Origin of the sequence: Bradyrhizobium sp. CSA207 (genome assembly GCF_029051685.1) — a bacterium.
Lineage (GTDB): Bacteria > Pseudomonadota > Alphaproteobacteria > Rhizobiales > Xanthobacteraceae > Bradyrhizobium.
The window spans coordinates 1-57,671 of the sequence record NZ_JAACFT010000043.1 but is presented as its reverse complement, the minus strand read 5'-3'; the positions used below and the strand labels follow the sequence as shown (position 1 = coordinate 57,671).

Annotated in this window: 49 protein-coding genes and 2 pseudogenes; 27 read left to right on the top strand and 24 right to left on the bottom strand. The window is 58.8% G+C overall.

Annotated elements, in window-relative coordinates; genetic code table 11:
• Nucleotides 1-479: 479 nt before the first annotated feature.
• Nucleotides 480-989, bottom strand: a complete 510-nt coding sequence (locus tag GWG65_RS34750) for a TIR domain-containing protein (RefSeq protein WP_275199933.1) — start codon at nt 987-989, stop codon at nt 480-482.
• A gap of 314 nt (nt 990-1,303) precedes the next feature.
• On the opposite strand from GWG65_RS34750, the gene GWG65_RS34745 reads away from it, so the two are divergent.
• Complete coding sequence (locus GWG65_RS34745; RefSeq protein WP_275199932.1) at nt 1,304-4,216, top strand: SUMF1/EgtB/PvdO family nonheme iron enzyme; 2,913 nt, start codon at nt 1,304-1,306, stop codon at nt 4,214-4,216.
• Here the strand turns inward: GWG65_RS34745 and GWG65_RS34740 are convergent.
• Nucleotides 4,182-6,908: a hypothetical protein gene (locus GWG65_RS34740; RefSeq protein ID WP_275199931.1), complete on the bottom strand. Its 2,727-nt coding sequence runs from the start codon at nt 6,906-6,908 to the stop codon at nt 4,182-4,184. The two genes, GWG65_RS34745 and GWG65_RS34740, sit on opposite strands and share 35 nt — an antisense overlap.
• Before the next feature lie 100 nt (nt 6,909-7,008).
• Between GWG65_RS34740 and GWG65_RS34735 the strand changes: the two genes are divergently transcribed.
• Nucleotides 7,009-7,341 carry a hypothetical protein gene (locus GWG65_RS34735; protein WP_275199930.1) on the top strand — a complete coding sequence of 111 codons (333 nt, stop codon included), beginning with the start codon at nt 7,009-7,011 and terminating at the stop codon, nt 7,339-7,341.
• 150 nt (nt 7,342-7,491) lie between these two features.
• Here the strand turns inward: GWG65_RS34735 and GWG65_RS34730 are convergent, their stop codons facing one another.
• Together GWG65_RS34730 and GWG65_RS34725 are read right to left on the bottom strand one after the other, a co-directional pair.
• Nucleotides 7,492-8,661, bottom strand: coding sequence for a patatin-like phospholipase family protein (locus tag GWG65_RS34730; RefSeq protein ID WP_275199929.1), 1,170 nt, complete (start codon nt 8,659-8,661; stop codon nt 7,492-7,494).
• 34 nt (nt 8,662-8,695) lie between these two features.
• On the bottom strand, nt 8,696-10,159 hold the full coding sequence (locus GWG65_RS34725) for a TRAFs-binding domain-containing protein (RefSeq protein ID WP_275199928.1): 1,464 nt from the start codon (nt 10,157-10,159) through the stop codon (nt 8,696-8,698).
• 309 nt (nt 10,160-10,468) lie between these two features.
• On the opposite strand from GWG65_RS34725, the gene GWG65_RS34720 reads away from it, so the two are divergent.
• From GWG65_RS34720 to GWG65_RS34705, 4 genes are all read left to right on the top strand, one after another.
• Complete coding sequence (locus GWG65_RS34720) at nt 10,469-11,974, top strand: tetratricopeptide repeat protein (protein WP_275199927.1); 1,506 nt, start codon at nt 10,469-10,471, stop codon at nt 11,972-11,974.
• A 610-nt stretch (nt 11,975-12,584) separates the two neighbouring features.
• Complete coding sequence (locus GWG65_RS34715; RefSeq protein WP_275199926.1) at nt 12,585-14,177, top strand: M15 family metallopeptidase; 1,593 nt, start codon at nt 12,585-12,587, stop codon at nt 14,175-14,177.
• A gap of 202 nt (nt 14,178-14,379) precedes the next feature.
• Entirely contained in the window at nt 14,380-14,964 is a 585-nt protein-coding gene (locus tag GWG65_RS34710; protein ID WP_275199925.1) for a hypothetical protein, read from the top strand.
• Between the two features lie 166 nt (nt 14,965-15,130).
• Entirely contained in the window at nt 15,131-16,489 is a 1,359-nt protein-coding gene (locus tag GWG65_RS34705; RefSeq protein ID WP_275199924.1) for a tetratricopeptide repeat protein, read from the top strand.
• Nucleotides 16,490-17,342: 853 nt separating this feature from the next.
• Here GWG65_RS34705 and GWG65_RS34700 read toward each other — a convergent pair.
• Complete coding sequence (locus GWG65_RS34700; RefSeq protein ID WP_275199923.1) at nt 17,343-17,777, bottom strand: DMT family transporter; 435 nt, start codon at nt 17,775-17,777, stop codon at nt 17,343-17,345.
• A 315-nt stretch (nt 17,778-18,092) separates the two neighbouring features.
• Between GWG65_RS34700 and GWG65_RS34695 the strand changes: the two genes are divergently transcribed.
• A complete protein-coding gene (locus GWG65_RS34695; protein WP_275199922.1) occupies nt 18,093-21,188 on the top strand; it encodes an SUMF1/EgtB/PvdO family nonheme iron enzyme in 3,096 nt (1,031 codons plus the stop codon).
• Between the two features lie 56 nt (nt 21,189-21,244).
• Here the strand turns inward: GWG65_RS34695 and GWG65_RS34690 are convergent, their stop codons facing one another.
• Nucleotides 21,245-24,760, bottom strand: coding sequence for a TIR domain-containing protein (locus GWG65_RS34690; protein WP_275199921.1), 3,516 nt, complete (start codon nt 24,758-24,760; stop codon nt 21,245-21,247).
• Nucleotides 24,761-24,808: 48 nt separating this feature from the next.
• Nucleotides 24,809-24,973 (bottom strand): hypothetical protein, encoded by a 165-nt coding sequence (locus GWG65_RS34685; RefSeq protein ID WP_275199920.1) that lies wholly within the window; start codon nt 24,971-24,973, stop codon nt 24,809-24,811.
• Nucleotides 24,974-25,441: 468 nt separating this feature from the next.
• Between GWG65_RS34685 and GWG65_RS34680 the strand changes: the two genes are divergently transcribed.
• The 5 genes from GWG65_RS34680 (at nt 25,442) to GWG65_RS34660 (ending at nt 30,084) form a co-directional block, all read left to right on the top strand.
• The gene (locus tag GWG65_RS34680) at nt 25,442-26,851 is read left to right on the top strand and encodes a DUF2130 domain-containing protein (protein WP_275199919.1); all 1,410 of its coding nucleotides are present in this window, start codon (nt 25,442-25,444) and stop codon (nt 26,849-26,851) included.
• 305 nt (nt 26,852-27,156) lie between these two features.
• The gene (locus tag GWG65_RS34675) at nt 27,157-27,450 is read left to right on the top strand and encodes a DUF2604 domain-containing protein (RefSeq protein ID WP_275199918.1); all 294 of its coding nucleotides are present in this window, start codon (nt 27,157-27,159) and stop codon (nt 27,448-27,450) included.
• Nucleotides 27,443-28,060, top strand: a complete 618-nt coding sequence (locus tag GWG65_RS34670) for a putative metal-binding protein (protein WP_275199917.1) — start codon at nt 27,443-27,445, stop codon at nt 28,058-28,060. The genes GWG65_RS34675 and GWG65_RS34670 overlap by 8 nt, the downstream gene beginning before the upstream one ends.
• Complete coding sequence (locus GWG65_RS34665) at nt 28,057-28,545, top strand: Mov34/MPN/PAD-1 family protein (RefSeq protein ID WP_275199916.1); 489 nt, start codon at nt 28,057-28,059, stop codon at nt 28,543-28,545. Before GWG65_RS34670 ends, GWG65_RS34665 begins: the two co-directional genes overlap by 4 nt.
• A 3-nt stretch (nt 28,546-28,548) precedes the next feature.
• Nucleotides 28,549-30,084, top strand: a complete 1,536-nt coding sequence (locus GWG65_RS34660; RefSeq protein ID WP_275199915.1) for an E2 ligase fold family C protein — start codon at nt 28,549-28,551, stop codon at nt 30,082-30,084.
• Between the two features lie 469 nt (nt 30,085-30,553).
• Here the strand turns inward: GWG65_RS34660 and GWG65_RS34655 are convergent, their stop codons facing one another.
• Both GWG65_RS34655 and GWG65_RS34650 read right to left on the bottom strand, forming a co-directional pair.
• On the bottom strand, nt 30,554-32,623 hold the full coding sequence (locus GWG65_RS34655; protein WP_275199914.1) for an EAL domain-containing protein: 2,070 nt from the start codon (nt 32,621-32,623) through the stop codon (nt 30,554-30,556).
• Nucleotides 32,624-33,001: 378 nt separating this feature from the next.
• The gene (locus tag GWG65_RS34650) at nt 33,002-33,343 is read right to left on the bottom strand and encodes a hypothetical protein (RefSeq protein WP_275199913.1); all 342 of its coding nucleotides are present in this window, start codon (nt 33,341-33,343) and stop codon (nt 33,002-33,004) included.
• 769 nt (nt 33,344-34,112) lie between these two features.
• On the opposite strand from GWG65_RS34650, the gene GWG65_RS34645 reads away from it, so the two are divergent.
• A complete protein-coding gene (locus GWG65_RS34645) occupies nt 34,113-34,391 on the top strand; it encodes a hypothetical protein (protein ID WP_275199912.1) in 279 nt (92 codons plus the stop codon).
• A 48-nt stretch (nt 34,392-34,439) separates the two neighbouring features.
• Here the strand turns inward: GWG65_RS34645 and GWG65_RS34640 are convergent, their stop codons facing one another.
• The 3 genes from GWG65_RS34640 to GWG65_RS34630 all read right to left on the bottom strand — a co-directional run bounded on the left by GWG65_RS34640 (nt 34,440) and on the right by GWG65_RS34630 (nt 36,007).
• The gene (locus tag GWG65_RS34640) at nt 34,440-34,820 is read right to left on the bottom strand and encodes a response regulator (protein WP_275199911.1); all 381 of its coding nucleotides are present in this window, start codon (nt 34,818-34,820) and stop codon (nt 34,440-34,442) included.
• 118 nt (nt 34,821-34,938) lie between these two features.
• Nucleotides 34,939-35,571, bottom strand: coding sequence for a response regulator (locus GWG65_RS34635; RefSeq protein WP_275199910.1), 633 nt, complete (start codon nt 35,569-35,571; stop codon nt 34,939-34,941).
• Nucleotides 35,572-35,734: 163 nt separating this feature from the next.
• The gene (locus tag GWG65_RS34630; protein WP_275199909.1) at nt 35,735-36,007 is read right to left on the bottom strand and encodes a hypothetical protein; all 273 of its coding nucleotides are present in this window, start codon (nt 36,005-36,007) and stop codon (nt 35,735-35,737) included.
• Nucleotides 36,008-36,342: 335 nt separating this feature from the next.
• Here GWG65_RS34630 and GWG65_RS34625 point away from each other — a divergent pair, with 335 nt between their 5' ends.
• The 3 genes from GWG65_RS34625 (at nt 36,343) to GWG65_RS34615 (ending at nt 37,671) form a co-directional block, all read left to right on the top strand.
• On the top strand, nt 36,343-36,579 hold the full coding sequence (locus GWG65_RS34625; RefSeq protein WP_275199908.1) for a hypothetical protein: 237 nt from the start codon (nt 36,343-36,345) through the stop codon (nt 36,577-36,579).
• 300 nt (nt 36,580-36,879) lie between these two features.
• Complete coding sequence (locus GWG65_RS34620) at nt 36,880-37,353, top strand: hypothetical protein (protein ID WP_275199907.1); 474 nt, start codon at nt 36,880-36,882, stop codon at nt 37,351-37,353.
• Nucleotides 37,354-37,371: 18 nt separating this feature from the next.
• The gene (locus GWG65_RS34615; protein ID WP_275199906.1) at nt 37,372-37,671 is read left to right on the top strand and encodes an SEL1-like repeat protein; all 300 of its coding nucleotides are present in this window, start codon (nt 37,372-37,374) and stop codon (nt 37,669-37,671) included.
• Between the two features lie 498 nt (nt 37,672-38,169).
• Here GWG65_RS34615 and GWG65_RS34610 read toward each other — a convergent pair whose 3' ends face one another.
• Entirely contained in the window at nt 38,170-38,751 is a 582-nt protein-coding gene (locus tag GWG65_RS34610) for a hypothetical protein (protein WP_275199905.1), read from the bottom strand.
• A 111-nt stretch (nt 38,752-38,862) separates the two neighbouring features.
• Between GWG65_RS34610 and GWG65_RS34605 the strand changes: the two genes are divergently transcribed.
• The 3 genes from GWG65_RS34605 to GWG65_RS34595 all read left to right on the top strand — a co-directional run bounded on the left by GWG65_RS34605 (nt 38,863) and on the right by GWG65_RS34595 (nt 41,965).
• On the top strand, nt 38,863-39,264 hold the full coding sequence (locus GWG65_RS34605; protein ID WP_275199904.1) for a hypothetical protein: 402 nt from the start codon (nt 38,863-38,865) through the stop codon (nt 39,262-39,264).
• Between the two features lie 145 nt (nt 39,265-39,409).
• Nucleotides 39,410-39,946, top strand: coding sequence for a Spy/CpxP family protein refolding chaperone (locus tag GWG65_RS34600; protein ID WP_275199903.1), 537 nt, complete (start codon nt 39,410-39,412; stop codon nt 39,944-39,946).
• A gap of 1,626 nt (nt 39,947-41,572) precedes the next feature.
• Complete coding sequence (locus tag GWG65_RS34595; RefSeq protein WP_275199940.1) at nt 41,573-41,965, top strand: hypothetical protein; 393 nt, start codon at nt 41,573-41,575, stop codon at nt 41,963-41,965.
• A gap of 48 nt (nt 41,966-42,013) precedes the next feature.
• Here GWG65_RS34595 and GWG65_RS40545 read toward each other — a convergent pair whose 3' ends face one another.
• On the bottom strand, nt 42,014-42,163 hold the full coding sequence (locus tag GWG65_RS40545; protein ID WP_342760699.1) for a hypothetical protein: 150 nt from the start codon (nt 42,161-42,163) through the stop codon (nt 42,014-42,016).
• A gap of 140 nt (nt 42,164-42,303) precedes the next feature.
• Here GWG65_RS40545 and GWG65_RS34585 point away from each other — a divergent pair, with 140 nt between their 5' ends.
• Nucleotides 42,304-42,714 (top strand): hypothetical protein, encoded by a 411-nt coding sequence (locus tag GWG65_RS34585; protein ID WP_275199902.1) that lies wholly within the window; start codon nt 42,304-42,306, stop codon nt 42,712-42,714.
• 49 nt (nt 42,715-42,763) lie between these two features.
• Here the strand turns inward: GWG65_RS34585 and GWG65_RS34580 are convergent, their stop codons facing one another.
• Nucleotides 42,764-42,955, bottom strand: a complete 192-nt coding sequence (locus tag GWG65_RS34580) for a hypothetical protein (protein WP_275199901.1) — start codon at nt 42,953-42,955, stop codon at nt 42,764-42,766.
• Between the two features lie 577 nt (nt 42,956-43,532).
• Between GWG65_RS34580 and GWG65_RS34575 the strand changes: the two genes are divergently transcribed.
• Both GWG65_RS34575 and GWG65_RS34570 read left to right on the top strand, forming a co-directional pair.
• A complete protein-coding gene (locus GWG65_RS34575; RefSeq protein WP_275199900.1) occupies nt 43,533-44,144 on the top strand; it encodes an NYN domain-containing protein in 612 nt (203 codons plus the stop codon).
• Nucleotides 44,145-44,466: 322 nt separating this feature from the next.
• Nucleotides 44,467-45,156 (top strand): hypothetical protein, encoded by a 690-nt coding sequence (locus GWG65_RS34570; protein WP_275199899.1) that lies wholly within the window; start codon nt 44,467-44,469, stop codon nt 45,154-45,156.
• Nucleotides 45,157-45,539: 383 nt separating this feature from the next.
• Here the strand turns inward: GWG65_RS34570 and GWG65_RS34565 are convergent, their stop codons facing one another.
• Nucleotides 45,540-45,761: a hypothetical protein gene (locus GWG65_RS34565; RefSeq protein WP_275199898.1), complete on the bottom strand. Its 222-nt coding sequence runs from the start codon at nt 45,759-45,761 to the stop codon at nt 45,540-45,542.
• 214 nt (nt 45,762-45,975) lie between these two features.
• On the opposite strand from GWG65_RS34565, the gene GWG65_RS34560 reads away from it, so the two are divergent.
• The gene (locus GWG65_RS34560) at nt 45,976-46,248 is read left to right on the top strand and encodes a hypothetical protein (protein WP_275199939.1); all 273 of its coding nucleotides are present in this window, start codon (nt 45,976-45,978) and stop codon (nt 46,246-46,248) included.
• A 107-nt stretch (nt 46,249-46,355) separates the two neighbouring features.
• Here GWG65_RS34560 and GWG65_RS34555 read toward each other — a convergent pair whose 3' ends face one another.
• Both GWG65_RS34555 and GWG65_RS34550 read right to left on the bottom strand, forming a co-directional pair.
• Entirely contained in the window at nt 46,356-46,577 is a 222-nt protein-coding gene (locus GWG65_RS34555; protein ID WP_275199897.1) for a hypothetical protein, read from the bottom strand.
• 20 nt (nt 46,578-46,597) lie between these two features.
• Nucleotides 46,598-47,524: a Ku protein gene (locus GWG65_RS34550; protein ID WP_275199896.1), complete on the bottom strand. Its 927-nt coding sequence runs from the start codon at nt 47,522-47,524 to the stop codon at nt 46,598-46,600.
• Nucleotides 47,525-47,690: 166 nt separating this feature from the next.
• On the opposite strand from GWG65_RS34550, the pseudogene GWG65_RS34545 reads away from it, so the two are divergent.
• The 4 genes and pseudogenes from GWG65_RS34545 to GWG65_RS34530 all read left to right on the top strand — a co-directional run bounded on the left by GWG65_RS34545 (nt 47,691) and on the right by GWG65_RS34530 (nt 51,528).
• A pseudogene (locus tag GWG65_RS34545) lies at nt 47,691-47,918 on the top strand (hypothetical protein).
• 1 nt (nt 47,919) lies between these two features.
• On the top strand, nt 47,920-48,084 hold the full coding sequence (locus tag GWG65_RS34540) for a hypothetical protein (RefSeq protein WP_275199942.1): 165 nt from the start codon (nt 47,920-47,922) through the stop codon (nt 48,082-48,084).
• Between the two features lie 14 nt (nt 48,085-48,098).
• Nucleotides 48,099-49,288, top strand: a pseudogene (locus GWG65_RS34535) (IS701 family transposase); the annotation flags it as partial.
• A gap of 698 nt (nt 49,289-49,986) precedes the next feature.
• A complete protein-coding gene (locus GWG65_RS34530; protein WP_275199895.1) occupies nt 49,987-51,528 on the top strand; it encodes a glycosyl hydrolase family 17 protein in 1,542 nt (513 codons plus the stop codon).
• A 139-nt stretch (nt 51,529-51,667) separates the two neighbouring features.
• Here GWG65_RS34530 and GWG65_RS34525 read toward each other — a convergent pair whose 3' ends face one another.
• The 6 genes from GWG65_RS34525 to GWG65_RS34500 form a co-directional block, all read right to left on the bottom strand.
• Nucleotides 51,668-52,210, bottom strand: a complete 543-nt coding sequence (locus GWG65_RS34525; protein WP_275199894.1) for an adenylate/guanylate cyclase domain-containing protein — start codon at nt 52,208-52,210, stop codon at nt 51,668-51,670.
• 778 nt (nt 52,211-52,988) lie between these two features.
• Complete coding sequence (locus tag GWG65_RS34520) at nt 52,989-53,777, bottom strand: 3-hydroxybutyrate dehydrogenase (RefSeq protein WP_275199893.1); 789 nt, start codon at nt 53,775-53,777, stop codon at nt 52,989-52,991.
• A gap of 89 nt (nt 53,778-53,866) precedes the next feature.
• Nucleotides 53,867-54,658, bottom strand: a complete 792-nt coding sequence (locus GWG65_RS34515) for an acetoacetate decarboxylase (protein ID WP_275199892.1) — start codon at nt 54,656-54,658, stop codon at nt 53,867-53,869.
• Between the two features lie 31 nt (nt 54,659-54,689).
• Nucleotides 54,690-55,841 (bottom strand): DUF3734 domain-containing protein, encoded by a 1,152-nt coding sequence (locus tag GWG65_RS34510; protein WP_275199891.1) that lies wholly within the window; start codon nt 55,839-55,841, stop codon nt 54,690-54,692.
• Between the two features lie 225 nt (nt 55,842-56,066).
• Nucleotides 56,067-56,567 (bottom strand): hypothetical protein, encoded by a 501-nt coding sequence (locus tag GWG65_RS34505; RefSeq protein ID WP_275199890.1) that lies wholly within the window; start codon nt 56,565-56,567, stop codon nt 56,067-56,069.
• Nucleotides 56,568-56,580: 13 nt separating this feature from the next.
• The coding region (locus GWG65_RS34500; protein ID WP_275199889.1) for an efflux RND transporter permease subunit at nt 56,581-57,671 on the bottom strand (1,091 nt) is incomplete at its 5' end.

Here is a 57,671-nt window from a genome sequence, read left to right as displayed (position 1 = left end):
CTATTCACATTGCCTAGATCAACCATTTGATTTCCCTCGATGACTTTCTGAAAACGCGTTGCAAGCCAAAATTTGATTATGCCAGCTCTCTTCTGGAGTTGCGTTTTTCGGTTGTGTTATCGGCCAAGAGCTGTTGCCGGCGTCGGCGAGCGCGCCAAGGAAATCGTCGCGTGAGACGCTGCTGGCGCGCGGGACGCGCTTGAAAACATCTTCGGGGTACTCGTCTGGGCAAATGGCCTAAACGACGAAAACACAATACGTGTCCCGAATGAACTCGGCAGGTCATATGACGAGGCTGGTGACTTGTCGCATGCTGGACCGCGCGGTTCTTCGCACTACAAGGACTGCTTCGGTCAAATCAAGGGGACGGCTTGTCACGAACCTCACGAGCTTGCCGGAAGAATCCTAGACCGAGTTCACATGGTGGCCTGCAGACTGCGACCTTTTTGGATTACCGCAGCTCTAAAGACCCGCCTGTACTAAAGACCTAGCGCCTTGTATTGCTCGTCACTGTAGTGCCGCGCACCTTTTGCTCTAGCCGCAGTGTCCATTCCTCTGAATTCGGAAGGCCAGTGGTCCAACGCCCATTTGATTGCTTTCATTTTAAACGGAATATGAACCGCGCATTCGTCCCTAATGATTGGAGGACATCGATCTTGATCCTGGGCGCGCTTCTCGTTTAGGTTAACAGCTATGATAGGAAGGCCAAGCTCCAACGCCAGGTCGAGTTCCCATCGTACGAACTTGTGCAAGTTTTTAGTTTTTTCGCCAATAAGAACAATGACTGCCGTTGAGTTTTCCATTCGCCCGCGCAGCCGACCCTTTACATACTTCTCGCCTTGAGCACGGCTAGTCATCGAATCCAAGTCGTGTGCGTCTTGGAAATCGAAATCAATGTTTTCCAAAGCCTTCCAGCCTTTCATCCGTCCATAAGCCCATTTGTCCTCGTCTCCATCGAAAACTACATAGGAAGGATCGTTGTAGGCCATGTTCGTTGATCCGTGAGTGTCAACCGGTCGGACAATGCGCTTCTATTTATGATGTAGTATGCTGGTTATTGCAATCATTAAGCGTTGGAGCGCCAGTGGTAACGATGTGTGGCTAGAGACCACATGGATTAACCGTACGCGCTCACGCTGAACGTCTGCCGCAACACGCTGGCCATCAACGGCCGGAATCTAACGACAAGGACCGCGAAACGACAGAGCCTAGGGCCGCGCCACGCGTTCAGGAGCGGCACCCCTTCAATTTATGGTAGAATTGATTTATATACGTTAGCTGCGGTGACGCGATTGGGTGGATAGTGTCGCGACTTTTCATCAGTCATTCCAGTAGCAATGACGATTGGGCGATCGCTTTGCGAGACTGGCTGATAGCCGAAGGCTGGGGCGAGTCGGACGATATCTTTCTCGATCTCGATCCGGAGCGGGGAATATCCGCTGGCCAAAAATGGCAGCGCGCTTTTGCCGATGCGGCGACGCGTTGTGAGGCGGTTCTGCTTGTCGTCTCTGCCAACTGGCTTGCCTCGACCTGGTGTCAGGACGAGTACCAGATTTCCAATAAATACAACAAAAAGCTGTTCGCACTGATCATCGACGACACCCCGCTCGAGCGTCTGCCAGGCGGCCTCACAGCGCAGTGGCAGGTCATTCGGTTGAAGGGAGAGCCGGCCGAGCGCTTCATCGCCGTCCACCCGCAAACACAGCAGCAGTGGCCGGTCCACATCGCCAAGGCGGCGCTTGCGCAACTCAAGAGCGGCTTGCAAAAGGCCGGTCTGGGGCCCGAAACGTTCGAGCTGCAGCAAGATGAGAAGGGCTTATTCGGCTGGCGTTTGCCTTATCGGGGGCTCGAAGCGCTAGAGCCTGAAGACGCTGCGGTCTTCTTCGGCCGAAACGCGGATCTGGTCCGTGGCATGGACGCTTTACGCGGGCTCGCAGCGCGCAATTCGCCTCGGGTTGGGGTCATCCTTGGCGCCTCGGGATCAGGCAAATCGTCGTTCTTGCGCGCGGGACTGTGGCCCCGGCTATTGCGCGACGACGCGCAGTGGCTGCCGCTGAAGCCGATACGGGCCGCCCTCGGCGGGCCCATAGAAGGACGGGAAGGCCTGCTGGTGGCGCTGCAGGACGTTCACCAACGTTTCGCGTTGCGCACGAGCCGCAGCGAATTGCGGGAGCGGCTGCGAAACGAGGCTGCGTTCATTGACCTTTTGAGCGAACTGCGCCAGGCGGCCGCCAAGCGTGCGCTTTTGCTGAAGCCGCCGTTGCCTTTGCCGGTCGTCTGCCTGGACCAAAGCGAGGAGATTTTCGGGAGCGGCACAAATGCTGAGATCGAGCAGCTGCTGCGGATATCACGTGCTGCAAGCGACGCGGGCGAAGCGCTGATCCTTACCACTATCCGCTCGGATTCCTACAGCGCAATGCAGAACGCCAAGGCGCTGATAGGAGTCGAACTGGCGCCGCTTAGTCTGGGCCCCGTTCCGCAAGGCGAAATCAGCACGATCATTCGCGAGCCGGCCGAAATTCTACGCCGGAAAGTAGGCCCCGATTCGCCGGTGTTCGACGCGCTGTTGGTAGAGAAGTTACAATCCGATTTCGCCGGCGAGGCCGACGCATTGCCCTTGCTCGCCTTTGTGCTCCAGCGGATGATCCTCGAGTATGCCGGTGAACCCGTCATCGGACTTTCCCAGCTTGACCGATCCGGCGGACTCGCAAAAGCGATCGAAATGGAAGCGAACGAGGCTTTTCGCGATGCCGGATACACGGGCCGCCCCGACAGCGAACGTCGCGAGGCGTTGAGGAAACTGTTCGTGCCCCGACTGGTACGCATCAATCGCGACAGCAAATTAGCGCAGCGATATGCAGCATCGGACACCGAAATATCTCCCGATCTGCTGCCGCTCGCGAGTTCCTTGACCAAGCACCGGCTCCTGGTGGTGCGAGCAGACGGCCCCGGCGATCAGAAAGTTGGCCAACGTGCGCCTAACGGACACGATAGTCTGTCGGGCACGACGGTCGAGGTTGCTCATGAAGCCTTGCTTCGCCGATGGACAATGCTGACCGAGATTCTCGGGCAGGATCGAGATGCTCTGTTGCTGCTCGATAGTGTGCGGCTTGCGGCGGCAGACTGGGCCGAGGCGCTAAGTGCGCGCAAGGTCGACTTCCTCGTTCATCGCGAAACGCGATTGGCCGAGGCGCAAGCGCTCGCGCTTCGTGGCCCCAACTGGGCCCGTGAAATCGTTTCGGCGCAAGCTTACTTGACCGCCTGTGCGGAACACGAGAAAGCTGAAAAACGTTCAAAGCATCGTTCTCGAACGGTAGTCGGAGTTCTGGCCGCGATCATTGCAACGGGAGCCCTGGTGGCGCTGAATTTCGATCGGTTACGCAACGCCTCCTATCGTCTCTTTCAGGTCCACGCCAAGTCGCCAGCCGAGGAACGCGCGCTCCTCGAAACTCGCGTACCGTTCAATGAATGCCGTGATTGCCCATTCATGATCTTTGTTCTCAAAGGGGTGCTCGACCGCGGTGGTCCCCTAAATGGAAGTCCCGATGTCAATCGGGAAAGTCCGCTTTCGAAAGTGCCGATAAGGCGCAGTTTTGCGGTCTCGGTGACAGAGGTCACTTTTTCGCAATGGGACGCCTGCGCCGATCACGGTGGATGTAGGTCGACTGTCACCGCCGGCAAATGGGGACGAGGCGACCAACAGCCCGTGGTAAACGTATCCTGGACGGATGCTAAGGCTTACGTGCAGTGGCTTTCTGCAATAACGGGAAAACGATACCGGCTGCTCTCAGAAGCGGAATGGGAATTTGCCGCTCGAGGTGGGCAGCCAACGAACTACTCCTTCCCGGACGGCAAAATCGACGAGTATGCATGGTACGCGGGCAATACAAGGGATGCACCTCAACCGCACAAGGTGGGACTGCTAAGAGCCAACCAGTACGGGCTCAAAGATATGAACGGCAACGTGGCTGAGTGGGTGGAAGATTGCTTCCACGACACCTATAGAGGCGCGCCGCAAACGGAAGAGCCATGGACGACTGGTCCGACTTGCGACCGCCGCCGCGTGGTGCGAGGCGGGAATTGGCTATCTGATGTCAAAGCACTGCGCTCTGCGACCCGCGATTGGCACCCGCTCGGAGACGACGGTAACGATCAGATAGGAATTCGCGTAGCGCGCGAAGTCACCGTGGACGAGCCATCGGAGCGTCGTGACTAGTATCGACTCGATTTCGTTCACGCCAATTCATGGCTCGGTAGTCCCACGCGTAAAGTGCTTCCAGATCGGCACAAGCTTGCGGATGGCGTAAACGCTGGCGCGCAAATAGCGCGTGTCTTGTCAGGGCAAAACGACGAATGATTTGCTGATCTATCTCGCGGGCCTTAGCCGGTTGTCCAACGCAGGTCCAACCGATCGCCATCCAGCTGTACGCATTGTCGACGGCATTCGCCGCCGCGTATTTTTGTTGCAGCGTATTGAACGTGGCCGTCGCCTTGGCCATGTCACCTACGATCACGGCTTCGGCAAAGACCTGTTCCGCCATGGAGTCGTCAAGGAGCCGAGACGCAGGAAATTCAGTCTGGAATGCGGCGTTCGCGTCAGCGACTTTCGTCGGATCAAACTGAGCAAGGAGCGTGATTCGTTTGTAGTGCAGCCATTCTCGCAATTTCTGGAAGCTCGCGTCCCGGGGCAAAAGATCGAGCGCCCGCTGCGCAAGCTGCAAACTCTGGCGCAAATCCCTGTGTAACGGCTTTGGACCTGGCTTCCTTTGAGTTCGCTCATCGGGATCTCGTATCATAGAATATTTGACTATGATCCTTCTGATTTCAGCTTCTGATGATGGCTGGGATTGCTTGTCGATGTTAGACGAGACCGCTTCCAGTTGTTGGGCTTCGCGCGATGCTTGATAGAGATAAGTGATGTCTTCCAGCTCCCAGCTGTGAGCCAATTGCAATGTTTTGAAAGCATCCGAGATTCGATCGGAATCAGTGGTGACCGGCAAATCTTCGACCGTAACGCCGAACCCACGCAGCGCGCGCCGAGCATTGTCTATCACCAACTGATATTTGCCGGAATGATAGAGCTGAGCCAACACCGTGTACCAAAGCAGGGGTCGCGAGGAAAACACCTTGCTGTTCTGTAGGCGATTCAGCGCGTCTTCAGGGGACAGCATACGGAAGATGCGACTGGATTGATGTTCAGCAGCGCCTGCGTAGTCCAGATCATCGTCTTCATCGGAGCCCGTCGAAACAACTTTCGGAAGGAGAGCGATTGCGGTTTCGAACCTGTTCAGTGCAACATTCGTGTCGCCGCGGTGATACGCAAGCCACCCCAGGAAATAAGCGGCATCGTCGGAATGCTTTGAGCTGCTGTCGTTCGATACTTCCTCGAATGCCGGCAACAGGCGATCGGTGAGTGCGTTAAAATCGGGTATTTTTTGCGAGAGCGGTCGAGACCCGTAACGCTCAGGCAGTCGATTCAAGTAATGGATGTGCTGCGTCAGGGATGGCTCGCCGTCCAAATATTCGTCCTTTGAAGTCGCGGCATCATAGAACGAGTCGTTGAAGAAATTCCGTTTTGCGAGCTCAATATTCCTCTCCTCCGGTGTTCGGTCCTTAGATTTGAGTTCATCCCTGCGTTGATTTTCGGCAATTCTTTTCAAAAGTTCCTGATAATTCTTGTTCCTTGACTTCGCAGAAACGACATCCTGGAACAAAGCATTTTCTGGTTCAATCTGATCGAGATACGATTCGGGACGCGTCTGATCAAGTAATAGCTCTCGATCGCCAGGCCTAGAAATTGTTCGAAACACATTTGAAAGTATTTTCCTGAGCTTTGAGTGAGCTGCTGCGTATACCAGGACAGTACGCACCGGGGATTTTTGGTTGAATTGAATCGCGTCATCAAAACGTCCCAACGTGTACAACAGAAGCTCTGAAAACGGCTCGGCAGGGTTAGCGTTTAGCTGGGCAATGATTCTTTCGCGAATGGCGGGAAATTCCGTCTTTTCGCCGAAGACATCGATAGCCATGTAAACTCCGGCGTGCAGGTGCCTTAAGTCACTCGTCGGAAGAAGCGCCCAAATGTGCGAACGATACTTTTGATCCGCAGCCGCGCCAAAAACTTCATCGACCGCCCTGTTTGCGATTTCCGGTGTCGTGTTCAAGGCCAGGCGGCGTATCATGAACGCTACCTCGAACCATTTAGAATAGTCACCCGGCAAGGATCCTTTGTCCTTCTCCAGGAATTGATCGGCCTGCGATCTAAAATTTCTTTCGGCGAGGATTCCAGCTGCAACGATCAGTCGCTGGACGAGAACCTGCTTCGGCTTGTTTTGCGACAAAATCATGAGGAAGCCATCTCCGCCGATCACGCGGTAGATCGCGCGGTTCCTGTCTTTTGATACCTTGAAGTCACCGGCCGCATCGATCAGCAATCCATATCGTTGTTCGATGGGCCCCTTGAGTTCACTGTATTCCTCAGCATTGGCACTAATTTTTTCCAATTTGACGTCACCCCAAACAGCGACGACCGCGCCATCTAGGGAGAATCGCTTCGGTGCTGAACCACCAAGCGTAGTGGAAATTTCTGATATTGCTCGGGTTCCTATCCGGTCGAGGGCGTCGGACTCATAGGACTTGTTGTACGCGTACAATATTTTCCGGCTCGATGACTCGATTAATATTCCGGATATGTTTACGCGCGTTGCGGGCGGAGAAGTCAAATTGCATTCTGTCACGCCTGAAAATTCCACCCGTGAAGAACACTTGTAGTTGGTGCTAAAGTCGGATGTAAGCGGCTTCCCCAGGCTTAGCTGCCCGAGTGCGTATTCGGTTGCAGAACTGGGGTCGGCGAAAGCCATAGAAAGAGCAAGACACAGACACGAAATCACGTGAAGGCTGTTGCGCATGCCGGGCTCCCCGAGAACGCGTTGACAAACGACCCTAGTTTCTCTTGCGAGAACATATCAGCTTCGCAACCTGTAATCGACGACAATTTGGCGGGCCGATGTGATCACAGCGGGCCCCGGCGATCTCGCGATTTGCGGCGGCGCGTGCGGCGGGGATTTGCTGTTCGCTGAGGCCGCGCTGCCCCGGCAATTGAATCTTGCGATCTATCGCCCGTTCGACGAAGAAAAGTTTCTGGCGGAATCCGTCAACTTTGCGGGTGCAGAGTGGCGCAAGCGTTATTTCGCCGCGAAGTCGCGGGCTTCGATGCACATCGCGACCGAGGAGCTTGGTCCGCTCAAGGTCGACGAAAGTCCGTTCGAACGCAATAATGAGTGGATGCCGCAAGTAGCCGAGGGTCAGGGCGCCGGGAATGTCGATTTCATCTGCATGTAGAATGGCGCCGGTAGTGACGGCCCGGGCGGGACTCAGCACCTGATGGAGGAGGTGCAAAACAAGAGTGGCCGCATCCATTGGCTAGACACGCGGCAGCTACGGCCTGGGACGGAATAATTTGCCCCGTCAGCTTTGCTTTCGTCAGCCCTACTAAAAGAAACGTTGGAACGGCGCCATGTCGACGAACTTCGCGGCATATTCCTTCCCGACCGATCGCATCTCCTCGATGTATTCGATTTGGTCCAGCGCCTGGACGTGATCAGGATTGACCTGATTCAGCCCCAGCGCGTCGAGGCCCTCCCGGCTCACATCGGGATTGTAGCGGGCATAAAGGAACTGGCGGCCGCAATCCTCGGTGAGCGGAATGACATCTCCGGTCAGCGGATCGGGTCGCCGCGGAATCATATCGCCGATCTCCCGGTCGAGGACGTCGCCGAACACGCAGCGGCCGACGGTACGGCAATTGATGTCCTGGTCGATCGCAGCACCTCCCATCAATACGCCGGGGAGGTGCGCGGCGTTGACCGGCGCCAATTGTCCGCTTGCGTTGAGGTTGCGGCTGACCGCCGCAGCCGCACCTGTGCCGACCGAGATTAGCATCATCTTCGTTTCGCCGATGGGCCAGTTCAGCCGGTACTGCGGCAATGTCGCCATCCGGAACATTTGGAATGCCGGGTCATTATATGGCGTGACACCGCCGTCAACGAAGAAGAAGGTTTTTGCCGGGTCGCTATCATCCCACGCCAGTATTTCCGGCGGGAAATAGACCGGTGCAGCCGTACTCGCCCGCACCAGCTGCCATAGGGGAATTTGCAGGTTGCAATCTGGGCGCCCTCGGTCGTTGTACTTGGCAAAGGGATTATTGGAGATCGGCCACGGAGAATCCGTCGTTGCATTCCGCGTGACGATCAGCAGCAGCGAACGCAGGTCTTCGGCGCCGAGCTTGCGATCCCCGAACACTTCGTTCAGTTTTTTCCGCAGCGGGTCGGCCTGATAGAAACTGCGCAGCCGGCCGATCAACCATGTCTTTTCGAACATCATAGGCCCGGTCTCGACGTAGAAATCGACCAGTTCCTGGACTGATTTTCCGATCGCGAGGCCGGCCGCGATGATGGCCCCGGTGCTGGTGCCTCCGATATAGTCGAAGAAATCCCCAAGGCGGAATGAAGCACCCTTGCCGGTGGCCGCCGCCAGGTCCTCCTCGATCTTGCGCAGGATTTCGAGCGACATCACGCCACGGATGCCGCCGCCGTCGAGCGCCAGCAGCCGGCGCGGGCGTTCGGTGGCGAATTTTTCCTGCCAGTTGTTGAGATGGGGCATGTGTTACCTCGATTGCTGTCGCGTTTCGGTCTCGTCAGGCAACCAACAGGGCGCCCAGTTTCTTCAACTGCTCGTTTAGGCAGTCTTCCATCCAACCCGCCTTATCAAGCCTCTCGCGTTCTTTGAAGATCTGGGCTTTGAGAAGGTCCGCTTCGTTCTTCCGACCCAACCCGAATAGGGCTTCAACCTTTGTTGCTTGAATCCAAAATGGATCGTCGCTCCCCACTCCAGGATTAGCGTTCTCCTCGTCTGCGACCGATTCTATCTGCGACAGCTGGTCGCAAAGAACCAGAACATCCGCCCGAATGCGCCGGGCGAGAACCCGGTCCGCCAGAGCTTCATCGCCGGCCCTGTGAAACGCGCGAACATTGAGCATGAATGCGTAGTTGATGCCGTTGTAATAGTCGTTTTTGATGTAGTAGCCTCTGGCATAGGCCCGAACCGCTTCGTCGAGGTCTTCGGGATTCGCGATCTCTTCCCACAGCCTTTTGTGGATGGCGCCCCACAGTCCTACAGTTTCGGCATCACTCGACGTCTGCGGCGCGAGTACGGCCAGAATGTTCTTGGCATTGACAAGCGATGTCTTCTTGTCCGGCTGTTGGAACTTATACGTTGCGAGTGCGAGTTGCTGGACGATGTAGGGATCGTCTGGCTGCATCTTCCTCAAACGTTTCAGAAGGGCCAGTGGCACGGCCCAGTCTTCGGTCGACTTGATGCTGTCCTTCTCGGCGTGGAAGCTCGCGAGCAGTTCGGCGAAGCTGTTCTGGTCGATCCGCTCGGAGGGGGGCGGAGGTGCGGCGGTGGCCACTGCCGCCTTGGTAAGGCTTGCAGGCTGCAGTGAGGGGATGAAAACAAAGACCGGGCTATCGGGCTCGGGATCGTCCATTAGCGCAACGATTTTCTCCTTCAGCTCCCGCGTAACCTTCTTCGCTTCACCGGCGCCGATATCCTTCCCGAGGTGTTCGTATCTCATAATGCTGAGATGACTGAGATCGAATGGGAAGCTGAAATTCTTCTCCGCGAGCACGATGGTCCGGTGCGGCCGAAGCGCGTGACGAACGCCGAGCTCGTACGCTGCGTTCACGTTCGCCGTGGAGAGGTCCGCGACGACCAGATCCGCCGCGAGCAGATTATCGTACATCGGCTTGTCGATGACGGTTGAATGAATGATTTCGTCGGCGCGAACGCAGGTCAGGCCGGCATCTTCCACTGCTGGCTTGATGATATTCTCGTAAGTTCTATCTAGGTTCAAAACACGTTGAGGATTTGACTGGAAATCGGTCTTCTCGCCAAAGCCCATAATCACAAAACAGCTACCACCCATAGTATCCTCCGGCCAGCTGACGAGCCGCAGCGTGGAGACGTTGGGAATAAATCGTGGCTTCTGAAATATTGACAAGGCTAAACCAGAACGGGTGCGTTTGCAAGAAATAAGCCGGAAGTTTTGCAGTTCGTCATTGGCGATCGGGTTGCAATTCGCGTTAGCAGTCGGTCGCAAAGCCGGCTTTTGGGCCCTGGCGGACTTCGAGGTTCTTTAGGCCCAGATATCCTTCCAGCGGCCAGCATGCAGTCACCAAGCCGCCGGCCGACTATGGCCACCGGTCGGATTTCAAAACCGCCCAAAGCTAGGTACTAATGGTCCCAGGTAATTCCGCGGTCATCCATGGCCACGGAGCTAAACTTATCGCGTCGATTTGCCCTCTTCTGTCCAACAGCGTCGCTCGGCCTCGGACTAGTTTTCTTTCTGCCAGCGCGGCGCCGTAGCCACGAGGAAACTCCAGGAATTCTCGAGAGAAGGGTGATTCCTATGAGCACGACTCCCCAGCAGCCGAGAAAGCGCGACGTTTTCATCGTGTTCTCGAAAAGCCAACCCATCGAAGCGAAGTTCGCGTTGGCCGTGAAGCACGGTCTCGAGGAGCGCGGGCGTTTCGCGCATGAGTATGAAGACTGGAGCTGGGTGGAGCGGGCAATTACTCCGGACGAGCGCGCTCCCGAGGTCGATCACGCCGTGCTTCGCGCGATGCTGAACGCCTGCTCGGCCGTTCTGGTGATCCCGGCGCGAGATGGCCGACCGAGCGATGGCGTCGCGCTCGAGCTCCAGATGCTTGCGAGCCTGCAGCTTCCGGTGGTGCTGCTGCGTTGGGCCCTGACGTACGAGGAAGACGAGCCTGGCGGTCTGAACGTGATCTGTCGCTACCAGGTCCACGGCACAGACCCCAACGATAGCTGGATCGACGGTGCGGGAAAGTCGATCGCCGAGCTGCTCTGGCTTGCGTGCAACATCGCCGAGTTGCGGAACCGGCATGACCCGGTCGGAAGCATGGTGCTCGATGCCTTGCCCGCCTTCGGACACGAACCGCTAACCTCCTTCAAGCTCCGCGACGGGCTCGTCAAGGAAGATGACTACATGCGCGAGCCCAATCTCGATGCGCTTGCGGACAAGGTGACCGCCAGCGCGACACGCGATCAGCTGCGTGTGCTAATCGAGGACTGGTGGGCCGAAGCCGAGCCTGCGCTGCGGAGCCTTCAGGACGACGGACACGGCCCGGTCCGCCGCCCGTGCCGCGCCCTGCTCGAGGCCATGCAACTTATCGTCGAGCGCTCACGGCGATTATTCCCCGCGCTCGAGCCCTTGAGCACCGACGCGCTGTTGCGCCGCAGCATTATGCTCGTGCGCTTCAACGACATCGATGAGGCAGTGGCCCTGTTGACCAAGGCGATCGCGCGAGGCGGTGATCTCACGGATCGCCTCCACGCGGCGCGCGCGTTAGCGTACGACGCGGGAGGCGACCTCGATTCAGCAGTGGCCGCCATGGATGAAGCGGTCAGACTGGCGCCAGATAAGGCGTACGAGGTCGTACATCGATTCACACGGGCGGTGCTTCGGGCCAAGCTGGGCACATCGGAGGCCCGTCGTGCCGCAATCGACGACTACACGCACATCCTCGAATCCAGTCCGGATGTCAACCTGAGACTGAGCGCGCTCAACTACCGCGCGATCCATTTTGCGAGCGTTGGAGAAGTGGAAGCGGCGATCGCAGACTGGACGAAGGTTATCGAGTGGCAAGCGAATCATCCGCGCGCGGCGGCACAAGCCCGATTCAATCGCGGTGTGCGGCATGAAAAGCTCGGCAAGCTCGAGGACGCTTGCGACGATTTCACGGCCGTGCTCGCCTGGGCTGATGTATCGAGCTCGCAGCGCTTCCGCGCCCTGGAGGGACGAGCGCGCGTGCTCGAACGTCTTGGGACGCCGGCGGATGCCGCGGACAACATCGAAGCGATGCTGGCAATGAATATGGCGGACCCGGAATAGCGTCCAGAGCTGCAGGCGAAGGTTCGCGTCTTGCGAGACGAGGCCGGGCAGAATTGACGTGGCCGCGATTCGGGCGCCCGCGGCATCAAAGCGACCCAGCGCCCGTTTGCTCAAGTGCTCGGCGTTTTGGCTAAAGCCCTCCGCAACTGGGAGCAACGCCGTGGGAGACCAACCGGCCCCGCGCTCGTCCTGCTCGTCCTCTTGCAGGCTCCAGGATCAGCTGCTTGGATTCCCGCATGTCTTTTTTTGGGTTTTGCTTGCCTCGGTCAAAAAAGCAAGAAAGTGAGAGATACTTCACAAACAGCCCACTGAATTAGCTTGTAGGCTCCCTGAGAAGGTGGTTGGACCACCCCAGATGCTTTACGGCTGTTCTCGTTACCTTTCGGTAGGGAGGGGTTGAGGGACGCCAGAATTATTTCAAGATGATCGCAGCTGTACCGATTTGAAAGTGCGGGAAGACAGGGTGTCTCGCGCACACACACAGGAGGAGCGCAGTGCAATATGATGCAAGCACGCCTGTGATGTCGGCGGACCGCTATCAGCCAAGCATCGGCTTGCGTGCGGGTCCACCGGCGATCGCCAGTTATAATTTTGGCAGCCTCCGACGGTCATGGCGAAGTATCTCGATTTCAATTTGTCGCACTGGCTGCGGGACCTCTTCGCTCTTCTGCTCAGGATGACGTCCACGTCGACTCCAAACAAGGGGAAACGGCGCCGAGCCTCCCCGAAAGGCGATAGTATGCGGCAGCGATCTGCCGCGTCCGGACCACAACAAGCAGGTGCCGATATGCCAACCTTCTCCTCGTTGTCCAAACAGGAATGGCCACGCGAGTGGATCTCGGGAGAGCTGGATCAGTTCTACGGCGATCCGCGCGGAGCTGGTGGCCGAGCCAACCCGGCATGGGCCCAAGATAACCTGACCAAGATCGTACCGCCCTGGGCGATGCGATCGGACGGCAGCGCCATCTCCCAGATCACGATACACAAAAAATGCAAGGACTCTCTGACTCGCATTCTCAATGCAATCTGGGAATCCGCCGGGCACGACCAGGCGAAGATCAAGGCAGCTCACCTCGACGAGTTCGACGGTTCTTATAATTTCCGCGTGAACGTCAATTCCCCCTCGCGACTGTCATTGCACGCCTATGGTGCGGCAATCGACCTTGCCGCCGCGGAGAATCCAAACGGCGCGCCGTGGCATGATAACGGCCGAATGCTGCCACGCTGGGCAATTGATGCATTCCTTGCGGAGGGTTGGTCTTGGGGAGGGGATTTCTCGGGAACGCCCGATCCCATGCATTTTCAGGCGACATTCAACCGACACGCCGATGCGCCGCTTGGACAACAACAGCCAGCTTCGATATCGAGTGCCAGCGCGCACTTAACCGCGAACACAAAATTCACTGTGACCGGAACGGTGTTTGGTGGCCCGCAAGACGACCAGCCGGTCGCGTACCCCGACGTCGGTCCCGACTGGGCCAAACATCCGGGCGTTGCACTGCCTTTCAAATTTCGTGGGCCGCGTCCCAAAGTCACAGTTTCGGCAAACGGCAAATCTGTCGTGTGTCCCATCGTAGATGTTGGTCCGTGGAACATTAACGACCCTTACTGGATGACCACTGCGCGCCCGCAGGCCGAGTCCGGAACCGACATATCGGGACGCCGGACGAACCGCGCCGGCATTGATCTCACGCCTGCGGCAGCGGCGGCGATCGGTCTCGACGGCAAAGGCCAAGTAATCTGGTTCTTCAATTCAACAGGAGCAGAACCAATGTCTGATGCAGCCAATACCCATATTCCGCAGCTGAATGTTCTCAATCAATTGCAGGCGATCAAAGACCAGCTCGATGGTTTGATTCACAAAAATGGGGCTGCTCTACAGATCGACCAAATCATCAAGAAGAGTGGGAACGGTCAGCTAACCCTTCCGACGAACGTGGATCTCAGCCACCTTGCGGACATCAACAAGCAGCTGGAAGTATTCGTGCAACTCGCTACAAACATTTTACCGATCATCTCGATATTTGTGCCTCAGTTGAAGGTGTTGATCCCAGTACTGCCGGTGCTCACAGGCCTTCTCAAGATGGGAGAAGATATCGCGGGAGCAGGGAGTGATCCGACTAAGATTGCCGATGCCCTCGCAGCGCACTTGAAGGACGTGGCACAGCAGGTTCAGTCCTCTAAACTTGCCGGCCTGACTTAGGACAAAACCAAATACTAGACGCGAAGGAGAGAACAGCGGGCTAGGGAGCGGCGACGCCTAGAACGCGGCAAGCGCGGGGAATCCAGCACTAAGTTACGTGGTTAAATTTCAAATCTCTCGACCCTATCGAGTTGACAACATTTCGACAGCTATGTGACTTTCAACTAGTATCCTCGGCTCCAATAAACCCCGAGATGCCGCAATGTCTGAAGTGCAAATAGACCTATCTCCCAAAAATGTGGTGCTTTTTAGCGGCCACATGATTGATGCCCGCGATCGAAAGATACCGCGCTTTCCGCCTGACAAGGAGCGCATCGCGGCCGCTGCTATTTCCCAAACGCTGGAAAATATTGGCGCCACTAGGGGCGATCTTTCCATTTCCGGAGGGGCATGCGGTGGCGATTTGCTGTTTGCCGAGGCGTGCATCGCAAGAGATATGGCGATCGAAGTCTACATCCCATGCGATGAGCCAACTTTCCTCGCCAACTCAGTCGATTTCGCCGGCGACAATTGGCGCCACCGTTACTTCGCGGTGAAAACGAAGGCAAGGGTGCACGTCGCCCCCGATGAATTGGGCCCGCTGACCAAAGGCGAAAATGCCTACGAGCGAAACAATCGATGGATGCTGGCCGCGGCTGCTCGATTTGGTGGCGAGAGACTTGCCTTCATCTCCTTATGGGACGGGCAAGGTGGCGACGGCCCAGGCGGTGCGCAGCATCTCATGGAAGAAGCGCGCCGCGTGACATCGAGGATTTACTGGCTTGATACCAAAAAGCTGTGGAACTGAAGGGCATTCCATGCGTGCTTCAGGACATCGTCGGCATCCTTCCTGATTGCTGAAGACTGTGCATCGGCTCGGTGAGGATCGTCGCCGACCGAATGCTATTTGAACGCGGCACACGTGCCCGCCGACCTGATGGGGTGGCTCGCGTGGATACGCGCAGGGAGCGCACATGAACCAGAACGCGATCGACTATTCCAGGATCTGCTTCGTCATCATGCCGTTCGGTACCAAGGCGGTGCAGCCGCCGCCTGAGCGGAAGAATAGTTCGACGGACAGGCCGGTCGAAAAGGCTGTTAACTTCGACACGCTCTACACCGACATTTTCGTGCCGGCGATTAGCGCCGTCGACTTGCCTGAAGGCGGAAAGCTCGAACCGCATCGCACCGACCGCGACTTCTTTGCGGGCGACATCAAGCAGGATATGTTCGACTATCTCGAATATTCTCGCTTCGCACTCTGCGATATCAGCGGTCTCAACCCGAATGTCATGTATGAGCTCGGTGTCCGCCACCGCGCCCGCGAGGCTGGCACGGCGATCTTCCGCCAGACCGGGCTGCCGCTGCCCTTTGACATCAATTCCATCAAGGCATTTCCCTACGACTACGAGCCGGCCGAGGCGGCCGCCCAAGCGCGTGCGCTGATTACGAAGGTGCTCGATGAATCGCTGCAGCGCAATCGGATCGACAGCCCGGTGAGAATAGCGCTGCGCCAGCAACGCCAATCGGGCAAGATCGACGATCTGCTCAAGCAGGCCGAGGATGCCATCCGGAAGGTCAACTTTCCTGGCGCCATGGATATCTACCGCCAAGCGGTGGCTATCGCGCCGGACAATCCATTGCCGCGCATGAAGCTTGGCCTGCTGTGCCGCGATCGCGGCATCTGGCAAGAGGCGCTGGAACAGTTCACTCGCGCAAGCGAGATCGCCCCGGATTATCCGGAAGCCTGGCGCGAGCGCGGCATTGCCGAGAACAAGATAGCCGCCGACGCGAAGCGGCCGATGGACGGTGATCCCGCACCTGGCGAGGAGTCGCTGCGTCGCGCTGTGGCGATCAATGACAAGGATTTCGACGCTTACGCCTCACTCGGCGGCGTTCTCAAGCGCGCTGGCCGTATCGAGCAGTCGCGCGACGCCTACGACAAGTCACAACAGCTTTCCGGCGGCCATCCCTATCCGCTGCTCAACGCCCTCAAGCTGCGGGCGGCGCTCGACGGCAAGCTTGGTCTCACTGGACCGGACAAGATCGCGCTTGCCCGCGCCCAACGATTCCGCGAAGGCCAGGCCCAGCAGAACCCGCCATTCGACAGCCCGTGGTGTTTCTTCGACCTGGCCGAGATCAAGCTCTACCGCGGCGACGCCCATGGCTTTCTCGACACTGCCACGCAAGGTTTCGAGCACACGGATCACGATTGGCAGGGCAAGTCGTTCGTCAAAAGCCTGCGCCTGCTACTTCCCGCCGCCAGCGAATTGCCCGGACTGACGGAAGGGCTGGCGGAGCTGGAAAAGCTTCTCCCGCCGGAGATGGCGTAGCAAGCCGCCGGAGAACCGCACGATCCGAGAACCCCGAGCAGCAGGTCGAACTTAGCATGAACGTGTTCGTGAGCTATGCGCGCAAATGATCTCACCGGCGGAGACCTGGAGCGTTTCTTAAAGGTGCTTGATCAGGAGTTAAAGATCCTCAAAGGCTGGACAACGTCGGTATTGTTCCGCGACGTGCAGAACCTCTGGCTCGGCCAGGAATGGAAGCCCACCCTCGAAGAGGCCCTTAAGTCCTCGGCCTTGCTGATGCCGATCTGCTCGCCGAGCTTCCTCAACAGCGACTATTGCGGCAAGGAGTTTGCGGCATTCCTGAACAGGTTGGGGCGGGCGCCCAATCCTCCCGCGGGCGGCCACGGGGCGATTTTCCCTGTCATCTGGGTACGCCGCGCAAAGGGTTGCCGCCCCAGATTAAGCACTTTCAATTCAACCATGCGCGGATCCCGAGTGACTACTCCGAGATCGGCCTGCGGCCGCTGTTTCACCCTCCTCGCCACAGCGGCGAGGAGTTCGAGTTCGTGTCCGTGCTCGCCGAGTAAATGGTTGACGCTCTGGAAAACCCAATGCGCGCGGCGGACGCGATGCAGCGCTTTGATGATCTTGCTATTCCCTTCGCGGACGCGGCGGCGAACGGTGCCGTCCCGCAGGCCGATAAGCGGATCAACTAGGCGGGGTCGTCATCGCCGCGGGTAGGCGGGATGAGTTTGAAACGGTGCGCCACATCTTCGGATGCTCCGACTGTTAGGGCCGCCTGTGGCGTCCGTTCATTCCCGACAACGACCGCACCATCATGCTGGATCGCCGCGTATCCCCTTAAAAATGATCGCTGAAATCTAAGTTATCTGCGTCAAGGGCTGAACCAATAGACGACGACGACGCCGAAGGCGATAAACAGACCTCCGACGGAGGTTCCAAAATTCAACTGATTTTCCCCAAAAACGAGGTATGCGAACAAGGCTGAGAAGATCGGGTAAGAAATTTCTATCAGACCAGCGAGTGTCGCGTTCTTCGCGCTAATCGAGAAGTTAATCAAGAATTCCGCGATAACAAAAGTAACCGCGCACCAAAAGAAAAGCCACGCGACTACTCGCGATGTTGATAGGATCTGAAAGTCGCTCTCTATCGTTCCTTGCTTCCATGCCACGAGCCATGCGCAGACGCTGATTATCAGCGTATGGATAGCCATCGTTGTGGGCACGGAGACGTGACGATAGACCTGTTCGTCCAGAACATAGGTTGCGCCCCAAAAGACGGCCGCCGCAAGTGCAAGAATTAGCCACATGGATCTACCCACTCATCGTGACGGTGTGCCCAGACAGCTTCTTGTCCTGACTTGGCTGGGTCAAGAATATTTCAGCAATCAAAGGTCTTCACGCGGCCCCAATCGCTCACGCTTTCTCGGGCTCGATCGCCTAACTTAAAGCCAAGCTGAATGCCATCGGGAGACAACGCGTCGCAGCACGCGAGTAGCAGTCAATCAATTACTTGCATATTCGATGCGGTTGCCTATCATTATAGCGCCGTTTCTGATTGTCAATTTTAGATTGTGCTTGCCCGCGGCCTTGCTCGCCGCCCGTTGCCCGGACGAATGGCTTGCATGACAGACACCCTACGGATATTCATCTCATCGCCTTCAGACGTCCGGCCCGAGCGGCTGAAGGCAGAGCAGATTGTTAAGCGACTAGATAAGGAGCTTGCTCCGTATCGACGTGTAAACGCAGTGCTTTGGGAGCGGCAGCCGCTAGTCGCGAGCCGCGCATTTCAGGATCCAGAAAACATACCACAGCCACGCCTAATGGATGTTGTTGTGGTCATCCTGTGGTCACGGCTTGGTATACCGCTTCCAGCTGACAAGTACCGAGGTGCAATTTCGAACCGAGTGGTCACTGGCACCGAATGGGAGTTCGAGGACGCACTACTCGGCGCCCGCAGCAGCAGCAGGGGCGTGCCAAAATTGCTTCTCTACCACAAGACTGCTGAACCCAGCAGTGGTCTGGGTAATCGCGCCGAGGTAGAGGCGCGCTTAGCTCAGCTCGATGCAGTTCAGTTATTTCTCAATCGCTGGCTTCGAAGCGATGACACTAGTTTCGACGCCGCATTTCATACATTTGTTGATACAACGGAGTTTGAAGATAAGCTCTATGAGCACCTGCATAAAATTCTGCAGCAATCGCCATCTGGCAGTAGCACCGTTCGTTGGCGCAAGCCTCCGTTCAGAGGGCTTTTGTCCTTCGATTTTGAGCACGCGCCAGTGTTCTTTGGACGCACGCGTGCGCGCAATCAACTGCGCGATCTGCTGGCCCGAAGGATAGAGGAGGGCTGCTCATTTGTTCTTGTGCTCGGGGCAAGCGGGGTCGGCAAGTCATCGTTGGTAAAGGCGGGATTGATCCCCGATCTCACGCTCCCAGGGATGATTGGACGTGTGGGTCTGGTGCGCTGGTTGGTATTTCGTCCGTCTGATGGGACGGCACTTTCGAGCAGCTCAAGTCTCGAGGCCAATCTGGCCAGCGGCAGTGTTAATACACCAGTAGAAAGCACCAATCAGCGGCGCGCCCCCCTGTTTGACGCGTTGGCAGACGCGATAATTGCACCAACTGCGCTGCCCGAAATATCGGCATTCCATTGGACATCTCGCGATTTGGGTTCACTCTTACGAGAGGCACCAAAGCAGGCGGTCGTAGCGATTCAGCAAGGCCTGGCCATGGCCGCGACCGCCGCGGGCCTCGTTAAAGGCTCCGAAGCGCGCCTTTTATTGATGATTGATCAACTGGAGGAGTTGTTCACGGGCGAGGAAATAGCTCAATCCGATCGCAATGCATTTGTTGCGGCCCTCGATTCCTTGGCGCGGTGCGGACTTGTTTGGATCGTAGCAACAATGCGAAGTGATTTCTTCCACCGCTTGGAGTCAGTGCAGCCATTGGTTAGTCTGTCCTCCGGTGCGCGATTCCTTTTGACGCCTCCTGACGAGGCAGAGCTGGCCCAGATCGTTCGTCAACCCGCGATCGAAGGGGGGCTGCAATACGAGGTGGATAACACTGGAGGGGTCTCCCTTGACGCCGTGATCTGCAAGGCTGCGTCCGAGCAGATTGGTAGTTTGCCCCTACTTTCGTTCTTACTCGACCAACTCTGGCATCGTCGTAGTCGAACAGGTCTTCTTACCTTTGAAGCCTACGAAAATTTGGGCGGTTTGGAAGGCGCGGTCGGTCTAAGCGCGGAGCAAGTGTTCTTATCACTGCCGCCGGACGTTCAGGCGGAGTTCGTGGCGGTCTTACGCGCGCTCGTGACCGTAGAAGGCGCAACTGTCACGTCGCGCCCCGCGCCGCTCTCAAAATTTCCAGCGGGCTCCGCCCGACGCAAATTGATTGATGCGCTGTTACACCCAAATGCTCGTCTTCTGATCGCGGAGGATTCTCAAGCACATGAGCGTCTTTCGGCATCCGTCGACGATCAGGCGCGAATTAGGCTTGGGCACGAGGCTCTGCTGACGCATTGGGAGCGTGCTCGTGTTCAAGTTGCCAACGACGCTCGCGACCTTGAATTGCGGGATCGATTGGAGCGAGAGGTGACTCGGTGGCAAGCAGCAGAAGCTCGCTCCGGCAGGAGGCAACTTACCGCTACTGGACTGCTGCTTGCGGAAGCGCGCGATTTGGTCGCACGATGGGGGGCTGAATTGCCGTCGCAAGTCGTGGAGTTTGTCGCAGCTTCCAAACGCGCGGCTGATCTGAGCCGCTTGCGTGTGGTGAGTGCGCTGTTCGGCGCTTTGTTGGCGCTACCCGTAGCGTTGCTGATGTTCTATGTCGCTTGGGTGGCCTTTGGCGTGCGGGCCGTGGAGAGCCGGTGGGAGGCCGAGGGAGAGTTCGTGCAGATCCCTCCGAACAGCGTATCCGGATTGGAATGTTTCCAAATGGGCAGTCCAGAGACCGAGCCGGGTCGCTTTGAGAATGAAGGCCCCGTACATCCGGTCTGCCTCAAGCGATTCGATCTTGGGAAGTACGACATTACCCAAGAAGAATGGTCACACGTAATGAGTTTATGGTGGGGTAATACCCGTTCATACTTCCAGGGAGCGCGGCGGCCTGTCGACAGTGCCGACTGGAATGATGCGCGATGGTTCGTCACGTTTATGTCGATTTTTGGCAACTATGAATATCGCTTACCAACGGAAGCAGAATGGGAATATGCCGCGCGCGCCGGAACGAAGACGCCTTACTTTTGGGGGGACAGCGTAAACGACGGCTGCCCATATGCAGAGGTGAGCGATGCTCCATTGAGCAGTGTCGTCGCTGGGGCTCTCACCGTCGATTGTCAGCATGCAAAGCTTGCAGCCCCATCCAGCGTTGATAGCGATGGCTTGTTTCAGAGGATCAGAGGAACCAGCGATGTTGGGTCATTTAAGCCCAACCCTTGGGGGCTGTACGATATGAGCGGGAACGTCTTTCAGTGGACTTCCGATTGTTACGTTGCCAGCTACAAGAGCGCGAAGGCGGATGGCTCTTCCGTTTTAGAAAAAGGATGCGAGTCCCACGTGGTCCGCGGAAGCTCCTTCGACTTCAACCCTGGCCGCGTACTTCGTGTTGCTTACCGCAGCGACGGGGCCCCCGCTTCTCGTTTTGACTATGTTGGATTCCGTGTCGTGAGAGCCGAGCCTAGAGGGCTTTGGGAGCGCCTTTCGGTTTTGTTTGAAGGCAACTGAGCGGGCAGTTGACGGCTGCAGCGACCGAAGTTGCGTCGAGCCGCAAAGCCAGAGCGCTAATGGCTGCAAATCTCGGGTTTGCCGGGATCTGCAGTCATCCAGTCGCAGGCCCTCTCCAGGAGTTCGTCTAAGTTTTGAATGCGCCATACACGGACCATACCCCCATTTGCTGGCACAGCAACGCTGCGGCCGTCCGGACTAAATCCGACGCTGGGAGTACCGAAGTCTCCGCCCGACAGCTCGCCCGTGAGCGCTCCAAAGTAGCCGGGATAGCGAACCAGCGTCTCCCCTGAGATTGACCATAAGCGGAACGTTCCATCGACCCCAGAAGTGGCAGCAAGCGTCCCGTCGGGGTTGAAGCCGACACCCAATACTTTTCCCCGGTGCCCGATGAGCTGGCCCGCCGCTTCTCCCGCCGAAGTCCAGAGCTTCACAGTTCCATCGTCACCCGCCGTGATAATCAAGCCGCCTCGAGGGCTGACCGCCACGCCTAGCACCTGTCCCTGCCCCGCCCGAATTGGCCGTCCGGCGGGCTGCCCCATCAAATCCCAGATGCGGACCGTATCGTCGGCCCCGGCTGTTACGATGCGCTTACTATCCGGAGTAAAGGCGATACTGTAGATCCAGCCTTCATGACCTCGTGCTACATTGCTCCGCTTACCTGTGGCCAGATCGATAATCTCAGCACTCCCTCCCGCAAGTGCCAATGCTACCGACGCCTTGTCCGGGCTGAGAGCCGCATAGATGACGTTGCCGCCGCCGCCGGCAGAAATCTGTGTAACATGCCCCGCCATATCGAGGATGCTCACCATACCGTTCTGACCGGCAGTGATGATGTGATTTCCATCTGCGGTGAAATCTGCCAGCTTGATGGACGAGCCAGCCTGGAGAAGTTCGCCTTTGGGATCGCCGGCTGCGTTCCACAATCTTAAGGAGCCGTCCCCTGTGTTGGTGATGAGCGTCCTACCATCGGGAGCGAAACGAACGGTTTGCACGGTAGCCTGATCACCCGTAAGGGGAATCATATGCCGCAGTACGTTGGCAATCGGTAGATGCCAATCGACTGCCGTGCCAAAGTTGTTGTCAGTCCTAAAACTTTGGCTATCTGCCGCAAATGAAATCGTTCTAACGCCGCCGTGGAGGCCGATAATCTTGCCGGGCACGATTTCGTCTGTAGGACGCAGTCTTACGGTCAGGTCGGCTGCAGCGGTAACGATATACTTCCCGTCGGGAGAACAGGCTCCTGCTCCTACATTGCGCTGATGCCCCATTATCAACGCAAGTTCCTCGCCGGATAGCTCAGCTAATTTCCGCTGAGCGTCAGCGGAGGTCTTTACCAAGCATTGCTTAAGGTCTGTAGGCACAATCCCTAGCTTAGTACTATCCCGCTCGGTGTTAGGTCGCTCCGTGCGACTTTTCTCATAATTATTATCGAGGATTACTTGCAAGGCGAGCATCGGACTCAGCGTCGGGTACTTCTCAAGCTCATCGTCCTTTCCGACAAGCCCCCGGAGTGCGTTACCTGCTTGCGTGGCTGCCCGCAATCCGCTCAAACCTCTCGCTGCGTCGAAGTGCTCCAAGGCGGTCAGGCCTAGAGATTGCGCCTCACCTGCAACGCGCTGGTGCTCTGATCGGCTCCACAGCGAGAACGCTACCACCGCTAAGAGCGAGACGATTACGAAAGCCAGCCCTGAGCCAAGTGCGATCCTCCGTTGCGCTTGCGCATTCCTCCGTTGCTCTTCCGCGATTCGCTCGGCATCCCTGACCCGGCGCTCCTGCTCCATTCGCTCCCGCTCGGTGCGCTCGGCCTCAGCTCTTCTGCTGGCATCGAGATACTGACGCTCAATCCCACCAACGACCTGCTGAAAACGCGGCTGACCCAGCAGGATCTCCACGTCCGCGAGACGGCCACCGCGGTGGACGAGAAGTTCCGACGAGCGCATCGCGTCATCCCAGTCGCGAGCGGCGCGCTCGAATCCGTCCCACACACGCAGCGAATCCTGGTCCTCCGCCAGCCATCGGTCGAGCTGGGGCCATGTGCGCAAGAGCGCCTCGTGCGCCACTTCAATTGTCTCCCGACTTTCTGGATCGCGGTTGGTCACGAGTAGGCCCAGATCGACGAACGGATTAAGCAGCGCCCGAGTGGTTGGGGCGAGGTCAGCGATGAAAGCACGCCGCCTCGTGCGCACGCCTGCCGCGTCCACGCGCACGAGGCCCGGCACAAAGGTGATCCGCAACACCTCGAGACTGGCTGGGTTGTGCCGAGTTAGAGCGAGCGCCTCATCGGCAGCGGTCCGCACCGCCCCTTCGAGCCCACCCAGGCGCTCATAATCCTCGACCTGGAAGGTGCCGTCGGCGCGGGCGGCACTATCGCGCCAGAGGCGATTGAGTGTGAAGGCAAGCAAGGGCAAAGCGTCGCGCGTGCCGGTATCACGGATTATTCGTTCGACGAGCCGATCCCCAAACTCGACTGGTTGTGGCCAACGCCCCGCGGGCTCCCGGATAATGGTGTCAAGGCGGTCAAATGGTACGGGATCGAGCGTTTGCTCACGATAGGGGAGGGGCGTCGGGGTGGTGAGGAATGGCAGGACTTGAATATCGCCCAGATATTCCGAACGTAGCGTGGCAAGCACGAGCAGCCGACCATTGCAGTGCTCAAGCGCGCCACGGAGGAGGTCGAGGAAGGTGGCGCATGCCTGGGCCTCGCTTAGGCCAAGTAGTTCCTCCGCCTGGTCGAGAATGAGCAGTGCGGTCGCCTCGCTATTGCGCGCTCGCAGGAGAACTTCGTCCGTCAAAGCCTCAAGCGGAGCCGGACTTTCCAGCCCGACTGACGTAAGTCGAGTGGCTATGGGATTGAGTTGCTCTTGACCCAGAGCTGTGGCGAGCGAGCGGGCGAGTTCGCGCACAGGATCGATTCCCGGCCTCATCGGCGGCAGCACTTGCCACCGGTCGGGTAGTCGGCGCAGGCGGGGCAGTACTCCAGCTCGTACGAGCGAAGATTTTCCGCTGCCCGAAGCGCCGAGCAACAAAAGCAATCGTTCGCCCGAGCGGCTCTTAAGGCGCATGCTCTCGAGCATTTCGAGCAGGGCCGCGATTTCGGGGTCCCGCCCGACAAAAACACCGGCGTCTGCCGCATCGAATGGAAGTAGGCCCGGATACGGTTCGCGGCCGATATCGATGTCGAACACGTCAGACAAGGCGATCTCAAGCCGGCCGAGCGCCTCGGCTTCGTCGCTCACAAGATCGAGCTGCTGCGCATCATGGAACAGATTACTGATATCGATCTCATCAATTCGCGCCAGAACTAACCGCTTGCCCTTTTCGCGGGCCTGCACCGCCTCAGCGAAACACCAGTGCGAGTCGAGCCAAGCGCGGGAGATCAATGCCAGCACAACTTGGCACCGACGGAGCTTCGAGTAGAGCTCCTGCTCCCACAGGTCGCCTACCCTGAGGCCCGCCTCCCGATCGAAGTCAAGGAACAAGCTGCTGTGCTTCTTTGATTCAAGCCAACTCTTGAGCTTTCGCCCCCAATCATTGTCTTTGCTGCTGTGGCTTATAAATATCGACGCCATACTTGATCCAGTTGAAGAGGCGATAGTGGTCAGACTCGAACGCTCGAACTAAAGCAGCGCGATTGCCCCCTGGTAAACACCTGCAAAGGATGTACCCGTTCGATCATCGACGCGGTTGTGAAAGACAAACAGGTCGCCGATGGTCGCGCTTCCTGAGCAAGCCGCTTGATGTCCTTTGGACAGTCGCGCGGGCGCGGCGAAATGATCGAACATTTGGTCTCCACTAGGTCCGCGAACGCAAATCTAGATCACTAGCCATCGGCCACTTGTGAACTAGACCACATGTTTGATCATGCAGATTCAAACGGCGAACTGGAATCAGTCGTTGAGAGCGCCGGGGCACTGAACCCAATCCACCAGCTTAACCGTGTCCTCGGGCAATAAACCCTATGATTTACCCCTTTAGGTATCTAAGCTCTGGTGGGGCGGCCGCGGAGCGGTTGGGGGCCCGAACACTTCGATCCCAACGTCATCGACAGCAAGGCGCTCGAGGCCGCCGTCAACGCTTTGTCCGAAATTTGGAAGCCGCGGCGCCGCGTCACGCGCTCAAAATAGGCGTCAAGCACCAATCAAAAAGGGCCGCAGAGCTACGCTTACGCTTGACCCTTCAAGATTGCTTGTTCTAATTTTGTTCTCAGGGGGCCCATGCCGATTCTGCGGGCCCGCAGCCGGCCAGGAAACATGCACGAGATCATCTGTCCGCACTGTGCGAAGGCCTTCAAGGTCGATGAGTCCGGCTATGCCGAGATTCTGAAGCAGGTCCGTGACGCGGATTTCGCTCAGCAACTCCATGAACGCCTGGAATTGGCCGAGCGTGACAAGCAGAGCGCTGTTGAACTGGCCAAGGCCCAGGTGAGCAACGATCTGCAGAAGACTGCGGCCGCGAAGGACGCAGAAATCCGGCAGTTGAAGTCCAAGCTTGAGGGGAGTGAGGTCAGCCAGAAGCTTGCTGTCACCGAGGCGCTCAGCGCCGTGGAAAAAGAGCGTGACAGGCTCGCGAACGCGCTGGTCGAGTCCGAGCGCGAAAAGAAAGCGGCCGCGGAGCTTGCTGAAGCGCTTCTGGCCAGCGAACAGCACAAAATTGCCGCTGCCAAGGAAAAAGAAATCCAGGAGCTGAAGGCCAAGCTCCAGGCTCTCGAGCTTGAGAAAAAGCTTGCCGTGACGGAAGCGGTCGTTGCCATCGAAAAAGAGCGCGATGAGCTGAAGAACGGCATCAAACAGGTGCAGCTTGAAAAGCAGCTCTCTGAGCAGTCGCTTAAGGACAAGTACGAAACGCAAATCAAGGATCGCGATGACGCGATCGAGCGCCTTAAGGATATGAAGGCCCGCCTCTCGACAAAGATGGTCGGGGAGACCCTCGAACAGCACTGCGAGACCGAATTCAACCGCGTGCGCTCGATGGCATTTCCGCGGGCGTATTTCGAGAAAGACAACGACGCGCGGACCGGCAGCAAGGGCGATTACATCTTCCGGGACTCGGACGAAGCCGGCACCGAGATCATCTCGATTATGTTCGAGATGAAGAACGAGAGCGACAAAACCGCGACGAAAAGCAAGAACGAAGATTTTCTGAAGGAGCTCGACCGGGACCGGAGCGAGAAGGGCTGCGAATACGCCATCCTGGTCTCACTACTTGAACCCGACAACGAACTTTACAATGCCGGCATCGTCGACGTCTTCCACCGTTACCCGAAAATGTATGTCATCCGGCCGCAGTTCTTCCTGCCGATGATCACGCTCTTGCGGAATGCGGCCATCAATTCGCTCAAGTACAAAGCCGAGCTTGCGCTTGTGAGAGCGCAGAATATCGACATCACGCAGTTTGAAAGTCAGCTAGAGACGTTCAAGACCGCATTCTCGAAGAACTACGATCTTGCTTCCAGGCACTTCCAGACCGCGATCGCCGAGATCGATAAATCCATCGATCATCTCCAGAAAACAAAGGATGCATTGATCGGTGCAGACCGCAATCTCCGCCTTGCGAACGACAAGGCGCAGGACGTGACGATCAAGAAGCTGACCCGAGGCAATCCGACGATGGCGGCGAAATTTGCTGAGCTAAAGAGCACGCCCGCTGAAGCTGCGGAGTGAGGTAGGCCGGAGCCAGGCAAAACAACCCAACTTCTGACGTTCGGATAATAAGAATTTATTCCATAATCTATGCTATGCGGCTATCGGTCCTCACCGGTTGCGGCAGCGCTGCGCCGGTACGAGTAAGATTTGAGATCGGACAGCTGTTTTTGCTGTGTATTGCTCCGAATTGGCAGACGTTAGTTATGCGAAGTCCCTGGAATTGGGGACTCTGAAATTATGTATGTGAATATTGGGGATCAATCACGTAGTGTCAGAGTCGATTCCCGGCGTCCGATGTGCCGCCCAGAGAACAAGGGACCGAAATGAAGGAAAACGAAAAGAAGCCGGGGGGCGAGCACGGCGCGGAGTTCGTTGAGATCACGATGATTGTGAACGGTCAGCCTGTCGTCATCAAGGCTGTAGAACAGCAACCGCTGCAAGTAGCCCGCCAGAAGGCGCTAGAAGAGACTAAAAATCTGGCTCAGCCGCCCGAGAACTGGGAGATCAAGAACGAAGCTGGCGAGTTGCTGGACCCGGACAAGAAAGTGGGGGAATTCGGCTTCGGCAAGGAAGTGACGCTGTTTCTGAGTCTAAAGGCTGGCGTGGCCGGTGTCTGATCTCCAAACGGTGGACCCTGAGGTCTCGCGTATCAAGTTCGCGCGCGAGGTTGCCAATTATCGGAGCATGGAATCGGCCTATCGCAACAGAGGCTGGCTCCTGCTGGACGCGGAGTTTCCGGAAGTCTTCGTGGTTTTCGCGGCGACTAAGCCAAGGCCGCCTCCCATTCTCGCGGCCGTCGTGCTAGACTTTACCAATTATGATCTGCGGCCTCCTTCCGTTACGTTCGTGGATCCTTTCACGCGTCAACCGATACCGGCCAAATTACTTCAGGTGCAAATGCTTCGCCGGACGGCGATCCCCGGCGCAACTCCCGAGACCATCCGGGCGCTCGCGCAGCAGGGCGGCGTGCAACTAACAAACATGATTCAGTCCAACAGTCTTGAGGATGCGCCGTTTATTTGCCTTCCTGGCGTACGCGAATATCACGACAATCCGGCACACACGGGTGACTCATGGCTTCTGCATCGAGGCTCTGGCGAAGGGTCGTTGGTCTTTATCCTCGAAAAGATCTGGGACCACGGCCTGAAGCCTATAGAGCACTACCAAGTCCAGATACAGGTCCCCGCAGTGAACGCGCTACCTTCATTGCTGGCCGTACCTGAATGAATCAAATCGCGGACGTGACAGCACTCTCTGTCCCGCGGAGCTGCGTGGATGAGCTCCATGCCCATTTGCGGAAGGTGGGGAGTGAAGGTCATGAAGGTCTCGGCCTTTGGGTGGGCCGTCAGACGGAGCACCATTTCCAGGTACATAGAACGCTCATTCCCGCTCAACGTCACATCCGTACTTCCGATGGGGTATGCGTTATGACAGGGCCAGAAGAGCTACACCGCATAAATGTATGGCTTTACCGGGAGCAACTCGCGCTCGTCGCCCAAATCCATAGTCATCCGGGTCGGGCCTATCATTCCAGCACGGACGATGCGTACGCGATCGCCACGACAGTGGGATGCCTATCATTGGTCGTACCGGATTTTGCGCGCGCGCCCTTCGAGCTCAGGAACCTCGCATCATATAGGCTCGACGGAGCCGGCATATGGCAACCCCTGACGGTCGGTGAGGTTTCGCGGATGATTTCGATTAAGGATTGAACGATGGCCTTGGCCAACTTCATGGACCGTGCGTCATCGGCGGCGTCGCGGGTGTTGACCAATTTCAAGGTGTCGGCGTTCGAGGAAAGACTTGGGGCGCAGGTAATCGGCGTGGGGTTCGACAGCGCAGCCGTGAAGTCGCGGGAAGGTGCCCTTAGTCTGGATTTGATTATCAGGTTGTTGACCCGTCTCTACCCGACGATTGCACTGCGGCCGCTCGATCCAAAGGCGAAGGACCACGTTCCCGCACTCGAGCATCTTGCGAAGTCCATCAATCCCGAGATTGAGTTCGCCAAGCCCAGGAGGGCGGTCACAGCTACCGTGGTCGTCGGAAGCAGCCTGCCTCGTACTAAGTGTCCGACCTTTTTCATCGGCTCGGACGGATGGCAAGCCAAGCTCTCAAGCCGCGGTCCTGTTGGCTCCGGCGAGTCGAGGAATCCGTTCGGTGCAGGTGCTGCTTCATGCTTTGCCGCAGCCAATGTTTTTCGGATGGTGTTTGGCGAGCAACTCGAGCAGGGCGGCCTGGACGACCTCATTGACTTATCAATGCTGACGTATGCCCAAGGCATACCTGAGACCAGTCATGATCTTGATGGAGTGGATATAGGCGACACGCACCTCGTGGGCCTTGGCGCGATCGGGAATGGCGTGGTTTGGGCCTTGTCTCGCGCAGCAGGGCTTAAGGGATCGCTCCGTTTGGTAGACCATGAAGAGATCGACCTTTCGAACCTGCAGCGGTACGTACTGGCCAGCCAATGCCATGTTGGTTCACTAAAAGTCGATTTGGCGCACGCCGCTTTGGTGGACACGGCACTGAAAGTGTCGACACATCGTGCCAAATGGGACGCCTATGTGAACGACCGTGACAATTGGAGCTTCGAAAGAGTCGCTGTTGCTTTGGACAATGCGCCTGACCGAATAGCCGTGCAAGGGGCGCTGCCGAAGTGGATCGTGAATGCCTGGACCCAGGAGCTCGATATCGGGGTGTCACGCCACTGCTTCGATGATGGCCGTGCGTGCCTGGCTTGCCTTTACTTGCCTCACGGAAAGATAAAGGACGAGCACGAGAAGATGGCTGAAGAACTTAGGATGCCCGAGGCTCAACAGGAGATACGGAATCTTCTGCAGACAAACGCTTCGTTGGATGCCGGTTTCATCGAGCGAGTTGCGAAGGCCTTCGGCATTACTTCGGAACCTCTTCAAGAGTTTGTTGGGCATTCCATCCGGTCGTTTCACCAGCGGGCAATCTGCGGCGGGGTCGTCATGCGCTTGACGGATGGAGCGGAGCCCGTGAGAGCGGTTGTACCGATGTCGTTTCAGTCGGCTCTTGCTGGCATAATGCTGGCGGCAGATCTCGTGAAGCACGCTTCGGGAGTTTTGAACATGCCGACAACTAGCACACGCATTAACCTGCTCCGTCCACTAGCAGCGCATCTTCACGATCCTATGGCGAAAGACACGTCGGGACGCTGTATCTGCACGGATCAAGAGTTTTTGGCTGCGTACCGACGGAAGTACGAGGTCTCACGCCAAAACTAAGTTTGCAGAGACTCTTCACCAGATGTCTGCTTGCGCGCCTGCCAATGGCAGCTTCTCGGTCTTTGCGCCGCCTAAGTGATTGATATTCATCAATAATATTGATTCGCATAACCTTCATTATGGAATATATATTGGCGTTAGCTAGATGCGCGACACAATCGATGATTGCGCTGCGAACCTTCCGGAATGGTCGTGGCTAGAGGGGTGCCATTGATTGCGACGCGCGCCGTGCATTGCACGGCTACGGCTATAGCGGTCGGAAGCTGTTCGGCTTGTTCATCGCCGGGCCAGTCTTGCGCGACCGGATCGCGGCTTTTGAGGAAGCAAGTCTGGCGTGATGTCTAATTTGAGTCGGGCTTAATTGCTGTTGGGTCCACCCGGAGCACCATACGCTCCAATCAGAGGCCAGCTACATTGATGCAAGACGCATCTGCGGGGTTGAAGCTCCGTGCGGACGCAAATCGGACCGTCACTTCCTTCCCATCAATTTTCGATGGTTCAGAATCTCCAATCCTACGTACCGTTCAAATACGTCGGCCGGAACGGGCCTTGAGAAGAAGAACCCTTGCAATTCCGCGCAACCTTCCGCGCCTAGGAAATCCGCCTGAGCGGCAGTTTCGACGCCTTCGGCGGTGACATCGAGTCCCAGGTTCCGGCCCATCATGATGATTGAGCGAACAATGGCCGACTCCTCCAACGGAGATTGCGCATCGATCTTCTGGATGAAGGTCCGGTCGATCTTTATTCGCGTGAGCGGATACCGTGTCAAACAGCTCAGTGAGGCATAGCCGGTGCCGAAATCGTCAAAGGCAATCGCTACGCCCCGCGCTCGCAACGCTTTGAGGGACGATAGTGTTTCCTCCTCTCGACCGAGAGCAATGTTCTCGGTGATTTCAAGTTCCAGCGATTCGGCGGGTAACCCGCTTTCGGCCAGGGCCTGCTCAACGTCCTGCAGCAGCGAGCCGTTGCGGAATTGGGCTGGAAAGAGATTCACCCCTATGCGGATGGGAGGCAGACCTTTTGCGCGCCAGAGGGCCGCCGTCTTGCACGCGGTGGCCAAGATCCATCGACCGGTTTCAACCGCGACGGCGCTCTTGCAAAGTGCGTCGATGAAAGCCGCCGGCGCCAAAATGCCTCGCTCCGGATGCTGCCACCGAAGCAGCGCTTCGGCTCCAGTTATGACGCCGTCGCTCGATCTCACCTGGGGCTGAAAGTATAAAACGAACTCTTGTTTCGTGTAAGCACGACGCAGCTCGACATCAAGCTCGCGTCGATGCTGTGCCCCTGCGCGCAAGGTGGGAACGTACAATTGACATGAGCGACCGCCGGAGGCCTTGCCGTGATAAAGCGCGAGATCTGCATTCGCCAGCAGATCGTCGGCGTTCAGCCCATGCGCTGGCGCAATTGCAAGACCGACACTCGCCCCAATGAACACCTGATGGCCATCGACGTGAATTTGTGCAGTCAGGCGTTTCAGCACCCTCTCCATGATCTCAGTCGCAACCAACGGATCACCGCAATTGTCGATAAGAAGCACGAATTCGTCCCCACCCAACCTGTAGACCCGTATTGCATCCGATGCGGATGCCAGCCGCGCCGAAATTTCCTGCAACAGACGGTCGCCAACCGCGTGGCCGAGCGTGTCATTGACGTCTTTGAACCCATCAAGATCGAGGACGGCGACGGTTAACGGGCGAGCCGGATCGCCCCCATTCAATGCCTTGTCGATATCGCCGCGCAAACTGAAACGGTTGCGGAGGCCCGTCAGCTGGTCAAAATGGGCTAAATGACGGAGCTGTGTCTCCACCACTTTGGCTTCCGTCATGTCACGCCCGAAGAAGAAGTATTTCTGCTCGGGCTCGGACCAAACGCCCGACCACGCCAATGGTACTATTCGACCGCTCTTGTGAAGGTACCTGGCTTCGAAGTTACGAATATGTTCACCGGTGCGGGCAAGCAGCATTTCGCAGCGGGTGCTTTCGATGTCGTCGGGATGAACAAATTCCCTGCCGTTTCGTCCGATCATTTCCTCGGGCTGGTAGCCGACGGTTGCGAGTGAGCTTGGGCTTACGCGCAGATACTGACCTGCCCGATCCAATACGACAATCAAATCCAATGATGTCTCGAACAGGCGCCGCCGTTCCTCTGTCTCATGGTTCAACGCCTGCGTCTTAATCTGAATGTCGGCATCCGCTTCAGCGCGCTCTCTGGAGGCACTAGGAAGCCAACGGAAGACCAGAAGGCCGAGCACTGCCGAGGCGGCGACGACGTTCATCACTTTCGGAAGGACCAAGTAAAAGGGGTTGCCAAGTGTGGCCAGGATCGAAGCCGGGAAGAGCCCGTATTGACTCCCAAAATACAGACCGAAATATAGGTTTTCGATGAGATTTCGGACCGTATCAATAACGATGACTGAGAGCAGAAGTCGTGTCGTGCCGAACGTTTGGGGATTTCGAAGAAAAGCGGTGCATACCGTGGCAAAGACGGCGACCCACAGAGCAATGATGATCCAGTAGATCAATGCCGCGGCGAGGCTCATGGGCGCTCCTAAACGAACAACGCCAATGACTTACCAATGGCACCAATAACGATTCATTGAACCCAACAGAACTTCGGGCGGCGAGCCTAACGGAGAGTAAAAAGCCGCGTTCGCGCGGCTCGCGTTCTTTGTTCGGCATCGCTCTCGTTGACTTCACCGTTCATCGCGCATCTAAGGGCTTCTCTCGCTTATCTCCGATGGCTGGCGTCGTCGCATAGCTCCGAACTTGGCGATATCGTGTTCTTAGGCAAGGTTCCCGAGCAAAAGCCAGATATCAAACTTAACCTCCGACAACGTAACTTGACGCGCTGCCCAGGCAAATGAAAATACCTAGCCGTACGCGGCAGAATTCATGCGTTGTGGAGCACGGCTTTTTTATCAGCCCGTCTGCTCGTTTCGTCTCAGGCGTCTCCCAGACGAGACGATCTCACCACGAAAGGCTCCGTCGCTCCACCTCTGGAATCCGACAGGTTCGAATAGTCCCGCTACCTGGTTTCGCGCCTCGAAGCGATAATCGGTCCACAGCGTGCAGCCGAGGAAGCGGACTCCGTCGATGACCGGCACCGCGTCGGCGTCCAGGAACGTCACGTTGGTGCCGCGTGCGGCGTCGCGGATCTTTGCAGCGGCGTCCTGCAGCACGCTCCCGTAACATTCGTGGTTTCCGGAGACGAAGAGGACGGGCTTGCCCCACAGGGCGCGCTGATTGGTAAGCCAGCTCACCGCCCGCTAGGCGTGGTGAATGTCGCCGGCGAACACCGCGACGTCGAAGTCCAGGTCCGGAACGTCGTACTCGTGCGGCCAGATTTCACCGTGCAGGTCGGATGCAATGAACACCTTCATGGGCCGAACGATCGTGCCGCCGGCGGCAAGAGGCAATGCCCGGCGAGCGTGCTCGTCATTCCAGGCGGAAAATGACGATCCAAGGATTCGGGCGAAACGGTTGCTACGGATCTGCTACGGTGATTCTGGCGAGGCGCCCGCTGGTCACAAGCGATTGACTTAGCGGTGTTTTTGGTAGCGGGAGAGCGCTACCTACGTTCCCCCCGACCGTTTTCAGCCGAGTTTTTGGTGTCCGTGGCTTAGTCCTACGTTGGAGTGACGCTCCCCTGCGCAGGGAATGTATAGCCACAAAAAGCCTATATAATTCAATGTGATGCGGTTGATGTGTTCACATTTGTGTCGCGAACCGCTGGAGCTATAAATTCCTGTGCAAAAATCAGCGCTGCTGACGCCCAAGCGCGAGGAACCAAGGCCCCGGACGCGTCGCATCAAGGCGGTGGCGCGCTGGCCCGGCCTGCCCGGTGTGGTCCTGTGGCCCGGCGCTGGCGGCGCGCTGGGCGGGCCTTCTGCGGCCTTGACGCCGCCCGTCGAGCCTGCCGGATGTCTGCCGTGGCGAAGTCGTGAACGGCGCCGCTGTTGATGTGGATCAATGTTGGCGCTCCGTGGCGGATGAATTGTGAAAGGGGTTCATCCAGTTAGGGAGGTTTTGATGAGCGCAAATATCAAGTCGGAAGCGATCTCGCGTCGGAAGGCCCTTTCTCTGGTGGGTTTGGCGGCTGCGTTCGGCCTCGCGGCGGCGCCTTCGGTACTGACGGTCTCCGAGGCTGAGGCCCAGACCATTGGCATGGAACGGCGTCAGGACCGGCGCGAAGGGCGGCATCAGCGGCGTGACGACCGTCGCATGGGGCGCACCGAACGACGTGAAGATCGGCGGACAGGCACAGCGGGCGCGGCTCCAGCGGGTACAACTACCGGCGCGGCTAAGTAATTCCTTAGGCCCGAGTTCGATCAGGGAAGCAACAGCGGCGCGGCAAGCTCACCGCGCGCCGCTTTGCCCGACAACTCTGTTGAGCGGCTCGATTAGCTGCTGGATGGAGAATGGCTTTGTCAGGAATGCAATGCATCCAGAAGCCAGCGCGGCCTCACGAACGTTGGGGCTGTCGTTCCCCGTTATATAGATGACCGGCACGGAAACGCCCGCATTTTTGAGACGATGCCTCAGGTCGATGCCTGATCCGTCGCTCAGATTGATGTCCAAGATGACGCAAACCGCCTCCTCGAAATCGGAGTGGCTTTTGAAAGCCTGCGCGGACGAAAACAGGATGGGCTCGTACGCGTGCTGCCGGAGCAGACGCTGTACGGCCCTCAGCATTGCCGGATTGTCATCCACGACTAAAACGAGGTTCTGGTGCAGCAAGGATAATCCTCGTCCGTCACATAACTTTCACAATTCTGCGGCTGCGTATGCCTCGCACGGCACGCGTTTTCTATTGTCATTTGGGACAACATGCGGGCCAAAACTGTTGGTAAGTTGGTTAGGCCGTCTGCTCGGTAGCCGATGCCAGAGCGCCGATCCGCTCGGCAAGGGACACAAGTTCCGCCAAGGTTTGGACCTGCATTTTCTCCATCACCCTTTGGCGATGGGCCTTGATGGTGCGCTCGGTGCAGCCCAATGCGTGGGCAACGTCTTTGTTGGTTTTGCCACGAACGACGAGTTCAAAGACTTGCCGCTCACGTGCTGTCAGCGCCGCAATATGAGCGCGAACCGGGTCCAGCTTGCTCTTCAAGGCACACTGCACCCCATGATGCGCTATCGCCCGTTTGATTGCCTGAAGAAGATCGTCCGACGACACGGGCTTGGTCAGAAAGTCATCCGCTCCAGCCTTGATGGCCCGCACTGTGGCCGGGATGTCGGGGTGATCAGCGACGAATATGATCGGCACCGTCGAACCGAGTTCGCTCAGCCGCGATTGGAGTTTCGGCCCGCTCAGGTCCGGCACCCGCACGTCGAGGAGAACGCAGCTCGGGACACCTTCACTCGGCAAGTGATCTAGCAAGTGCTGAGCTGAAGTATAGGTCGCGACCTCGTAGCCAGCTCGCTTCAAACGACGTTCCATTGCTGTCCGGAAGGACGCATCGTCGTCGACTATATGGACGAACCCCTGCATGGCTCTCTCCCCAGAGAACGTTCAGGTTATCAAGCAATCGCAACCCGAGCATGTTAACTTTGTGGGTTCCGTGAGGCTGGCGATGGTGACGCGGCGAAAGCCGGTCAACGGGCTGGGAGGATGACCCTCCGAGAACTCGGAGACTGGTTTCTCGGGAAATTCCTTACAGCCCGGTCCCGCGATCGGCATCGTCCGCCCTCAAGGGCAATTGTTTCAGCAGCGCGGCCATGTCGCGGTCGGAGATGGCAAAGCGGGCCGGATCGATCGGAGCGGCGAGCGGCGCGGTCCTGACCCGCCGCAGGAGCCAAGCTCGGAACTGTCGCCGGTCGAGCCGCAATGCTGCCTTCAGGCCCGCTTGAAAAAACCGGTCACGCTGCGCCGGGCTGAGCCGCGCCCAGCCCTGCATCGTGGCTTCAAACAGATCGATGCGCCGCATTTGGCGTGCCTTTGAAAAGCGACATTGAGCAAAGGAAACCACAAAAACGAAAAACGCAAATATGCTGAAGGGGCGCGGTCGCGCGGTCCCTGCGGAGGGTGACATGCCCAGAGGGACCCGGACGACCCGACTGTGCGGAGGGTGGCCGCGACGGTCCGTCCAGCGTGTTATCACCTCAACACTCACGACCACGATATCCGCTCACCGGGGCAAGGCAGACATCCCGTCACAAGTCCGAGACTTCCATTTCGTTCATTGACCCGATGCAGAAGTGGGGCCGACGCTTGAGCCTTCGTCATGCGTCGTCCTCGCCTGAGGGTGCGGGCGCAGGTCACGTGCAACTGAAAACCCATCGCGTGCAAAACGCTCAAGACGGTGCTGAAATTCGGATGCGCTTTGCCGCCTGCGAACGCGCGGTAAAGGCTTGTTCGTACGATCCCAGAACGTCGCGCGAGCTCCGAAATGTTGTGCAGGCGGGTCGCATCCTCAATCGCACGACAAATATCGGCGATGTCACCGGCCTCGAATGCGGCCAGCATCATTGCCGGTCAGTCGCTCTTGAGGGAAATTAACGATGGCTCCTTGCTAAGCGCAATTAAATTCGCAGCGGAGGCTCACTGCGCTAGTTGAGGTGTTACTATTCTGCTGCAAATGCTTCGCAAATGCGCATCTAATGCCGGACACGGGCCACCATGCCGTTGGTCCTGCTCACCGACGAAGAGCGGGACAGTCGCGCACCATGGGATGAGGCCAAGGCGTTGCAGCGGCCATTGCCGGATGATGCTCTCAGGATCGTCATGCGCGGGGCCGACAAAGAGGATCGGGCAGCGGCAGCATGACATGTCGCTGTGGCTTTTTGGGGGGCGAATAAAATGACGACGACCGTCGAACAACTTTTCAGTAAGCAACGTCAGGCTTCGGCGAGCGACCTACGGGAGTGCGGATGGTTACAGACCCAATTCCCGGAAAGCTATGGATCAGGCGGAGTACTGGGTCCGGAAATCGGGAGTGATGGTCACCTGTGGGTAATAATTCCAATTGATGAACCGAGTGCGGAAACAGCAGCGAGAGGCGCAGGCATGCGCAAGTCCGTTCGTCATATTATTCCCCAGCACGATCCGGACGGCTGGAAGCTCCATGCAAACTTTTATAACTTCGCTCGGGGGTTCTGGAAGCCGTCGGCTTGGGTTGGGTCGATCCAGCTTTCAAATTCGAAACAGATGATCACCTTGGGCTTCATCGCGACAACCAGTGTGCGTCAATTCGCGGTTGACCTCCGACAGATGCTCGATCTTGGCATTCCTACGTTTGAAACTGCACCGGAAGCATTCGAGGCAGCGCCCTAAAGACCGAAGGGGAAAGTCGTGTCAAACCCAGAGATAGAGCGCCTGCTGGCAGCGAGCCGGGCCAACAACGGCGAGGCGCAATATGATCTTGGTCTTGCCTATCTAAATGGTGATGGCGTTCCACAAAATTTCGTTGAAGCCTACTTTTGGCTGACGGTTTGCTCAGGAACGGAGAAAGTCTTTTGGTCACCGTCACCGGACGAACTTGCCGCAGAGGCTAGTTTGCACATTACGGATGAGGCAGCGCTCGGCGAGACCATTAACCGCGTCATTGTCTGGTTGGCGGAACATGGCACCCCAGTTGCGGGTGATCAATGACCTCCGCTTTTTGCCATTGCTCTGTCCTCCGCCAATGATCGTACACGGCGTCCCCTCCGGCTTCATCGGTCCGTGCCAGCCGTCGAAGGTGGCGCGACCGCCGTCCGGCCCGCTTTGGGTTCACGAAATCAAGCACGACGGTTATCGCCTGATGGTGCGCCGGGATGACCCGCGCGTTCGGTTCGCTCTTGCTCGACCGCCGCTTCGGGATCGGCACACTAGATCCATTACGGCTTCCGGCAGCCGTTGCTCCATCGCCGTTGGAGCTGCGCGCCGCTCCATTCGAACTTCGCTCGCGATCTGCGCTCGTTGCGTCCGCTGCTTCACGCGCGGCGGCCATGACTGGGCCGACCGCTTCCCGGCCATCGTTGAGGCCGCGCCCCACATCAACCGGGGCCACGAGGCGGTACTGCACGCCTTCAGGCTCGGGCTGGAGGCATCGTGTCAAGGCCGCGCAAAGACGCATCAGCGGGGCTCGGACTTTGGTGGCGGTGATGCTCATCGGTTTTTTACGGCCGCGCAGAACTGTTCCGTGACCGCCGTCATTTCCTCGGTGACGTTCCAGCCCTCCCTTTCGGCGTTTTCCTTGGCCAACTGATGCTCGATCTGAAGCATCTTCTTGGTGAGCGCGTACGGCTTCCAGTCGGCCTTGGACAGCTTGGCGGCGGTGTTCGCTCCACAGACGTTGTAGGCAATCGCTTTCTGCACATTAGTGCTGACGTGGGTCATGTGGTCCTCGACCACGGCGGTGACGCGCGCCTTGGCGTATTGGCTGTTGGCTGCGATGAAGTCTTTGCAGAAGGCGGCCCGTTGACCTCCGTCGCGGGCCTTGATGTAGGCCGTCTGCGTTTCGTAATGGAGGCGGTAGGCGAGTTTCTCAGCGTTCGGGTCGGATTTCACCGCTTCAAGCATGGCGCGGTGGTCACCCGAGGTGGCGTCATTGATCGTGATGTCACATACTTTGGCGAGGGAGAAGACCGGAACGTAGGCCCGCAACTTGGCTTCCAAGGCATCGTTGGCGTGCGCAACTGGTGCGAATAGGCTGGCGGCGATTGCGAAAGCAACGAGACAGCGTTTCATTGGTGACATGCTCCAGATCACCGAACAGTAAGCGACGGCGGGGTTGGGATCGCGGTGGCACACTCGCCAGCGCGGCGACCCAGCCGCGAAGCGTCCAGCCCAGAAAACGGGTTGAACAACTTAGTGCGCGAATTCCTTGGGCGGCAGTCGAGCGGCAGCGTTGATCTGGATCATGCCGTTCCAGCCCCCCTCGAAACGGCTTTACCGTTGCGGCGTCAACGACTTGATCACGAAGCCTCGAACAACGATCCCGACCATCTTGCGTTGCCGTGCAATCACCATCACCGGATGTACGACGTTCTTTTTTCGGTTACCGCGTTGAAGGTCCAGCGCGCTCACTGGCAGGAAGTGAAGGGAAAGCGCACAAACGCCTATATGAAAGATGCAGGCAAGAAGGCCGTCGCGACGCGTGCGGCAAAAGGTATAGGCAGCGAGACGGCAAGGAAGGCCAGCGCAACGCGGCGGGCCAATGTCTTGAAAGCAGCGCAAAAAGGGCAAGCGGCCGGCAATTAGATAGGTCGTGGAGGAACTATTATTGCTCGATATGTCTGCTCTTGTTGGAGAAACGCCGCTGGTTACCTTGATTTAGGTCAAGGTGCCCCGGAGTGCGCGAGCTTTTTTGGAGTGCCTTGGGGGCGAGTAGCCAAGGAGATCGCCAATGTTGAAAACAGTAGTGATCGGAACAACCGCACTCTTCCTCACGGCCTCCTCGATTGCCCATGCGCAATCCTCACAGACGTCCTCTCCTACTCCTGCGACACCGCAACGGCTAAATGCAAACGACCAGAATACACTCACGGACATCAGGGTTGATCTGGTAAAAGCCGCGTTGCAGCTGACACCTGAACAGGAGAAATACTGGCCGGCCGTAGAGAGTGCTATTCGTGCCGGCGCGGAGGATCGGAAAGCCCGTATTGCAAAAATCCAGGGAACGGTGGGTATGCGGGCCGACGAAAACCGTATCGAAGTCATGCGCAATCGTGACCCCATCGCCTTTTTACAACGACGCTCGCAAGCATTGGCTCAACGATCCGCCGATTTGGATAGGCTCGCCGAGGCGTGGCAGCCACTCTACAATACGCTTAGTCAAGAACAGAGGCAGCGCATGGCGGGGCTCGCGATCTTTGTGCTCCGCGAGATGAGTGACGCCGTAGACAGGCGCCGTGCCACACAGTCCGAGGAGAACGAGGACTGAAGCAAATTGCCATGATTGGACCTAAGTAACCGCATCTGCTCCGACCATTGTACGGCAGCAGGGGCGATGTCCGCTTTCGTGTAAGGCCGACATCGCCCGGCGGGTTCAATGCGCGTCCACTTTGTCGTCAAGTGCAGAAGCCGCTCGTTTATGAGTACTACTCATCACGACCTCAAAATAATAAGACTGCAAAAACATCTCGACAATCTCAGCATTAGGCACAATTGCAAGGCGAAGCCATTTCGCGAGTGCACACAGAGACGTGGGGCGCCGGTTGACGCTTTGAAGGAACAGAAGAGCGCGCGGACATTTGAATTGACGCCGGCTCGCCCAAGCTGGCGGAGCGGCCCCGGCCTACCCCAAAAGACCCCCCTGAAGCCGGGGCCGACTCACTGCTGGCGCCTACACACTTGAGACGGCCCATGAAAATACCGAGAGGCAAGTTCATCGGCGAGCGCACCGACAAGATCCCGGCAGGTGAAGCGGAGCATTTCATCAAGTGCCGACCTGCGGCGGATGGATCGATATGCGCGACCTTGGATCGGTTTTGGATCATGAGGGGCCGTTGCCGCATCCCGGCGAGGATCAGGCACAATAGACACTGGCAGGCCCGCCAGCGTGAATCGGGTCGCCCGCGATTGAGCGGCGCCTGGCGTCCGTCTGCAAGCGGCTCGACGTTTATTCCGATCTAATACTTGAATGAGCACACGTGGTCACGAGCAGCATGGTCCGGCTGCATTGCCAATCGGATCCCAACATCGGTTCATCACGAGGAGTACCGATGGCCATCGAAGTACCAGCCGCCACCAAGACAACAGCTGTCAGCGCGAGCAATCGAGAGGTTGTCAATTTCCACTTCATTGCGCTTCCCTCCAGTGGAAGCGCGCACGCTACGCTCGGCGGTACCTGCCGCTTGTGAACTACTTCACACGATGCGCATCACACTCACGTGCAGGAGGCCCGCCAGCGTCAACCGGCCGGCCCGGCTTCATCGTCGCAGCCTTCCAGCATGCCAACCGCCAGACGCTTCCGATTGCGATGGGCGCCGGCGCACGGCTGAGGACCTTTGGAGCACCCTCCGCGTTAGGCAACGAACCCCGGGGGCGAGGAGATTTTCCGATGTCCGCCGTCCCTCTGGACGTTCAACGAAGGTTCGAACAGCGGTGGTCCGCGAGGTTTCTCTGCCCGAAGCAACCAACCAGAGCACAAGAACAGCGGCCTGAAAGCAGGCCCCAGGTTGCCGCGCCCGCAAAAGCCAAAAGAAAAGCCCGCCGGGCTAAAGCAACAGGCCCGATGTCTGCACCGGCCGCGTGAGCGCGGGACCGAAGCCCCCGCGCTCTTGTCACCGTCTCAGCCGGCAGCCCCTCCATTGAGGCGCCGACGGAGCTTCCTGATGATCTCCCGCAAATCGCTCAGGTATTCCTCGATGACGCGTCGAGCCTCATCAGAGCGCGAAGGCTTGGGCTTTGGCGCTTCTTTACCCGGGCTTGGCTCGTCAGGCCGGTTCATGCCCGACGGTCGCGGAGAACCGAACGCGGTCGTTGAGATGGATCAAAGGGCCGCCGGCCTTCAATTTCCTGTCTCACGGTGCTCAGGTCGAATCGGTCTCTTGGTGTACATGACAAAATAAAGCCCGGCTGGGGATCGAGCCCCCGGGCGGTCGTTATTGCGGCATCCGCCCTGTCCAGCTCTGCTGCACTGGCGCAGGCGGCCCTCTCCAATCCGGACGAATGCCAAGCTGAATTCGCCAGCTGCACGGGTCTTGGAACCGGGGGTACCCCCACCGGCGTCTATCGGTATCGGCGAACGGCGTATCGCCATCCGGTGGCGGCGGCCGCTACCGTCGGCGGCTGGGGCAATTCCTACGCCATGTCCGGCGGGATGGGGTACGACGAGATGGGGTACGGCCCCAACGGCTGGTACGGCAACTGGAGTACGTATGCTTCCCGCAACGGCATCTCCTGCAGGCCCGGCACCTATTTCAAGGGTGCTGACGGTCTCCAGCATCCCTGCCAATAGGTCATCCGCTCTGCGGCTAAATCAGACGGCCCTTTGGGGCCGTCTGATTCATGCCGGAAGGACGTAGAGCCCGTCCAGGACGGTCGCATTCACATCGAGAAGATCAATGCGCAGTTTCTCTACACGCTCAAGGACAGCGGACCAGAGATTGGCGCTGGCATCAAACATGCTGTCGAGAGCGGTTGGCTCGATCTGCACGAGAGCGGGACCTATGTTCGGCTCTTAACGTCCGGAAGAAGTGCTGCAGGGCTGAGGGCCCGCCAGCGTGAACCGGCGGGCCTGTCACATCTCTGTGGCACGTTGCCAATATCTCGGTGGCTGGGATTGCTGGACCCAGTTTGGCACAGGGCGCCGCCGGGACGCTGTATTTCGAGCCCGGCGGCGTATCTTTTTGGGGTCTAGCGGCACAACCGCTGGCGAGCATGAGCCGCCAGCCGCTGCCGGTCGCGCTTTGGGTGGATTCTGCGCCGTCGCTTCATGCACCGGTCTCCATGCCGCTGTATTCCTCGGCGATCCGCTCGAGCTCGTCGGGCAGCTGGCGAGCAGCGGCAGAGCCTTGCGCTCGCGCCCGGGTTGATTGCGCCACGTTAGGAATGATCATGCTGCAAAGACTTTCCGCCGCCGTGGCCTGGGCCTCTCTTGCATTCATCACTTACGCTACTCTCTCGTCAATTCGCGACAGGCCGAAACTGAGCAGCTCCGCTGATTTGGAGGATGTCGCCGCTTTCGCGTTTTTGGGTTTCGCATAACTTCGCCCGCTTGCCTCTCGCGAGATTGGCTACAAGCCGGGTTCGACACCTACCCCGCGACCGAGCCGAAAAGCGTCTTCAGACCTGCCTCGATCGCCGCGATGTCCTGTTCGACGTGGGCGATCGCGGACCGGCAGTCAAAGCCGGCCGTGGCTTTCAGGTCCACAGCCCGGCGCCGGCGGTGCAGCCTGAGATGCTCGAGCGACTGGCGGTCTTTCCAGTCGGGCGCACCCCTCAACACTGAAATTCACTCGACATAAACGGCCGCGCGATTAAATTTAGTTGCGATTTGCAGACAGTATAGCGGAAGAGTGTCGAAGAAAATTGCCTCGATCAGCCGCGAGGCTCGCATCACCCTTGGGAATTCAAGTCGAGCTCGCGCGGATTCGATAGGCAGTCGTCAGGAGCAGGTGAAACATCGCTCGTGCGGCCATGTACCGAGCCGCGGGCCTGGTTCGCTCTGTACCGACGAAAAGTACCCTTCCTGCTTTGTCCGAAATAGACCAGCGCCAGGCGCGGCCGCGCCTGGCAATCGCGCAATCAAAGAGTGCGAATTCCCAGGAGGTCATGACGTGCCCCGTGCCCCTGATTAGTCATTTCCATCGAACAGGAGGTGTGTTTCAATAAGCAGAAAGTATGCCAGATTTGTAATGTTCTTGCCGCGTCCCGCCTGAGTTCCAAGCCGCAGAAGCTTGAAGTAGGTAGTTCGCGCTACTCACCATCTTAGGTAGCTATTCCTCAGAATGCTCCCGGATTATCCGAGCGCGGGTTCTGCGCCGCTCTGGCCCTCGACTCGCGCCGCCAAAGGCCCGACCAAAATGTCACCTTCCTCTGCCGACAAGATCGCGCTCTTCATCGATGGAGCCAATCTCTACGCGACGGCCAAAACTCTCGGCTTCGACATCGATTACAAGCGCCTGCTGAAGGAATTTCAGAGCCGCGGAACGTTGTTGCGGGCGTTCTACTACACCGCGATCATCGAGGATCAGGAATACTCCTCGATCCGCCCGCTGATCGACTGGCTCGATTACAACGGCTACACCGTGGTCACCAAAGCGACCAAGGAATTCATCGACGCCTCCGGCCGCCGCAAGGTCAAGGGCAACATGGACATCGAGCTCGCCGTCGACGCCATGGAGCTCGCCGAACACATCGACCAGATGGTGCTGTTCTCGGGTGACGGCGACTTCCGTTCCCTGGTCGAGGCCGTGCAGCGCCGCGGCGTGCGGGTCACCGTGATCTCCACGATTGCCAGCCAGCCGCCGATGATCGCCGACGAGCTGCGCCGCCAGGCCGACGTCTTCACCGATCTCGTCGAGTTGCAATCCAAGCTCGGCCGCGATCCATCCGAACGCCCGGCCCCGCGCGATCGCGAGGCACGTGTTCATTTGGCCAGGCCCTTGATAAAAGGAAATGATCCTCTCGGTTGAATTCTTGTCGGCCCAGTTTGACAGGCGCTTGGCTTCCCATTTGTGCACCGCGATGAGACTTCAGACGGCGAAAAACGCCTATTCGCAGTTGGAGCAATTGCGGGGGCTCCCTAGTAAGTTCGCTCAAAAGCCGTCCAGCGCGACTGCGCCGCGGCACTGGATACTGCTCCTTTGACCTTTGGACGATGCTCGCAGCCCTGCTGCGCGCACACTTCACTTGCTCTCCCGTGCTAGTTGCGCTTGGATCAGAGCCGGGTCTGGAGAGATTTCCATTATGCGTGTTCTATTGGTAGTGGCGGTTTGCGCCACGTTGGCCGGCTGCATGACCGCCGGCGATACTGTTTCCTTCAAAGCATCGAATCCACAACAGCAGGCATTAATGCGGGACGGGCAACCTGCCCTCGTCTCTCGTCAGAAGAGCTCGCTTGTCCTCGTCCGCCCGGCGTCTCGCCAACTTCAAGCGAACGGGCGCCCCGTCTTCGTTGTCGGCATCAACAATCTTAGCAAGCAGCCAGTCGAGTTCCGAATGGCGCAAGTCGAAGCGATCCAACACGCCGCAGGCTCCGACTTCGAGATGAAGATCGTCACATACGAGATGCTCGTTCAGGAGGAAAAGAACCGGCAGGTTGCGGCGGCCCTCCTAACCGGACTAGCCGCCGGCGCGAACGCCTATGGTGCGTCCCGGGCTGGCTACGGCAGCTACACAACGCCGAGCGGCCGGACTGGCACCTTCTATAGTCCGACGGCGGCGGCGATCGCGCAGGGCAACGCCGCCGCTCAAAACGATGCAATGATTGCCACAACCGTAGAGGCCGGTCAGCGCAACATGGTAGCGCTCGAGCAGTCAGTCATCAAAGACAACACGCTCATGCCTGGCGAGTGGTACGGCGGGCAGCTGCATGTCGCTCCGCCCACCGATCAGGGCGGAGCTCAAAAGAGCTATGCGATCATCATCACAGTTGGCTCCGATCGCCATGTGATCGACGTGGCACAAGGCCCGCCGGGAGTTTAGCCAGATGAATTTCGTCCACCGAGAGCAGCGTCGCGAGCTGCGGCGGCCCAAAGCTCTCTCGATCGTCGTTGCAGCAGGCCTTTTAATTTGCGCGTCCATGCCCGCCAAAGCTGACTGCAGCAGCGCGATTTCATCCTATAACTCGGCAGTGAGCGACATCAATAGCTATCTAAAGCGGTACACTCGATGCCTGAGCTCCAGCAATGGATCAGACGAGTGCTCCTCCGAGTTTCGCCGCTTGCGCTCTGCTCAAAATGACTTCGAAAGCGCAGTGTCTGGATATCAGGCGCATTGCCGAAGGTGAGCAGCGTGAGGATACTGCTCGCAAGCTCGCTCGAGCGGAGATCGTGTTCACGCAGACGGCGCTGGGAACGACCACGTCCTCAATCGATTACGGCAGCGGAAATTAGGCTCGCCCAGCGATGATTGTAACTGAAGTCCAAGACCAAGCGATAGCCGCGCGAATGGCCCTCATTGTCGGTGCAGATCGGTTCGATCGGCTCTTCCGAGCTGTCCGGTTCGACGAAGTGGACGGCGATATACTCTATGTCTACGCACGAGACGAGGATACCGCAGCTGAAATGGAAGACGAGTTCGCGCTGCACATTTCGATCTCGCCTCGAAGATCCTCGATCGCCAGATCAATGTAGCGCTAGTTCTCCCGCGGCACCTCATGAAATCTGAACGATAGCTGTCCATACTCCTCACTGGAACAGGTGGACAAGGTCGAGCCTGCACATTTGCGAATCCCAGCTCTGTGGTATGCGCCGGAACGGCGGGGGTTGGATGGCGATTCCTTCCGCGTTAATGGAGTTCGCGATGTTGATGTTCCGGGAGCGACGCCCCGCTTATCGCACGGTCGAAGGTTGGGCTCGGTCGGTGTTGTTGGAAGCTGGTGCAATCCGGGAATGCGAAGAGCACGGTTGGATGCAAGATCGTGCCGATCCTCACGCCCGGGATCGCGCGTTCAACATCGCTCGGCAGCGCCCTCCGGTCGGGGTCTCGCCAGATGCGGCTGCCGTCGCAATAGCGGAGGTCCTGGACGGGATCGGCGACACTTGCCCCGAATGCCTGCCCGAAGACGGCCGCTGAGTTGGCGGCAATTTGGTGTCAGGCCGCCGTAGTCGGCTCATGACCTCGATAATCCCGGGGAGCGCGCCCTTGCGGGATCTCGTGAAGCGCGCGAGCTTCGAAGCTTCCTATCGCCGGCGCGCGACCCAGATACCGAGCAGGAACGCGACGAAAAGCGACTGCAAGGGTGCCTTCATCGTCATCTCGCGCAGATGATCTGCCCAGCGCATCGTAGACGCCTCCGAAGACGACCGAAGCGGCTGCTTGCGCACTCCAGACGTCTCGGCACTCTCACCGTCGCTCACGAGCCCGGAGGCTTCAGTCATCGCCGAAGCTTCGTTCATGTCCATGCGCCTCTCCTACTCTGGCCTCAGGCCGACTTACGCTGCGGTTTGGCCGACGGCTTCTTTGCCGAAGTTTCCTTTGCCGGCTTCTTTCCGCTAATCGGCATCAGCATCTCCTTCTGGCCGGCCGCCGCTTTGCGTGGCTTCTTGGCTGACTTGGCCGGAGCCTTGCTCTCCGCCGCCCCGCCGACGCTGCGTCGCAGCGCCTCCATAAGATCGACAACGTTTGCCGCTGCGGGTTTGCCTTTCGGCGTGATCGGCTTTCCGGCGCGCTTCTGGTTGATGAGCTCGATCAGCGCCCTTTCGTAGTGGTCCTCGAACTTCTCCGGTTCGAACGATCCAGCCTTCTGGTCCACGATGTGCCTGGCCAGATCGAGCATGTCCTTCGTGACTTTGACGTCCTGGATCTCGTCGAAATACTCCTGCTCCGAGCGCACCTCGTAGGGGTACCGAAGCAGCGTTCCCACGAGCCCCTTGTCCATCGGCTCGAGCGCGATGATGTGCTCGCGGTTGGTCAGCACCACGCGGCCGATCGCGACCTTGTCCATCTCGCGGATGGTCTCGCGGATCACCGCGAAGGCATCGTGCCCGACCTTGCCGTCTGGACGGATGTAATAGGGGCGGATCAGGTAACGGGGGTCGATGTCGCTGCGGTCGACGAAATCGTCGATCTCGATGGTCCGCGTCGACTCCAGCGCGATCTCCTCGAGCTCTTCCTTGGAGACCTCAATGTACTGACCCTTCTCGAACTCGTAGCCCTTGACGATGTCCTCGTTGGGTACCTCATCGCCCGTGTCGGCATCGACCTTGAGGTACTTGATACGGTGGCCGGTCTGCCGATTGAGCTGGTTGAACGAGATCTTCTCGCTCTCGGAGGTCGCCGGGTAAAGCGCGACCGGACAGGTGACGAGCGAAAGCCTGAGGAACCCTTTCCAGTTGGCGCGCGGGGCCATGATACGCAGAACTCCTTTGGGGCGGCTTGGATTCAAGACGATTCAATTGCTCTGGTTCCGACAGTCCGCCGGGTGCCGCCGTGATCCATCGTTAACGGCCCTCCGCAGCGCCAGCGGAAGCAGCAGTCTGCCTTGACTCACCTCGAACAAAGAGGGAACATTGCGTATGTCCGCCGCAGCCGAGACGTCATGGGCGGGCGCGGGCGATCTGGAGGCCGCCGCCGACCGGGCCATCGCGGCCTGCGGCGGCGACGCCCGAGACGCCGTCAAGGCACTCATCGTCGCGAACGGCTAGCTGGAGGCGCAGGTCGAGGAGCTTCGGGCTTCGGTTTCCGCAGGCTATGCGCGCGGCCGGTTCGACGTCCCGCGCGATCGGAAGGATTGGTACGACTGAGATGTCCGAGGTCACCTACTACGTCGCCCTGCCCTTCGTGGCCGCCGACGACGGCATCGCTGCCGGCGAGGCGACGGAGTGCTTCTCGGCCAATGCCGCCGTGATGCGTGCCCAGGCGCTCTCTCGCAAACCCAGCATTACAGTTGCCCTTTCTGAAGATTTCTGAATCCATGGGCAACCATGATTCGAAGATCGTGGACGCAGGCAGCGTCGATTGAAGAGACGCTTGCGTTGTGGGCGGCGTCGCTTCGTGAGATCAAGAAGCGGATACGCCCGTTGTTCGGGCAAGAGCGTGTTGCGAAGAATGCAGGCTTGTTTCTGGAAGGCCTGCTCGGAGATGAGCAACGCAAGACTGGATGGATGCGCGCGGAGGCGGCAGGCGACCCTGGCCCATGGCGGCAACAGGCGATCCTGGGTCGCAGGGACTGGGACGCGGATGCTTTGCGCGATATCGTTCGCGACTATGTCATCGAGCATTTGGCGGATGACGATGCGGTGCTGGTGATCGACGAGACCGGCTTTCTCAAGCAGGGCAAGGCGTCGTGCGGGGTGGCGCGGCAATACACGGGTTCCGCGGGCAAGATCACCAATTGCCAGATCGGCGTCTTCGCTGCCTACGTTTCGCGCCACGGCCATGCTTTCATCGATCGCGCGCTGTATCTTCCGAAGGAATGGACGGACGATCCGGATCGCCTGGAAGCCGCGTACGTGCCCGCCGACACCGGCTTTGCGACCAAGCCGAAGCTTGCGACGAGAATGATCGCACGCGCGATAGCCGCGGCTGTCCCATTCGAGTGGGTTGCTGGCGACACCGTCTACGGTGTCGGCGACATCGAACAGCAACTACGCCAGGCGGGCAAAGGCTATGCGCTCGGAGTCAGCAGCGCTCATGTGTTCCGATCCTGGGGCAAGCGACGATTAGTCTCCGGCACCGCCGCGGACATCGCCTCGACGCGGCGTTCGTCCGACTGGAAACGCCTGTCAGCAGGGGACGGAACCAAAGGACCGAGGCTGCACGATTGGTGCTATCTCGAACTGGCCGATCTCGATGCCGGGCAGTTCAACAGCGCAAATGACGGCCTGTGGACACGCGGTCTTCTGATCCGTCGCCGCATCGCCGACGGCGATCTCGCCTTCTTCACCACCTGGTGCCCGGCAGGAACAGCCATCGAAAAGCTGGTGGCAGTCGAAGGCCATCGTTGGGCGATCGAGGACAGTTTTGAGACCGCCAAAAAAACGAGTTCGGGCTCGATCACAATGAGAGCCGTTCCTGGCATGGCTGGCATCGCCACGTGTCAATGGTAATGCTCGCCTTCGCCATGATGGCGGTGATCCGCCATCATGCCAATCCGCCGAGGCCAAAAAAAAGCAACGCCGAACCACGGCAAAAACAAAACCATCGCCGCCTCGTCATTGATCCGATGGTCAATCCAGGAAGTTCGGCGCATCGCCATCAGGCTCGCTCGAAAGCGGATCCAACCCGCCCCCATCATCGCATGGTCGCTCTGGCGCAGAGCTCACCAGGCGATCGCTCGGCGGGCGCACCTCAAAGCTAAACGGCAACTGTAATGCTAGGCTCGGTCGCGTTCAGCCGCAGCGGGGACCCTGCCACGGGCGACTTCGGAGACGCCACCGTGATCCGGAAGTTCGGCGACGTGCCCGAGGATCTGAGCGCGCTGTGAAGCTCGACTTGCTTCGCAGCGAGCGTGCGCTGGGTACTTCGAACATGGCGGGATGCATCTTCCGCATCGCCACCCCGTGCAATGTGGCGCCGAACGCATCCACGCGGCTACCCTTGCCATAATTCAATAGTCTGCTACCTCCCGTCGCTCTCCTGCGAACCGCTATATGATTGTGTGCCTGCTGCAAGTTTAACTCGCCTCTTGCGGCACGGACGATCTGGCGGCAGCTTTCACAGTCAAGTAGGTGCCGGCGGACGATGATTTCTGTTGCTGTCGGGTCACGACAGTATGCCGGTTGACCGACGATCTCTACGTTGGAGGGTCGAACTATTTCGCTTCGCACGCCTCTGGCGCTTCTTATCATATCCCTAGGTGCGATCGCCGCGGTGTGGTGGTGGCTGGCCATACCGATCAACTTGGCGCGCGCACCGATCGATCCGAATGCCAAACTGCAATGCATATCCTACGCGCCCTTCCGCAACAACCAAACGTCCGAGCAGCCTACATCGGTGCCGCGGAACCAGATCGCGGAAGATCTCGCCCAGCTTGCCAAAATAACCGACTGTATCCGTACCTATGCGACTGATCTTGGTCTCGATCAGATCCCCGAACTTGCGTCCAAGGTGGGGCTGAAAGTCATTCAGGGAGTTTGGCTCGAGAGGGACCGACAGAAGAACGCGGTGCAGATATCCACGGGCATACGCCTCGCCCAGCAATATCCGGAAACCATCACCGCACTCGTTGTCGGCAACGAGGTTCTGTTGCATCGGAAGATGACGCCTTCCGACCTTGCGGCCTTAATCCGCTCGGTCAAGGCACAAGTGCCGGTCCCCGTCACCTATTCCGACGTCTGGGAGTACTGGTTGCGCTATCGGGAACTCGATGACACCGTCGACTTCGTCACCGTTCATATCCTACCATATTGGGAAAATGTCCCAGTCCCGGCGAAATCTGCCGCTGCTCACGTCGACGCCGTCCGAAAGCAGGTGGCGTCGGCGTTTCCGGGCAAGGAAATCCTGATCGGAGAAACAGGTTGGCCGAGCGAAGGGCGGATGCGCGATGCGGCGCTACCGTCGCGCACCAATCAGGCGCGGGTGATCTCGGAGGTTCTCGATCTTGCCCGGCGCGAGAATTTCCGCGTCAACCTGTTCGAGGCGTATGATGAATTGTGGAAGCATGAGTTCGAGGGCACCGTCGGCGGATCGTGGGGCTTATTCGATTCCGCGCAGCGCACACTGAAATATCCGCCCGGCATCCCCGTCAGCAATTATCCGCTCTGGAAACTGCAAATGAGCAGCGGAATGGCGCTGGCGATCCTGGTGTTCGGCGCTGCATGGCTGACCTCGCGCCGGAAGCCCTCGCAGCCCCGGCTCGTCTCATGGTTTGCGGTCGGAATATCGGCAACCACCGCCGGAGTCCTGTTTGGGGTGGCCGCTCAAAAGATGCTCTATGAAAGCTACGACGCGGGCAGCTGGCTTCTGTGGGGCACACTTCTGGTGGCGGCAACTGCCTCGCCGCTGTTCGGCGCCAACGCCCTGATGTCCGGGCGCGCACCGCCTACATTTCTGGAATTGCTGGGTCCGAAGGACTTCAGGACCCCATCGGGGCTGGCGATCATGCACGGATCGATCTTGATCGTAACCATCGTGATCGGCACGGAGACCGCGCTGGGCTTTATGTTTGACCCGCGCGAAAAGGATTTTCCTTTTGCGGCCCTCACTATGGCGGCGGTCCCATTTGCGGCTATGACGCAGCTCAATCGCTCCAAGAAAGGAATCCGCCCCATGGCGGAAGCGACATTTGCCGGCGTATTCTTGGTGGCAGCCATCTATGCGGCGCTTAGCGAAGGGCCGGACAATTGGCAGTCGCTGTGGACTTGTGCTGCCTATATATTGCTTGCGGTTACGCTGTGGCGGGCGCGCGCTTGAGAAAACCTGGCCAGCCGACTTCCGTCTTGGGTCAAGAGCGCTGGTGTAACCCGGTCTCGGCGAGGTCAGTCTGCCCCGAGCTTCGGACGTGACTAGGCGCACGGCGGACTGACGCGAAGGGCCCAAGAAGAGACATTCGTCAAGCGCTCGCCGCAAACAGATCCCATCGGCCTGGAAGACCCTTTAGCTCGAACGATCCACGCTCTGCGAATTTCAAACCCGCCCCGGCGACCAGGTCGGTGACCACCCGTAATACTAGCACCTCGTTGGAACCGGACTGCGCCATGACTCGTGCGGCCGCGTGGACCGCGATGCCACCTATATCGCGGCCTCGTAGTTCGATCTCGCCGGTGTGGAGTCCCGCGCGTAGCGGCAAACCAATCTGCTGGGCAGCTGTGCCAAACGACAAAGCGCATCGGACCGCGCGGCCAGGTCCATCGAAGCTGGCCAGGATGCCGTCGCCCGTGCTCTTGACCAGATTTCCGCGATGTTTTTCGACCATTTGTCGAGCGAGATGGTCGTGATTGTCGAGGAGCTGACGCCAACGCAGGTCGCCCACCTGTGCCGCATTGCGTGTCGACTCAACTATGTCGGTAAATAGGACCGTTGCCAGAACGCGCTCTAGATCGATCGAAGTGCTATCGCGATGTCCAGTGATAAACTCCTCGATGTCACCAAGCACGGTTTCGGTCTCACCGCTCCAGAATAGGTGGTCGGGCCCAGACTATTCGATATATTTCGCCCCAGAGATTTGCGCAGCCAGGTTGTGCCCATGCGTGGCCGTCACTTGCGCATCGGCCTGGCGATGAAGAACAAGGGTCGGCACACGCATCCCTTCGGCGGAGCTGCTGTTGGCGCGAATGCGGGCGAAGATCGATGATCTGTGCCGCGAACGGGACGCCCTGCCAAAGGGCGACCTGTCGCTGACGTCCGCGCCAACGGCTAAATCCCGACATTGCTTCCTATTGGTTTCGTTGCGCGGTCCAATATCCCGAGCAGCGCCCGCCTGCTGCGTGGCCGCTCCAGATGCCGCGGCCGGCGTCTCGCGTCAGCCTGCCCGACCCTGAAGCGTATTTGTCGTGGACCGTAACCGACGCGTGAACCGCGCCCGAACGTCCGATGTGCCTGGCAAATTTCACCAGATCGGGATGCGTGACGAATCCGTCGTCTATGTTCACGGAAAAGCTGTAGGTCGGATCACAGCTGCCGCGCTGCGTGACGAAGAGGAGATTCCAGGATCCATCGTAAGAGGTTCGGGCCTGGGCGGCCGTCGCCATGGTAAGGCACGCACAGCCAACGACACTCGCGATTAGTCGCTTGTTCATGATCTTCTCTCCACATGATTTGTTGATGTTCGGTACTAAGGGATCGTAGGTCGGAGCACCGTCGCTTGATCTAGCGCAGGTGTTCGCGAAAAATCTTTCGCGATCCGCCTCTCGGTCTCTGACGTTTTCTGCGGGCTATGCGGCCGTCCAGCCGCCGTCGACGGAAAGGTTGGCGCCGGTGATCTGGGCGGCGTCCTGGCTGCACAGGAACAGCGCCAGGGAAGCCACCTGTTCCACCGTGACGAATTCCTTCGTCGGCTGAGCCGCGAGCAGGACCTCGCCGATCACCTGATCCCTCCTCATGTTGCGCGCCACCATCGTGTTCGGGATCTGCTTCTCCACCAGCGGCGTCCAGACGTATCCGGGGCTGATGCAGTTGCAGGTGATCTTGGACCGGGCGAGTTCCAGCGCCACCGTCTTGGTGAGTCCCACGATGCCGTGCTTGGCCGCGACGTAGGCCGACTTGAAGGGCGAAGCGACGATCGAATGCGCCGAGGCTGTGGTGATGATCCGGCCCCAACAGCGCTTCTTCATGCCGGGCACGGCTGCACGGATGGCGTGGAACGCGGACGACAAATTGATCCCGATGATCGCATTCCACTTGTCGACCGGAAACTCCTCGACAGGGGCGACGTGCTGGACGCCGGCATTGTTCACGAGGACATCGACGCTGCCGAAGGTGCTTTCTCCCAGCGTGATGAGTTCGGCGATCTGGTCCGGGCTGGCCATGTCTGCAGGCGAATAGACAGCCTTCACGCCAAAATCCCTCTCGATCGCAGAGCGCTCGTTCTCGACATCCGCCGGCGCCCCCATTCCATTGAGCACGACGTTGGCCCCGGCGCCTGCGAAAGCACGAGCATACCCGAGACCGATGCCGCTGGTGGAGCCGGTCACGACTGCGACTTTGCCTTTCAGAATACTCATTTGGCCTTTCCTTGTTTGATCTGTGAGGGTGTTGCGGCTCGCCGCCGCGGTGTTTCCGGGGCCTATAGGTAGCTCATCGTTGCCGTCCATCAGGTGACCAGAGCTCGCTCGTAGCTCGCGGCCGGGCGCCGGATCGCCTGCTGCAGATAGTCGTGAACGACCTTGCCCAATCCCAGCGTAAGGTCTGCGCGGATGTGAACCGCGGACACGATCTCGAGCACCGGCAAATCGGACACCGGAGCGAGGGCGTGGGGCGTCAAGGAGAGAGCGGCGGGTCCGGTCCACGCCCCCTTCAGGACAAGCTGCTCGAGGTGATATTCGACGAGCTCGCAGATCCGCGGGCTGCCGTCGACGTGAGGAATGATCTTGAGCAGGAAGTTCGGCTCCTGCAGAGCGGCTTTGACCTGCGCCAGGTCGGCTTCGTGGTGCTTGTATCCCATCGTGCCGGTCGCTACCCGCAGCGGACCGTAATCGAGCGTGCCGATGAGCGTATCGAGCTCGGTCCGCAACGTCGGCTGGCCGAGCTTTTTCGGAAAGCCCCAGAGCTCCCGGCCGCCCGCGATCGGTCCCTCATCGTTCAGGAACATGCAGTGGGTGTAGCCGCCCTTGCGACCGCGGAACGACACAGGGATGACCTGGCCGCTCTCGGTATAGTCGCCGAAACCGTTGGAATCCGGCATGCGGATGAATTCGTACTTGACCAGCGCTTCGTGCTCGTCGAGTTCGAGCGGAGTCGGGACGACCGATCGCAGCTTCGCCGGATCGGTGCGATAGGTGATGATCAGGTATTCGCGGTCGACGAAACGATACGGTCCCGGCGGATATGCCGGATTCGTCAGCGGCATGGCGAACGCACGCCTCACGACTTCACTCTCGCGCATTTGAATTGTCCTGTGATTGGGAAGAGCCGGCCTATTCGCGACCGTCGTGCTCAAGATCGAACGTGGAGACGCCGTCCGCACTCGTCGGGCGGGCCAGCACCTCGGGATGCCGAAGGGTGCGCAAGGCGTCGTGATAGCCGGCGCGCCAATGATCCTGCATCGACAGACGGGAAAACTCGTAGTCCTTGGAGTGGCCTTCGTAGTCCCGTGCGCGATAGATCAGGTGGACCAGGCTATGCACGTTGTTAGAGGCAGCGGTCCTGAGCAGCTTGACGTCCTCCTGCTCGCGCAGGTCTTCCGGGAGCCTGTTCAAAAGAGCCGCCAGGTCTCGCTGCAACCGGTGCAAGCTCTTGAACTGGTCCGTGCTCGCCCGCGTGCGACTGGAGTATTGGATCTCCTTCTGACGAGTGATCACTTCCGCCATGTTGCTCGGGATCTGGCCGCGCGCGCTCCAGAGATCGACCTGAAAAACGAGCGTGTCCTGACGGGCCCCGCACTCGATCACCCACTGCAACGGAGTGTTGGATACGAGCCCGCCATCCCAATACTGTTCGCCGTCGATTTCGACCGCCGGAAACCCCGGCGGTAGCGCTCCACTCGCCAGGATGTGCTCGGGCCGGATCGTATGGGTTGCAGTATCGAAATAGACCAGATTGCCGGTCCTCACGTTCACGGCCCCGGCGCTGAAGCGCGTCAGACCGGCGTTGATGCGATCGAAATCGACGAGACGCTCCAGCGTCGTCTTCAGCGCGCTGGTGTCGTAGATGCTGGTGGCGGCAAGCGTTCCACCCGCCTGCAGCCACGGCGCGAACGGCCGCGCGGAAAAGAATCCGTTCGCCCCGAATACCGCAGCAAAGCCCGCATTCACCTGATTGAGAAAATTGCGAGTGTGATCGCTGTTCATCAGATCGGTGAACGGCGCGTCCAGCGTCACCTGCGTCCAAAATTCGCGGAGCCGATCGACCCGAGCGTTCGGCGGATTGCCGGCGATGATCGCGGCATTAATCGCCCCGATCGAAATGCCGGCGATCCAGTCGGGATGGATGTCGGCTTCGGCCAAGGCCTCGTAGACGCCTCCCTGGTAGGCCCCCAAGGCGCCGCCGCCCTGCAGCAGCAGGGCGACGCAATCGAACGGCAGACGCCGGTCGGCGGTCGCGAGGTTTGCTCGAGGTTGAAAGTTCATGGTTCTGTGCCCTTGATCTGCGATGGCTCAGCCAGCGCCTGTTCGGCCGACCGGACCCCTAATGGCCCAGTCATTTAATAAACTATAACGTATAGTTTATTAAATAGTCAAGATGGCCGCGTTCACATGCGCGTGCTGCAGCTGATGTTTCCCTCGACGGAGTCGTCAGCCGCGCCGATCTGCTCGGCAGGCTGACGCAACGAAAATGGCGGACTTTCGTGGTTGTCAGTCGCAGACCAGAACGCGGCGGTGGCGAGTGTAGGTGTAGTAGCAGTCGCCATCGGACGAGTAGCCGCGTCCATAGGCATAGCCCGCAGCGGCTCCGGCGTAAGCGCTCGCCGCATACGCACCGCGATAGCCGTACCGCGATCCATCGTACCGGCCGTAGCCGCCGAAGCGGCCGTAGCCGACCGATGCGGCACGAGTGGCGTTCGCCGGTCCGCCCCTTCCGACGCCGGCGAGATCGCCGCGCGCCGCAGGTCCGGCACCGAGACGAGGCGCCCCGCCAGCAAGGCCGGCACGCGGTGCGGCGCCGAGTCCTACCGGAGGACGAGCCGCAAAGGCCGGAGGACCCCCGGCTGCGAGCGGCGGCGGACCGCCGGCTGCGATCGGCGGAGGGCCCGCCATCGGGGGCGGCGGTGGAAACTGCGCGAACGCGGCGTGCTGCGACAGCGTCATTGTTGCGAGCGCCGCGGTGAGCGACAGCATCAGTGTCTTTCGTGTCATGGTGTTTTCTCTCTCAAGACTGTGTTTCGAGGACGGGCGTCGGCTTGGACGCGGAGACGTGTTCAGGCATCGGCGCTTCCGGACGGAGGGTGTCGTGCGCAGGCACGGCAGGCTCCTCCGCCGATGTTTCATGGTCGAGCTCAGGCTGAATGCGGAACCAGGCCACATACAGCGCCGGCAGGAACAGCAGCGTCAGCAGCGTGCCGACGATGATGCCGCCCATCATCGCGTAGGCCATCGGGCCCCAGAAGATCTCGCGCGCGATCGGAATCAGGGCGAGGCTTGCGGCGGCGGCGGTCAGCAGAATCGGCCGCATGCGATGCTCGGTCGCCTCCACCACAGCGTTCCAGGCCGGGCGCCCCTCTTCCCTGAGGTCCTCGATCTGCACGATCAGGATCACGGAGTTGCGCACCAGGATGCCGATCAGGGCGAGCACGCCGAGGATGGCAACGAAGCCGAGCGGAGCACCGCTCGGCAGCAGCGCCATGACGACGCCGATCACGGCGAGCGGCGCGACCGCGAACACCAGGAACAAGCGATGAAAGCTCTGCAACTGGATCATCAGCACCGTGGCCATCACGAACAGCATGAGCGGAACGACGGCCACGATCGGCGCCTGGCTCTTGGCACTCTCTTCCACGGAGCCGCCGATCTTCACCGAATACCCTGCCGGGAGCGCCTTGCTGAACTCCACGACCTTCGGCGCGAGCTGATCGACAATGGTTTTGGGCTGCGCGTTGCCGACGATGCCCGCTTTCAGCGTGATCGTGGGAATCCGCGCACGGCACCAGATCGTCGGCTGCTCGAGCTCGTAGCGCAGATTGGCCACGGCGGCGAGCGGAACGGATTGACCGCCGAGGCCGGTCAACTGGAGATCGCGCAGCGTGTTGATGGACGCACGTTCCAGCGCCGTTGCCCGCCCCGTGACGTCGACGAGATAGATACTGTCGCGCACCTGGGTGACCGGCGTGCCCTCGAGCACGGAGTTCAAGGTCGTGGCGATGTCTTCCGAGGTCACGCCGAGCTGGCGCGCCTTGTCCTGGAGCACGTCGACCTTGACGACGCGGGCCGGCTCCATCCAGTCGAACACGACATTGCCAAGAT

What these genes read in the sequence shown, in the direction of transcription:
- GWG65_RS34570 (WP_275199899.1), top strand. Translation starts at nt 44,467, where the DNA reads ATGACCGCCGGCGATACTGTTTCCTTCAAAGCATCGAATCCACAACAG.
- GWG65_RS34680 (WP_275199919.1), top strand. Translation starts at nt 25,442, where the DNA reads ATGCACGAGATCATCTGTCCGCACTGTGCGAAGGCCTTCAAGGTCGAT.
- GWG65_RS34710 (WP_275199925.1), top strand. Translation starts at nt 14,380, where the DNA reads ATGTCTGAAGTGCAAATAGACCTATCTCCCAAAAATGTGGTGCTTTTT.
- GWG65_RS34610 (WP_275199905.1), bottom strand. Translation starts at nt 38,751, where the DNA reads ATGAAACGCTGTCTCGTTGCTTTCGCAATCGCCGCCAGCCTATTCGCA.
- GWG65_RS34695 (WP_275199922.1), top strand. Translation starts at nt 18,093, where the DNA reads ATGACAGACACCCTACGGATATTCATCTCATCGCCTTCAGACGTCCGG.
- GWG65_RS34705 (WP_275199924.1), top strand. Translation starts at nt 15,131, where the DNA reads ATGAACCAGAACGCGATCGACTATTCCAGGATCTGCTTCGTCATCATG.
- GWG65_RS34715 (WP_275199926.1), top strand. Translation starts at nt 12,585, where the DNA reads ATGGCGAAGTATCTCGATTTCAATTTGTCGCACTGGCTGCGGGACCTC.
- GWG65_RS34750 (WP_275199933.1), bottom strand. Translation starts at nt 989, where the DNA reads ATGGCCTACAACGATCCTTCCTATGTAGTTTTCGATGGAGACGAGGAC.
- GWG65_RS34665 (WP_275199916.1), top strand. Translation starts at nt 28,057, where the DNA reads ATGAATCAAATCGCGGACGTGACAGCACTCTCTGTCCCGCGGAGCTGC.
- GWG65_RS34520 (WP_275199893.1), bottom strand. Translation starts at nt 53,777, where the DNA reads ATGAGTATTCTGAAAGGCAAAGTCGCAGTCGTGACCGGCTCCACCAGC.
- GWG65_RS34555 (WP_275199897.1), bottom strand. Translation starts at nt 46,577, where the DNA reads ATGGACATGAACGAAGCTTCGGCGATGACTGAAGCCTCCGGGCTCGTG.
- GWG65_RS34645 (WP_275199912.1), top strand. Translation starts at nt 34,113, where the DNA reads ATGAGCGCAAATATCAAGTCGGAAGCGATCTCGCGTCGGAAGGCCCTT.
- GWG65_RS34700 (WP_275199923.1), bottom strand. Translation starts at nt 17,777, where the DNA reads ATGTGGCTAATTCTTGCACTTGCGGCGGCCGTCTTTTGGGGCGCAACC.
- GWG65_RS34560 (WP_275199939.1), top strand. Translation starts at nt 45,976, where the DNA reads ATGTTGATGTTCCGGGAGCGACGCCCCGCTTATCGCACGGTCGAAGGT.
- GWG65_RS34655 (WP_275199914.1), bottom strand. Translation starts at nt 32,623, where the DNA reads ATGAGCCTCGCCGCGGCATTGATCTACTGGATCATCATTGCTCTGTGG.
- GWG65_RS34685 (WP_275199920.1), bottom strand. Translation starts at nt 24,973, where the DNA reads ATGTTCGATCATTTCGCCGCGCCCGCGCGACTGTCCAAAGGACATCAA.
- GWG65_RS34510 (WP_275199891.1), bottom strand. Translation starts at nt 55,841, where the DNA reads ATGAACTTTCAACCTCGAGCAAACCTCGCGACCGCCGACCGGCGTCTG.
- GWG65_RS34690 (WP_275199921.1), bottom strand. Translation starts at nt 24,760, where the DNA reads ATGGCGTCGATATTTATAAGCCACAGCAGCAAAGACAATGATTGGGGG.
- GWG65_RS34575 (WP_275199900.1), top strand. Translation starts at nt 43,533, where the DNA reads ATGTCACCTTCCTCTGCCGACAAGATCGCGCTCTTCATCGATGGAGCC.
- GWG65_RS34600 (WP_275199903.1), top strand. Translation starts at nt 39,410, where the DNA reads ATGTTGAAAACAGTAGTGATCGGAACAACCGCACTCTTCCTCACGGCC.
- GWG65_RS34550 (WP_275199896.1), bottom strand. Translation starts at nt 47,524, where the DNA reads ATGGCCCCGCGCGCCAACTGGAAAGGGTTCCTCAGGCTTTCGCTCGTC.
- GWG65_RS34630 (WP_275199909.1), bottom strand. Translation starts at nt 36,007, where the DNA reads ATGCGGCGCATCGATCTGTTTGAAGCCACGATGCAGGGCTGGGCGCGG.
- GWG65_RS34740 (WP_275199931.1), bottom strand. Translation starts at nt 6,908, where the DNA reads ATGCGCAACAGCCTTCACGTGATTTCGTGTCTGTGTCTTGCTCTTTCT.
- GWG65_RS34540 (WP_275199942.1), top strand. Translation starts at nt 47,920, where the DNA reads ATGTCCGAGGTCACCTACTACGTCGCCCTGCCCTTCGTGGCCGCCGAC.
- GWG65_RS34620 (WP_275199907.1), top strand. Translation starts at nt 36,880, where the DNA reads ATGACGACGACCGTCGAACAACTTTTCAGTAAGCAACGTCAGGCTTCG.
- GWG65_RS34635 (WP_275199910.1), bottom strand. Translation starts at nt 35,571, where the DNA reads ATGCAGGGGTTCGTCCATATAGTCGACGACGATGCGTCCTTCCGGACA.
- GWG65_RS34675 (WP_275199918.1), top strand. Translation starts at nt 27,157, where the DNA reads ATGAAGGAAAACGAAAAGAAGCCGGGGGGCGAGCACGGCGCGGAGTTC.
- GWG65_RS34505 (WP_275199890.1), bottom strand. Translation starts at nt 56,567, where the DNA reads ATGACACGAAAGACACTGATGCTGTCGCTCACCGCGGCGCTCGCAACA.
- GWG65_RS34730 (WP_275199929.1), bottom strand. Translation starts at nt 8,661, where the DNA reads ATGCCCCATCTCAACAACTGGCAGGAAAAATTCGCCACCGAACGCCCG.
- GWG65_RS34720 (WP_275199927.1), top strand. Translation starts at nt 10,469, where the DNA reads ATGAGCACGACTCCCCAGCAGCCGAGAAAGCGCGACGTTTTCATCGTG.
- GWG65_RS34660 (WP_275199915.1), top strand. Translation starts at nt 28,549, where the DNA reads ATGGCCTTGGCCAACTTCATGGACCGTGCGTCATCGGCGGCGTCGCGG.
- GWG65_RS34515 (WP_275199892.1), bottom strand. Translation starts at nt 54,658, where the DNA reads ATGCGCGAGAGTGAAGTCGTGAGGCGTGCGTTCGCCATGCCGCTGACG.